Genomic DNA, 56,639 nt, shown 5'->3' on the forward strand with positions numbered 1-56,639 from the left:
ATGAGTGATACACGGCCACTGGCCCTTTTGCTGATGGGCCCGACGGCGGCCGGCAAGACCGATCTGGCCATCGCGCTACGCGAGCGGCTGGGAGGAGAATTGATCAGCGTCGACTCGGCGATGATCTATCGTGGCATGGATATCGGCACCGCGAAGCCGTCCGCCCAGGAGCTGGCGCGTGCGCCGCATCGCCTGATCGACATTCGCGATCCGGCCGAGACGTATTCCGCCGCCGAGTTTCGCGACGATGCCCTGGCCGAGATGCGCGACATCTCGTCGCAGGGGCGTACGCCGATCCTCGTCGGTGGCACCATGATGTACATCAAGCGTTTGATCGATGGTGTGGCTTCGTTGCCGGCACGCGATCCGGCACTCCGGGAAGCGCTGAATGCCCGGGCCGAGAGCGAGGGATTGGTGGCTCTGCACCGGGAGCTGTCGCGTGTCGATCCGGTAGCCGCCGAGACGATCCATCCGCACAACCGACAGCGATTGCTGCGGGCCCTGGAGGTCTATCAGCTCACGGGGCGGGCGCTGGGGGAACTGTGGGCCGAACAGGCCCGCGAAACCTTTCCCTGGCGGCTCGTGTCCATAGCCCTGGCGCCGAATGCGCGCCACGTGCTGCATGCGCGCATCGCCGAGCGCTTCGACAGCATGCTGGCGGCGGGCTTCCGCGATGAGGTGGCGGCGCTTCAGGCACGCGGAGACCTGCATCGAGGACTCCCCGCCATACGTTGCGTGGGCTATCGTCAAATGTGGGAGCATCTGCGCGGCGAGACGGACGCGGCGACGATGCGCGAGCGCGGCCTGGCCGCGACGCGACAACTCGCCAAGCGTCAGTTGACCTGGCTGCGCGGCTGGGAGGGCGTGCACTGGATCGACAGCGATGCCTCGGACGCACATGAACAGGTATTGAAAATCGTGCGCGGAAGCAGCACTTAGCGTAAGATGTCCGGTCACGACAACGTCTGGCGAGCGTCTCCGCAAACGGCGGCGGCGGCCCGATCGGCGGCTGTGACCCTTCGAAAACGACCATAAACCACAGCGAGAAGTTAGGGAGAGCAAAATGTCCAAAGGACAGTCCCTTCAAGACCCGTACTTGAACATCCTGCGCAAGGAGCGCATTCCGGTTTCCATCTTTCTGGTCAACGGTATCAAGCTTCAGGGGCAGATCGAGTCCTTCGATCAGTTCGTCATCCTGCTGCGCAACACCGTCAGCCAGATGGTATACAAGCACGCCATTTCCACGGTCGTGCCGTCACGCAACGTGCGTCTTCCTGTCCAGGACCCGAATGCCCCGGCAGAAGAAGACAGTTGATCGAGAGGCGCTGATTGTTTTTCGAACGTCCCGACGCCGGTGAAACGGCGGTTCTCGTCCATGTGGATTTCCACGACGAACAGGAACGCGAAGACCCGGGTGAATTCCTGGAGCTGGTGCGTTCCTCGGGTGTGACGCCGGCGACCCTCGTCGAGGGCAGCCGGCGTCGTCCCGATCCCAAGACCTTCATCGGCAGCGGCAAGCTGGAAGAAATTCGCGAGATACGCGAGCTTCACGGTGCCGATATCGTCATCTTCAACCATGCCTTGTCTCCCTCGCAGGAACGCAATCTCGAGCGTGCGCTGAAAAGCCGTGTGCTGGACCGCACCGGTCTGATCCTGGATATCTTCGCGCAACGTGCGCGTACCCACGAAGGCAAGCTCCAGGTCGAGCTGGCCCAGCTCGAGTACATGTCGACACGTCTGGTACGCGGCTGGACCCACCTGGAGCGCCAGAAGGGCGGCATCGGCCTGCGTGGCCCCGGGGAAACGCAGCTCGAGACCGACCGGCGCTTGCTCGGGGCGCGCATCAAGGCGATTCACAAGCGCCTGGAAAAAGTCCGCACGCAGCGCGATCAGAATCGGCGTGCACGGGCACGGGCCGAAATTCCCAGCGTCTCCCTGGTGGGATATACCAACGCGGGGAAGTCGACACTGTTCAATGCACTCACCGAGTCCGAGGTGTACGCTGCCGATCAGTTGTTCGCCACGCTCGATCCGACGCTGAGGCGGCTCAATGTGGCGGACGTCGGCCCGGTGGTGTTGGCGGATACCGTCGGTTTCATCCGCCACTTGCCCCACAAGCTGGTGGAGTCTTTCCGCGCCACGCTGCAGGAGGCCGCCGAAGCATCGTTGTTGGTGCACGTCATCGACGCGGCCGACCCGGACCGGGACTTCAACGTCGCGCAGGTCGATACGGTACTCGAGGAAATCGGGGCCGGTGACGTACCGCAATTGCTGGTGATGAACAAGATCGACTTGCTGGGAACGGCGCCGCGCCTGGAGCGCGACGAGCATGGCCGTCCCCGGATCGTCTGGCTCTCGGCACGCGAGGCCCGGGGATTCGAGCTGTTGCAGGAAGCGCTCGGCGAGCTGCTGGCCGAGGACCTGCTCGAAACGGGTTTGACGTTGGCGCCCGAACAAGGAAGATTGCGCGCAGCGTTGCACGCGTTGAATGCCGTTCAGCAAGAACAATTTGACGAGCAGGGCCGAATCCTGCTGGATATTCGTCTGCCTAGGCGTGATTTCTTTCAGTTAATGGCCCGTCTCGGTGAAAACGCAGAACATTATTTGCCGCCGGGAGCCCTCGATCGCCCGGAATGGGAACGCCCCTGACAGCGCCCGTCATGGGTGTCCCCGGCGAGATGCATCGCAATCAATGCATAGTGGAGAAGACGTATGGCTTGGAACGAGCCTGGTGGTGGAAATCAGCAGGACCCGTGGAGCGGTGGCGGTGGTCGCCGTGGTAGCGGAGGGGGCAATGGTGGTAACAACCAGGGCCCACCGGATCTCGACGAGGCGCTGAAGAAGTTTCAGGACAAACTGAGCCGCTTGATGGGCAAGCGCGGCAAGCGCGGCGGCGATGGCAATGGCGGTGCTTCGGGCGGCAAGGGCAACCCCTTCATACTGCCGGCGGTACTGACGGTATTGGCTCTGGTGATCTGGGCCGGTTCCGGTTTTTACCGGGTCGATCAGTCCGAACGCGGGGTGGTGCTGCGCTTCGGCGAGTACCATGAAACCGTGGGGCCTGGCCTGCACTGGAATCCGACATTCGTCGATCAGGTGACGATGGTCAATGTCACCGAGGTGCGTTCGTTCCGTCAGGATGCCTCGATGCTGACCAGCGACACCAACATCGTCACGGTACGCCTCTCGGCACAGTATCAGGTCTCCAATCCGCGTGATTACGTGCTCAATGTGCGCAATCCGGAGCAGAGCCTGCGCAATGCCCTCGATTCCACGCTGCGTCACGTGGTGGGCGCGAGCGGCATGCAGAACGTGCTGACCAGTACCACGGAGGTCGAGGAGGTCAAGGAGATCGACGAGGGCGGCGAGGTGCCGGACATGCCGGAAACCGTGACCGATCCCAGCGAGCTGCCGGTCATCACCATGACGCCGCCGGTGCCGGACTCGTTGCTCAGCGGCCGTGAAGAGCTCGGGCCGATGGTGGCCAAGCGTCTTCAGGAATCGCTGGATGCCTATGGGTTGGGCTTGCGCTTGCAGACCGTGAACCTCGAAAGCACCCAGGCGCCTGAAGAAGTGCAGGAAGCCGTGGATGACGTGATTCGCTCGCGCGAGGATCGTCAGCGCCTGATCAACGAGGCGCGTGCCTACGAGAATGCGCTGCAACCGCGTACCGAAGGTAATGCGCAGCGTCTCATCGAGGAGGCCACCGGGTATCGCAATTCGGTCGTGGCCGATGCACAGGGTCAGACCAGTCGTTTCCTGTCGGTGCTGGGCGAGTATCAGCAGGCGCCGGAGGTCACGCGTCAGCGTCTCTATCTGGATACGTTGAGCGACGTGCTGGGCAACAATCGCAAGGCATTGCTCGATGTGGGACCGCAAAACAATTCCATGATCTACCTGCCGCTCGATCAGTTGCGTCAGCCGCGTTCGTCGAACGCCGACAACGGTGACAGCCAGGAGGCTCGGGAGTTGGAATCGATCTCCCAGCAGGTGCAGAACGAGCCGCTTTCCGGTAGCGACAACACGAGCAGTCAGCGCCAGTCGGGCGGCATTTCGCGGGAGGGTCGTTAATCATGGTCAACAATCGTGCCTTAGGTATCGTCGCACTGCTGGCCGTGGGGGCCTGGCTCGCAAGTGCCAGTCTGTACGTGGTGACGGAAACGCAGCGGGCCATCAAATTGCGCTTCGGTGAAGTCGTCGAATCCGACATCCAGCCCGGCCTGCATTTCAAGTGGCCGGTTCTCAACACCGTGCGTTATTTCGATGCACGCGTGCAGACGCTGGAAAGCACCGAAAGCCGCTTTCTGACGGCGCGTCGCAATGCCTTGATCGTCGACTCCTATGTCAAATGGCAGGTCGTCGATCCGAGCTTGTTCTATCAGGCGACACGCGGTGACATAGCGCGTGCCGAGAACCTCATCGCGCCACGTGTCGACGAGAGCCTGCGCAACGCATTCGGCAGTCGCGAGGTGAACAAGATCATCAGCGAAGACCGCAATGAAATGCTGCAGAAGCCTCAGCAGACGCTGGACGAGGAGCTGCGCGACGAAGTCGGGGTGGCGATCCTGGATATTCGTCTCAAGCGTGTCGAGCTGCCGCAGGAAGTTCGTCAGGCGGTGTTCGAGCGCATGCGCACCGAGCGCTACGCCGAGGCACGCCAGTACCGTGCGCAGGGGCAGGAACAGGCCGAGCGCATTCGTGCGCGAGCCGATCGCGAGCGCCAGGTGAAACTGGCCGAGGCACGCGAGAAGGCGGAGACATTGCGTGGTCAAGGTGATGCCGAGGCCGCTCAGATCTACGCCAACGCGTATCAGCAGGATGAAGATTTCTTCAACTTCTATCGCTCTCTCGAAGCCTACCGCAACAGCTTCGACAAGGGTGACGACATGCTGCTGCTGAGCCCGGACAGCGAGTTCTTCCGCTACTTCCGCTCGGCTGACGGCAACGACGACGCAAGCCAGCCATAGTGGCACTCGGGCCCCCGGGGTACACCCGGGGGCCAAACGTGATAGACTCTTGACACCGGGCGAGGCCCGGTTTTTTTGTGGCCTGTCCGCGGCCTGAGTGCCCACGAAGCGGGATCGCGGCGAGGCCACGATGCGACTGTCTGGCATGGCATGTTTCCACCATGCCTTGGCGCGTCCGCACGTGACGATGCCAATATGCAATACGCCACTCATTTCTGGCAGGACCGAACGATGACCATCGCTGACCGCTGGCTGCTTCCCGACGGCATGGATGAAGTGCTACCGCCGCAGGCGACGCGCATGGAGCAACTGCGCCGTGCGTTGCTCGATCTTTATGACCGCTGGGGCTATGACCTGGTGATCCCGCCCACGGTCGAGTTCCTGGATTCGCTGTTGACCGGCACGGGCACCGACCTCGATCTGCAGACATTCAAGCTCACCGACCAGCTGTCGGGGCGGATGATGGGCGCCAGCGCGGACGTCACTCCGCAAGTGGCACGCATGGACGCGCACTCGCTGAAGCGCAGCGGCCCCGCACGGCTGTGCTATTGCACGACCGTGCTGCGTGCCAAGGCGGACAAGCATCAGGGCGGTCGCAGTCCGACGCAGGTCGGCGTCGAGTTGTTCGGTCATGCCGGCCTGGATGCCGACATCGAAGTGGTGCGGCTGGCACTGACCGGCCTGGAAGTGGCCGGGGCCGGCGAGGTTCACCTGGCACTCGGCCACATCGGCATCTATCGTGCACTGGTGCATGCGGCGGCCTTGAGTGCCGAAAGCGAGCAGGCGCTTTTCGAGGCCATCGAGCGCAAGGCTTTCAACGATGTCGATGCGCTGGTGGCTCGTGATGTCAGCGACCCCGCCCTGGTCGACATGCTGCAGGCCTTGCCGCGTCTTTATGGCGGGCAGGAAGTGCTCGACCAGGCCCGCGAGGTCTTCGCCGGGGCGCCACCCGCCGTCATGGCGGCCCTGGATGAGCTGCAGGCACTGTGTCGCGCGGTGACCGACAATCACCTGCGGGCCGAGGTCTATCTGGATCTGGCGGAGCTGCGCGGTTACCTGTATCACACGGGCATGGTGTTCGCCGCCTATGTGCCCGGGTACGGCCAGGCGCTGGCCAAGGGCGGGCGCTACGACGATACGGGGCGCGCCTTCGGGCGCGCCCGTCCGGCGACGGGGTTTTCCATGGACCTCAAACTGCTGGCGTCGCTGGAGGAAAGCGGCCCGCGCTGTGATGGCATCTGGGCGCCGGCGGACGAGCGCGCGGGGCTGGAAGACGCCATCGCGCGTCTGCGGGCATCCGGGGAGCGTGTCATTCAGGCGCTGCCCGGACAGCGCGTCGGGCCCCGCGAACAGCGCTGCGATCGGCAGCTAGTGGAATCGAACGGCGAATGGCGGGTCGAACCGCTCGCGTAAAACGGCGGATCCTTTGATCGAGAGACGAAAGCAATGGGCAAGAACGTAGTCGTACTGGGTACCCAATGGGGTGACGAGGGGAAAGGCAAGGTCGTTGACCTGCTGACCGAATCCGCTGCCACGGTGGTGCGCTTTCAGGGCGGTCACAACGCCGGCCATACGCTGGTCATCGACGGCGAGAAGACCGTCCTGCATCTGATCCCGTCCGGCGTGCTGCGCGCCGACAAGACGTGCGTGATCGGCAATGGGGTCGTGCTCTCGCCGGAAGCGCTGATGGACGAGATTCGCGAGCTTGAAGCCAAGGGCGTGCCGGTGCGCGAACGCCTGCGTCTGTCGCCGGCATGTCCGCTGATCCTGCCGTATCACGTGCGTCTCGACCAGGCGCGCGAGAAAGCGCGTGGCATCGCCAAGATCGGCACCACTGGCCGGGGTATCGGGCCCGCGTACGAGGACAAGGTGGCGCGTCGTGGGCTGCGCCTGGGCGACATGCTGCATCGCGAACGCTTTGCCTCGAAGCTCGGCGAAGTGCTCGACTATCACAATTTCGTGCTGACGCAGTACCACCACGAAGCGCCGGTGGACTTCCAGCGCGTGCTCGACGAGGCGATGGAAATCGCCGAAGAGCTGCGGCCGATGGTCTGCGATACGGTCTCTCTGGTGCATGACACCCGCAAGGCGGGCGAGAACATCCTCTTCGAAGGGGCCCAGGGGTCGCTGCTGGACATCGATCACGGTACTTATCCCTACGTGACCAGTTCCAACACCACGGCGGGAGGCACGGCCACGGGGTCGGGCGTGGGTCCGCTGTACCTGGATTACGTGCTGGGCATCACCAAGGCGTACACCACCCGGGTAGGGTCCGGCCCGTTTCCCACCGAACTGTTCGACGAGTTCGGTCGCCATCTGGCGGAGAAGGGGCATGAGTTCGGTGCCACCACGGGTCGCGCGCGCCGCTGCGGCTGGTTCGATGCCGTGGCACTGCGTCACGCGGTGCAGATCAACTCGGTCTCGGGGCTGTGCCTGACCAAGCTCGACGTGCTCGACGGCCTCGAGAACATTCGTGTCTGCATCGGCTATCGCAGCAAGGACGGCGAGACCATCGATACACCGGTCGATTCGGAAGGCTACGAAGTCATCGAGCCGCTGTATCAGGACCTGCCGGGCTGGAGCGAGTCGACACTGGGCGTCAAGCGGATCGAGGACCTGCCCAACAACGCACGTGCCTATATCAGCTTCCTCGAGGAACAGACGGGCGTACCGATCGATATCATTTCGACCGGCCCCGACCGCAACGAGACGATCGTGCTGCGCAATCCGTTTCTGGACTGAGTGCGTCACACCGAGAGAGTGAAAGACGCCCGCCCGGCACTGCCGGTCGGGCGTTCGTTCGTTGGCGACCCGTGAATGTCGAGCGTTGCCGATGCGGTATGCGGAGTGTCGGTATCGGTTATCACCCGGATGCGAACATGAAAAAAGGCCCGCGCCGTGAATGGCGCGGGCCTTTTGCATTCGGCACACGAACGTCGTCTAGCCGGCGAAGGCGGCATAGATGGCGATGACGCACAGCACCAGTACCAGCCCTACGGGCCAGGCGCCTTTCCAGGGCGTCAGATCGACGGCCTCGACATCCCGATGGACCCACTTGGTCTCACGCGGGCAGATCTTGCCGATGATCAGCATGATGGCGATCAGCAGCACGAAGACGCCGGCCACGAAGTGATACTGACTGGTGACGTCGAGAATCTTGTTGAAGGGTGGCACGAAGTAGCCCGCTGCGATCAACAGACAGCCCGCGACCAGGCCGACCTTGGCGGCGACCGCCGGCACGCGCTTGGTGAGCAGGCCCACCAGTACCACCGCGAGGATGGGAATGAAGTAGATCGCGTTCATCGTCTGCAGGTAGCTGAACAGGCTTTCCTGTCCCGCCAGCAGCGGTGCGATGACCATGGCGGCGATGGCCATGATCCAGCCGAAGATCTTGCCCGCCTTGACGACCTGGGCTTCATCGGCGTTCTTGTTGATGACGCCCTTGTAGATGCCCAGGCTGAACAGGGTCGTGGTGCTGTTGAGTGCCGAGTTGAACGAGGACAGGATGGCGCCGACCATCACCGCGGCAAAGAAACCGGTCAGATACGGCGGCAGAATGTCGAAGACCAGATGGCCATAGGCCTCGTCGGCCTGGATGCCCTGATCGGCATACATGTGATAGGCAATGATGCCCGGGAGTACCAGATAGAGTGGCCCCAGCAGCTTGAAGAAACCGGTCAGCAGCACGCCTTTCTGGCCCTCGGCCAGGGACTTGGCGGCGAACGTGCGCTGAATGATCTGCTGATTGGTGGTCCAGTAGAACAGATTGATCAAGAAGACACCGGTAAACAGCGTGGCGAAGGGAACCGCCTGATCCTCGCGTCCCATCGAGTTGAACATCTCGGGATGCTGGGTGTTGAGAATGTCCCAGCCGGCGAGGATGCCGTTGCCGTCGCTGACCGCATTGAGGGCGAAGAACACGATCAGGAAACCGCCGATGAGCAGCCCCACGCCATTGAGCGTGTCCGACACCGCCACCGTGCGCAGCCCGCCGAAGAGCGCGTAGACCGCGCCGATCAACCCGACGATCCATACCGTGGCCCAGAGCAGGAAGCTGCTGGATTCGATACCGGTCAGTCCTTGCAGGTCGAGCATGCCCTGCAGGCCGATGGCACCGGAGTAGAGCACGATGGGCAGCAGGATGACCGCATACGCGATCAGGAAGATGATGTTGCAGATCAACTGGGTGCCGTGGTCGAAGCGGATTTCCAGCAGCTGCGGCACCGTTGCGATGCCACTGCGCAGAAAGCGCGGCAGGAAGAACAGCGCCAGCAGCACCAGGGCCACGACGGCCACCACCTCCCAGGCCATGACGCTCAATCCATCGGTGAAGGCGGCACCGTTGAGGCCCACCATCTGCTCGGTGGAAAGGTTGGTCATCAACAGGGAGCCGGCGATCAGCGGAAAGGTCAGGCTGCGCCCGGCCAGGAAATAGCCGCGTGTGCTGCGCAGATCATCCCGGCGCGTGATCAGCCAGGTGATCAGGGCAACGAGCCCGGTAAAGAAAAGAAACGAGATCAGGGTCAGGGCATGCATGGAATAGGCATCCTTGGACTCTCATGAATCATGGTCGTGACGAGAAGAAGGCCGGCGACATGCCCGGCACCTATCGTCGGCCTTGGCGCAACGACCGCGTCGATATCATTGCATCGTGGGGACGAATTTTAGTCTGCGAATAGTAAACTACCATTCGCCATTTGTCTGACATTGAGGAGTCAATGTCTGCTTGACTCGATTCACGGCGGCTGCATGCGCGTCATTTTTCGGGACAGCCGCCATCGAAGGCGACGAAAACGGCCTCCCGCCAGCGATAGATCGAATACCAGCCGCGCCGTTGCAGCGGCGCGAGTGTGTCGCAGCGGGCGACGAATGCTTCCCGCAATTCGCTGCCGCCATGAAAGGCATAGCGTTCGGGGAGGCCCAGGCGATACAGGTTTTGGTATCCCCACCAGTCGCCGCCGTCGAGGTAGCTTTTCATCAGCTCATCGAGGATGGGGAAGGCTTTCATCGCGTTGGCAGTAGCGGGACTGAGCGGCAGTGTGCCCACCAAGACCAGCGGTCCCGACGTTTCGAGCCGTCTCAGGTCGTCGATCAGGCGCTGCGAGATGGTGTTTTCGAAGTGCTTCTGGTGGTTCTGTGCGTTGCCGTAGGCATAGGCGATGACCGTAGCCCCGCCCAGAACGACGATGAGCAGTCCATTGCCCAGCCATCTGAGGCCGTGCCGTTCGCAGGCGAGGACGGCACAGAAGAGCGTGCCGGCCGCCAGAGCGCCGAAGCCGATGAAGGTGCGCGGTCGCCATATGGGGTCTTGCAGGGCGGCCATGATGCCGAGAGCGCCGAGCGGTAGCAGCGCGACGATCAGGACCAGGAGCAGGCACCGCCAGGGAAGGGCCAGGGCATGTTCGTCTCGTGGCGGGCGGGCGGTACCGAGGCATAGCCCGATGCCAGCCACCACAGCGATGATCGCCAGCCCCCACCACGGTGCTCCATCCAGGACATGCGCGGCGTAACGCCAGAAGTCGAGCGTTTGCGCGAGCAGGTGGCCGGGCAGCGAGCCGGGCGCCACCATCTGGCTGTGCGTCAGGCTATAGCCGCCGGCCAGCCACAGGCTCGACAGTCCTTTGTAGATCAGTACGGTCGCGGCCCCCACGATCAGCAAGCCCAAATGCAGTCGCCAGCGGGGCGTGCCGTGAGTGGCGAGACTCAATAACACGTGGAAGGCCAGCAGGACGAAGTAAACGCTCACCGCCGCCTGGTAGAAACACAGGCTGGCCATCAGGCTCAGTGCCGCCAGGGCCAGGCCGGGCAGGCCGGGGCGCAGCACACCGGCCGCCAGGGCCAGTCCTGACGTGCTCAGAGCGAGCGCCATGGGAAGAGCGTCGAAGCGATAGGAGAGGTTCTGCAAAAAGAAAGGCTGCAGGGCAAGCAACGCCATGGCCCACCAAGCGTGACCGGTGGAAAAAGTGGCGAAGACTTGACGCAGCACGACGAGCAGCACGGCGATCACCGCCAACCCCAGCCATAATGGCAAGGGCGCGAGATCCACGACGCGTGTGCCCATGTTGAGCGCGATCATGACGCCATCGGCGAGCGGACGTGCGTTCGAGGTCCAGCCCAGCTGTCCATGCATGCTGCGCCAGATATCGTCGAGATAGAGGCGGTCGGCCATGACCAGCGGATAGGTCGCGAACATCAGCAGGGCGAAGACGGCGGCCCCTCGCCGGAGATCGGGGGATGAGGGCGTGGGGACAAATGGGCGTCTGGCTGTCGACATGCGCGCTTCTCGTCATCATTCAAGCGTTGGGGGTTAAAGCGAATGCGATCCAAGCCTACCATGGGCTCCCTTCGGACCCGCCGCAATGCTAAGCTCAGTGTTCGAGAGCATGGAGGCTGCTCGTCTCATCGAAATCTGTGTCTTCTTTGGTAACTTTCCTCTTCGCTGGCGTGACGCCGCCTGTCGAAGAATGTGATAGGAAGGGGTGGTCTGCCCCTGAAAAGCCGCAAGGGAGTAGTAATGTGAGTGTACCGAATCGACATTGTTTGACGGCAAGTGCCACGCGCCGCTGTCGTTGGCCCCTGGCGGGTGTGTTGGGTATGTGTTTGGTCTTCGCGGCGCAGACGTGCTTTGCCTTCGGATTCGAGGACGTGGTGAAGAAGGCTTCAGAGCTGTCCAAGCAAGGATATCAGGCCCCGGAGTCCAGCTTGCCGGAATCGCTGAGTCAGCTGGAGTACGCCGACTATGCTCAGATTCAAATGAAGGACGACCAGGCCTTGTGGCAGGGCGAAGACCTGCCTTTCAACTTGAAGTTCTTCCACGAAGGCATGCATTACAATAGCGCCGTGACGATGCACACCATCGTGGATGGCAAGGTTCAGGACCTGTCCTTCGACCCCGGCGACTTCGACTATGGCGATCTGGACATTCCCGAAGAGGATCTCGAGGGGCTCGGATTTGCCGGTTTCAAGGTCACCAATGCGATCAACGACGCCGAGGTGATGGACGAGGTCATGGCCTTCCAGGGGGCGAGTTATTTCCGTGCAGTGGGGCGCCATCAGACCTATGGCACCTCGGGGCGTGGCCTGGCGATCGACACGGCATTGCCCAGTGGCGAGGAGTTCCCCGCCTTTCGTGAATTCTGGGTGGTCAAACCGAGCCCGGACAGCCAGTACCTTACCGTGTTCGCGCTGCTCGATTCGCCGAGCCTGACGGGCGCCTACCGCTTCGTGCTGCGGCCCGGCGAGGACACCGTCGTGGATGTCTCCTCGCGCCTGTTCACGCGCAACGCCGTGGAGAAACTGGGCATCGCCCCGTTGACCAGCATGTACCTGTATGGTCCTGCGCAGCCCTCCGACTCCCTCAATTACCGGCCGGCCATTCACGATGCCAATGGCTTGCTGATTCATGACGGGGGGGGTGCCGGCACCAATGGCAGCGGTGACGGCGAGAGCAAGGACGATGGCAGCAAGCCCGGCTGGACCTGGCGTCCGCTTGCCAATCCCGGCCAGTTGATGGTCAACAATCAGGAAGTCGCCTCTCTCAAGGGCTTCGGCCTTCTGCAGCGCAGTCACGACTTCCACGATTACGAAGATCTGACGGACCGTTACGACCGGCGTCCCAGCGTGTGGGTCGAGCCACAGGGCAACTGGGGCAAAGGGAAGGTCGAGTTGATCCAGATTCCGACGCCGAACGAGACCAACGACAACATCGTGGCGATGTGGAAGCCCGAAGGGGCGGTCGAAGCCGGCGAAGCGTTCGAATTCAACTACCGCATGTACTGGACCACCCACGAGGCCAAGTTCCATAGTCCTGATCTATCCTGGGTCGATCAGACGCGCCGCTCGCGGGGTGAAGTGCGTCAGGACAATCTGGTGCGCGAGACCGATGGGTCGCTGGCGTTTATCGTCGACTTCAAGGGGCCGGGGCTGGAATCGCTGGAAAGCGATGCCGACATCACGGTCGAGACGGACATCGGCGATAACGGCGAGCTGGTAGAAAGCCGGGTCGAGCCCAACAAGGCCGCAGGTGGCTGGCGGATGTTCTTGCGTGTGAAGCGCAGCAACAACGGTCAACCTCTGGATATGCGCGCCTTCTTGAAGGACGGCGATCAACGCCTGTCGGAAACCTGGTACTACCGGCTACCCGCCAATGATTGAGTCAGACTCCAACGCGGTGGCGGGTGATTATCTGGAACGTTTGGCGCAGGAGACGGATGTCCGCAGTGCACGGCGAGCGTTGCTCGCCAGCGACATCGACGCGCAGGGCCTGGAGGCCCTGCACGGGAGGCTAGGTGGCCATGAGCCGCCGCCGGACGATCCCGCTGCGGTGTCGGTGGGCGCCAGGTTGTCGCTGGCCTACAGCGCACGTCCATTGGCACCGCCCGAGGTACTCACCACCGATGCACACGGCATCACGCGCCTGCACACGGCTCCGCCGCTGGCGCGTACCCCCCTGGCGCCTGAGCCCTGGGCCGCCAATCCCTTCGTGCGCTATGCGCAGCGTACCCGTAACTGGATCGGGCGCGGGTTTCGGCGGCGTCACAAGGCCCGGCAGGAGTCGCCCACGCCGCGCTGGCAGAAGGTCGGCATGTGGCGGCGCAAGGTACTGTTGCTGCTGGTCGTGGGGCAAAGCCTGGTCGCTGCCGAGTACATGCGCTCGGTGCTGCCCTATCAGGGCAAGCAGGCGCTCGAGGTTGCCATTCTGGCCTTGTTCGTGCTCCTGTTCTGCTGGGTGTCCGCGGGGTTCTGGACGGCGCTGATGGGGTTCTTCCAGCTCTTGCGCGGCCGTGACCGCTACGCGATCGACGCCCGCGACGTGCATGAAGACGCGCCCATCGACGACACGGCCCGCACTGCACTGGTGGTGCCGATTTGCAACGAGGACGTGGCGCGGGTGTTCGCGGGTGTGCGCGCCACGCTCGAGTCGCTGCGCGACAGCGGCCAGGAACGCCACTTCGACCTGTTCATTCTGAGCGATACCTTCGACCCCGACCTGGCGATCGCCGAGACGCATGCCTGGCTCTCGCTATGTCGCGAGCTGGATGCCTTCGACCGTGTCTTCTATCGACGGCGACAACGCCGCGTGAAGCGCAAGAGCGGCAATATCGACGACTTCTGCCGCCGTTGGGGCGCCAACTATCGCTACATGGTGGTGATGGATGCCGACAGCGTCATGAGCGGCGCCTGCCTGACGCGTCTGGTGCGGTTGATGGAAGCGCATCCCAAGGCGGGCATCATTCAGTCGGCGCCACGCGCCTCGGGACGCCTGAACCTCTACGCCCGCATGCAGCAGTTCGCTACGCGGGTCTACGGTCCGCTGTTCACGGCGGGACTGCATTTCTGGCAACTGGGCGAGTCGCATTACTGGGGGCATAACGCGATCATTCGTCTGGCTCCCTTCATGCGGCATTGCATGCTGGCGCCTCTGCCGGGCAAGGGGGCGCTGTCGGGCGAGATCCTGTCGCACGATTTCGTCGAAGCGGCCTTGATGCGTCGTGCCGGGTGGGGCGTGTGGATCGCCTACAATCTCGACGGCAGTTATGAAGAGATGCCGCCCAACCTGCTCGACGAACTCAATCGTGACCGGCGCTGGTGCCACGGCAACCTGATGAACTTCCGGCTGTTCCTGGCCAAGGGGATTCATCCCGTGCATCGCGCCGTGTTCCTGACGGGGGTCATGTCGTATATTTCGGCGCCCTTGTGGTGTCTGTTCCTGATCCTGTCCACGGCCTTGCTGGCGGTGCATACGCTGAGCACGCCTCAATACTTCCCCGAGCCCGGCATGATGTTCCCGGTCTGGCCTCAGTGGAATCCGACCCTGGCGGTGGGGCTGTTTTCGGCGACGGCGACCCTGCTGTTCCTGCCCAAGGTCCTCAGCGTGATTCTGGCCATTTCCCAGGGTGCCAAGGACTTCGGCGGCGGGGCGCGGTTGTTCGCGAGCATGGTGCTGGAATCGCTGTTCTCGATGCTGCTGGCGCCGGTGAGGATGCTGTTCCATACACGCTTCGTGCTCACCGCGTTGATGGGGCGGGCCATCCAGTGGCGTTCGCCCTCGCGTGACAACAGTGATACCCCATGGAGCGATGCCGTGCGGCACCATGGCATGCAGACGCTGATCGGCGCCGTATGGGCTGCCGGAGTGTATTACATGGAGCCGACCTTCCTGTGGTGGCTGGCGCCGATCGTGGGAGCCCTGATGCTCTCGATTCCGGTGTCGGTATTTTCCAGCCGTGTATCGCTGGGGCGCTGGTGTCAGCATGCGCGCCTGTTCCGCATTCCAGAGGAAACGCATCCGCCGCGTGTATTGCGGCGCATGGTGCGCCATCTCAAGCGCATGCGCCGACAGCAGGATGCCGCGCCCAACTTCGTGCAGGTCGTGGTCGATCCCGTCGCCAATGCGCTGGGATGTGCGTTGGCGACGAGCCGCCATGGCCTGTCGGCGGCGCTGCGCCGTCACCGCGATGAGCAGGTGACGGACGTGGCGAGCGAAAATCCGGAGCGGATAGGCGCGAGCACGCGACTGCGGTTCCTCGACGACCCGGTGCTGCTGTCGATGCTGCACCATCGTGTGTGGCGTTCCGCCGACGCGCACCCGGATTGGCGCGAATGCGGCACGCCTCGCCAAGTATCCTGGCGGGTGCCGGGGTGAACGGCGCATGGCGACGGACTGGGGCTGTCGCCATGCGCCGTTTCGTTCGGGTAACTGCTATGCTGGAGACGACATTCACCCCGTCGTGTGTCATGAACGGATAGCTTTCAAGGAAAGAAGGAGATGAGGCAATGAGCATCATTCTATGGCTGATCATCGGTGGCCTGGCCGGCTGGATCGCCGGCAAGATCATGCGCGGTGGCGGCTTCGGTGTGCTGGGCAATATCGGCGTGGGCATCGTGGGCGCCGTGATCGGCGGTTTTCTCTTCAGCCTGCTGGGCCTGTCGCATACCAATGTCATCGGTTCACTGATCATGGCCGTGATCGGTGCCGTCGTTCTGTTGTGGGTCGTGGCCAAGGTGCGCAAGAGCTGACGCCTGGCTGGCGACGAAAGCACGACAATGTGTGGCCCCGGCTTCGACGAGAGGCCGGGGTTTTTCGTGGCCGCCGCCGTTCAGGCGCCACTCGAGGAACTTGGGCTTATGGAAAAGGCACGGCAAACGAGTCAGAAGGAGCGCTTCATCGGCCTGGAATGGCTACGCTTCGCGCTCGGACTCTATATCGTTATCTTTCACACCTTGCATACCTACCCGTCGATCCGCGACTGGTCGCATTATGTGACCGACATCGGCTTCTTTTCGACCAGTACCTTCTTTGTGCTGTCGGGGTTTTTGCTGACCCACGTCTACCTGGACAACGAGCGCAAGCTGCGCGAACCGGCACGCAGCTTCTGGGTCAAGCGGTTTTCGAACCTCTATCCGATTCACATCGGCTCCCTGCTGCTGGCCATCGGCATTTCGTCGCTCATCGGGTACCTGGCGATCACGCCGGACGATGCCGGGATGTCGCTGCGCTTCGTCATCTATGACGTCAACAACGATCTCGGCCAGACACCGGGGGCCCTGGAACATTTCATGGGCAACGGAGAGCTGGCGCTCAACCTGGGACTCAATGTCGCCTTGCTGCATGCCTGGAACCCGTACTACCTGACCTTCAACCCGCCGTCCTGGTCGATCTCGGCGTTGATGGCGTTCTACCTGACGTTTCCATGGCTGGCGCCGCGCCTGTTTCGTCTTCGCCGTGTGGGGCGGGCTCTGCTGTTGACCAACCTGCTTTACCTGATACCGCCGCTGGTGGTGATCGCGACGACCGATTTCGGCATGCCGGAGACCGGGATTCTGCATCGCAATCCCTTGATCCGCCTGCCCGAATTCGTGGCCGGAATTCTGTTGTGCGTGTGGTACACCCGTTATCGGGCGGCGGGAGGATGGCTGAGCGCGATGCAGCGCTGTGGTCTTGCAGCGTTCGTGGCAGGGTGCGTGATCGGAGCGGTATGGCTGCTGGGGCAGGGGCATGCCTGGTATTACGTGCTGCACAACGGACTGCTGCTGCCGGCGCAGCTGGCGCTGATTCTGCTGGCCACTCAGTGGCGCACGCCCGACAGCCGGCGTGTGCGACGCCTGGCGACGCGCCTGGGGGGCGCCTCGTTGCCGATGTTCGCGCTGCACGTACCCTTATTCGTGATCTTCACCCGCATCGAGCGGGTATGGGCCGGTGAGCCCACGCTCTGCGGGAGTGACCTTAGGGGATGTCTCGACGCGGCGGGGGACAGTTCGCTGGCGTTTTATCCGCTGTTTCTCCTGCTCACCGTGATGTTCTGCGTGATGTTCCAGGAGCAGTTCGTGCTGCGCGTGCGCAATGCCATGCAGCGCTGGCTGCTGCCGCGGGTGACATCGTCCCATCCCCCAGCGTGAAAGCGCACCGTAAACGACGAAGGGGCGCCGCATGGCGCCCCTTCGACGATGGACCTCAGGTTGGCTCGTTATGCCTGAGTCAGTTCCTTGAGGCAGTCTTCGACGATGCCCAGACCTTCCTGAAGCACCTCGTCCTCGATGGTCACCGGCATCAAGAAGCGGATGGTATTGCCGTAGAGCCCGCAGGACAGCAGGATCAGGCCCTTTTCACGCGCCTTCTTGCACAGCGCGCCGGCCAGGTCCGCGTCCGGCGTGTGGTTGGCCTTGTCGGACACCACGTCGAAGGCGGCCATGGCGCCCAGGTTGCGTCCGTTGTCGACGCAGGCGAAGTCCTGCTGCCACTTGGCGAAGCGCTCGGCCAGCTTGTCGCCTAGCGCCTGGCTCTTCTCGAGAATCTTCTCTTCTTCGAAGACTTCCAGCACCGCCAGGGTGGCTGCGCAGGACACCGGGCTACCGGTGTAGGTGCCGCCGAGGGAGTTGCCGCCGGAGGCATCCATGACCTTGTCGGTACCGACCACGGCGGAGATCGGCATGCCGTCGGCCATGCTCTTGGCCATGGTGATGATGTCCGGCTCGACGCCGCTGTGCTCGATGGCAAACAGCTTGCCGGTGCGCCCGAAACCGGATTGCACCTCGTCGACGATCATCAGCATGCCGTGCTCGTCGCAGATCTCGCGGACCGCCTTGAGGAAGCTGGGCGAGGCCGCATAGAAGCCGCCTTCACCGAGCACCGGCTCGAGCACCACGGCAGCAGTATTGTGCGGATTGGCATCGGTCTTGAGCGTCATTCTCAGGCCGCGCAGCGCATCTTCCTCGCTGACGCCGTGGTAGGGCACCGGATAAGGGGCGCGGAAGACATTGCCCGGCATGCTGCCGAAATCGGTGGCATAGGGGGCGACCTTGCCGTTCATGGCCATGGTCATGAACGTCCGGCCGTGGTAGCCGCCGGTGAAGCAGATGACGTTGTCGCGCCCGGTGGCCGCACGGGCGACCTTGACCGCGTTTTCCAGCGCCTCGGCGCCGGAGTTGGCCAGCATCACCTTGCCGTGACCGCGCACCGGCGTCAGCTGGCTGAGCTTTTCGGCCACCTTCACGTAGCCCTCGTAGGGCATCACCGTCTGGCAGGTATGCATCACGCGGTCGAGCTGGTCCTTGACCGCCTGAACCACCTTGGGGTGACGGTGACCGATGTTGAGCACACCGATGCCGCCGGCGAAATCGATGATGCGATTGCCGTCGGCGTCCCAGATCAGGGCGTTTTCCGCGCGCTCGGCAAACTGGCCGGCCGGGCTCGCGGCGCCGCTGGCGACATAGCGCTGCTTGAGTTCGTTGAGCTGTGCGTTGTTCATGCTTGCCTCCTTGTCAAAGTCCGCCCAGGCAGACGTATTTTAGCTCGGTGTATTCCTCGAGACCGTGGTGTGAGCCCTCACGGCCCAACCCGGATTCCTTGATGCCGCCGAAGGGAGCCAGTTCGGTCGACAAGAGGCCTTCGTTGATGGCGACCATGCCGTATTCGAGCTCCTCCATGACGTGCCAGATACGCCGATAATCGCGCGCATAGACATAGGCAGCAAGGCCGAATTCGGTTGCGTTGGCCATCTCGATGGCCTGTGCCTCGTCACTGAAGCGGAAGATTGGCGCCAGAGGCCCGAATGTCTCCTCGCGAGCGACCTGCATGTCCTCGGTGACATCGGCCAGCAACGTGGGCTGGAAGAAGGTGCCGCCGAGGGCATGACGGTTCCCGCCGCAGACCAGGCGCGCGCCCTTGGACTGGGCGTCGTGAATGTGTGCCTCGACCTTCTCGAGTGCGCCGGCGTTGATCAAGGGCCCCAGCGTCACGCCTTCCTCGAGCCCGTTGCCGACCTGAAGCTCCTCGATGCGCGCGGCAAACTTGGCGATGAACGCATCGTACACGCCATCCTGCACCAGGAAGCGGTTGGTGCATACGCAGGTTTGTCCCGCATTGCGGAACTTGGAAGCGATGGCGCCCTCCACGGCGGCATCCAGGTCGGCGTCGTCGAAGACCACGAAGGGGGCATTGCCGCCAAGTTCCATGGAGGCTTTCTTGACCGTGTCGGCGCATTGCGCCAGCAGGCGCTTGCCGACCGGCGTCGAGCCGGTGAAGGACACCTTGAGCACGCGCGGGTCGGTGGTCAGCACCTCGCCGATCTCGGCGGGTTTTTCGGCGGTGATCACATTGATGACACCCGGCGGCAGGCCGACGTCTTCGGCCAGCTTGGCCAGCGCCAGCGCCGTGAGCGGCGTGGCTTCGGCGGGCTTGATCACGACGGGGCAGCCGGCCGCCAGGGCGGGCGCGCACTTGCGCGTGATCATGGCCAGCGGAAAGTTCCATGGCGTGATGGCGGCGACCACGCCGATCGGCTCGCGCATGACGAGGATACGCTTGTCGGCGCCATGGCCGGGGAGTGTCTCGCCGGCCATGCGCTTGGCTTGTTCGGCGTAATATTCGATGAAGCTGGCGCCGTAGGTGACCTCGCCGCGTGCTTCGGCGAGCGGCTTGCCTTGTTCCAGCGTCATGAGCTGGGCCAGCGCTTCGCGCTGTTCGATGACGCGGTCGAACCACGCGCGCAGCAGGCCTGCACGTTCCTTGGCGGCACGCTTGCGCCATGCCGGCCAGGCGGCGTCGGCCGCGGCGATGGCGTCACGGGCGTCCGCGGCGCCCAGGTCGGGGACCTCGGCGAGCGTTTCGCCCGTGGCCGGGTCGGTTACCTTGAAGCGGCGCTCGCTGTCACGCCACTGACCGCCAATATAGGCGCGGTCGATCAGAATATCGGGATGCTGTGGGCTCATGGAGGCTCTCCAGGCTGGCAGGGTTCGTGTATTGCTTGACGCTGTGTGCATTATTTAAAACACTCGGCCGGGGTGACGTCCAGTGCTTTTTCCCGCGATCGGGATTTTCATGCCACGCCGCGGTTATCGGCGACACGAACATCTTTCCGGTACACTATGGCGCCGTTATGACGTGAATGTCCGAGCCATGAGTGAGGTGCGCATTGATCGATCCCCTTAAAGCCTGGTGGGCCCAGCAATTGGTGCTGTGCGGCTGGGCGTTCGATCCCGAGCCGTTGAGTGTGTCGCCCGACTCGGCGCAGGCGCGCTTGGCGCTGTTCGACGTGCGTGAGCGTGGCGAGCTGGGCTGGCGTCTGGTGGAGGCCTGCCTGTCGGGGCAGGGCGGGGCGCTGCGTCGTCTTCAAGCGCTGGAACTGCTGGCGCTGGCGGGCGCAGCCGGATGGCTGGAGGACACGCAAGCGCAGGCGTGGGCCGCGTGGCTGGCCGCCGATATACAGTCGCAGCACGATTCGCTCGATGCCTGGTTGTCGGCGTTGCGTCGCGAGCGCGGTCAGGTCGATTGGGCGCAAGGCGACGACGGCTTTCTCCAGGCGTGCGAGGCTCTGGCACAACTCGAGCAGGAGTCGGCCGGCGTCACCTGGGAAGTCCTCGCTACCTGGCTGGCGGAAGCACAAGCGGCTTCACGCCAACCGCCCTGGCCTTCGGGCTCGGCGGGGGTGTGGCGGCTGCGTGCGGCGTTTTCCCCCGTGCTGAGCGCCACTTGCGAGCCATCGCGCGATTGGCCCGACGTGCATCGCTGGTTGTCCGAGGTGTGGAGCATCGACGACCGGGACGAGCTGATCCGTCTGCTGCTCTGGCTGGGGGGCCAGGGGCATCGCTATACCTGGGATCTCGACGCGCAGCGGTTGACCGTGCAGGGGGAAACCGCGCGGCGGCGCTGGCAGGCATCGCTGGGCGAGGCGCGTGATTACGGTCACGTCATGCTGACGTTTCTGTCCAGTGGCGAGCCTCTGGAATGGGCGGCCTGGGACTGGTTGCGTCTGGCCGACCTGGCCTACGCGGGCTGGAACGCCGGCTGGCTCGAACGGCATGAGGCCGAGACCTTCGCGGCTCACGCAGGAGATCTGCTGATGCGCCGCTACCGTGACTGGACCACGGTGGCCAAGGCGTACCAACGCGGTCGCAGCCTGTTCGAGGGAGTGGATCGTCGCGCCGAGTTCGCGGCTGACTGGAGCGCGTTGCTCAATGCGGCCTCCAGTCCCTGGCAGGTACCGCTCGATACACTGCTCGACGCCCCCCGGCGCGACGCCTCGCGGTCGATGATCCGCAAGTGGCGGGCCTCGGCATGGCAATGGGTGATGGCACTGGCGTCGGTGCGCGAACCCGATCTGGCGTATCGTCAGGGAATCGACCGGGTGCCGGACCGCCAACGCCAAGACGATGCGCGTACGTATCTTCATGACATGCTGGGGCTCGATCCGGCCATGGGCGTGGCAGGGCTGTCGCGCTTGTGGTTGCCGGCGCAGGTGCACCACCTCAACCAGCTGGCGGCCGATGCCGCCCATGGCGCCTTGCCCGAGACCGACACGCCCACCGGTCGCGCCGACCCCGAGGCCGTGCGCATGCGCAATGAGTTGAAGCATTGCGCGCGCCACGCGGCGACCATCTTCATGGCCGAGAAGTACGCTTTCTATTTGATGATGTGTGCCGATAGCGGCGACTACGATCGTGCGGCGCTGGACGAGTTGGCGGAATCCCTGCGGGGGGTGTTGAGTCGTTTCTACACTGGCCCTCAGGCACTGATCGATGCCTGGGCGACTTGGGAGGCGGCGTTGCCCGAAGGTGACGAGCCGTCCCTGGTGGCGGAAATCCGCTGGCACCGTGACGACCCCGGCAGCCCTTTCCATTGGCTCGACTGGCACCAAGGATCGTGGCTGGAGCCCGGCGAGCGGTTGTCACTGCCGCGTTTCACCTCCCTGGCGCTGGTCGGGCCGCTCAACGCGGCGGTGTGGGGCGCACCGGTTCCCGAGGGGCGCAGCGAGCGCGATGAGCTTCGGGAATGGCTCGACGGACATTACGGGCTACTGTCGGCGGAGGCGCTCAAGACCTTTCTGGACTTTCTGATCGATGCCGGCGACCGCCAGGAATATCTGATCAACTACGCGCCCTATACATTGAATGCGGCACGGTTGCGCGAGGAGATCGCGATCATCGAATCCGATGAATGCAGCGAGGACGAACGCAATCATCTGCTGCGCCTGCGTCGTGTTCAGGAAAACGCGGCGGGATGCAACGATATCGACATGACGGCGTGGGACGTCGCCCAGACCGTCGATCTTGCCATCGCCGGCCGCCAAATGGAGTGGCTCTCGGCGGCGGAGTTCGACGCTTTCCTCGAGCGTGCCACGCAACTGGCGCGGGCGCACTATGCGAGCTGGAGGGACTATGCGCGGGGGCTCTACGCGGGCTTCTCGTTCTTCATGGGGGAAACCGAGGAGCGCGATGCCTTGCTCAAGAGCTTCGGCGAGGCCCTGGCCGCCTGGCTGAGCGGTGCGCCGCCCCTGGCCGGGGCCTGGGCCAGTCTCGATTTTCCGGGCGCGCCCGCGCGGCATTGGGCGCCGTTGCATATCGACACGTTGCCGGGGGATGCCCGCACGCTGCATTGACGCCTCATGCAGGCATCCCATGGATGACTCAAGGCATCTCATGAGGACGAGACCTCTCGTCAAATGGCGGGAGTTTCTCTATCATCGTCACGGTCTCGCTGCCCGGTCCGTGGCGCGAGGCGTCAACGAATCGAGTCTAGGCCGCTTTGGCGGTGGCACCTGTAAACGCGCCACCACCACAGCGACCCCCTCGCCAGGCAGTGCCTAGGTGGCAGGGCGTGTCATTGCGTTCGTGCAAGCGCTCCGAGGCATCCAGCGAGGTTGAACGACGTGTGATGATGAGGTCGCTTGGATGCTTCGAATCATGGCGCTGGGCTTGCTGTTGTCGGTACTGGCCGGCTGTGCAGCGACGTCCCCGCAATCTCCTGCTGCACACCCGTCTTCCCTGTCGGCCGCCGCCCGGATCGGCGAAGCGGCGAATGGCATGACGGGACCCGAATCGCTTCTCGCCACGTACCGTGCCAGCGACGTCCAGCGTGCCCTGGTGTCACCGGCGCGCATACGCGAGGCCTTGCTGTCCGAGCACGAACGCTGGGTGGGGACGCCCTATCGTCTCGGTGGTACCACGCGGCGTGGTATCGACTGTTCCGCCTTGATGCAACACGTCTACAGCGATGCGTTCCAGTTGTCTCTGCCGCGCACCACCGACCAGCAGATGCAGGAAGGCCGCCGCATCTCGCGTGATGCGCTGAAGGCCGGCGACCTGGTGTTCTTCCGCTCGCCCGGCCCCTACAACCATGTAGGCGTCTATGTCGGCGATGGCTATTTCTTGCACGCATCGACCTCGCAGGGCGTCAAGCTTTCCCGTCTCGACAACGTCTATTGGAATCGTCATTACTGGCAGTCACGGCGTCCGCTGGAGAGCACGCAACTTGCGGCACGGCTCGAGCGGTCTGCGCACGAGGGCTGACGAGCACTGACGGCGTGTCGCAGCTGTGTGCCTCGAGACGGCCGGAGGCATGATCTCACTTTTGCGCGCGATCATGTTGCGCTAATGGAGGGCATGATGATCGAACCGCGCACGCGTGCCTGGTGGCGTGCGACCCTGGCACTGTGCCTGGGCTCTTTTACCGTCTTCATCAATCTGTACGTGGCCCAGCCCTTGTTGCCCGCCATTCGCGAGAGCTTCGAGGTCTCGACGCTGGCGGCGGGCAGTGCCATGTCGGTGAGCATGCTGACCCTGGCGTTGTCGTTGCTGTTCTACGGGCCGCTTTCCGATGCCATCGGGCGTGCCGCCATCATGCGCGTGACGCTGGTGCTGGCCAGCGTGTGCACGCTGGTCATGGCATTTGCGCCCAACTTCGCCAGTCTGATCGCCTTGCGGGCTCTGCAGGGATTCTTGCTGGGCGGTTTGCCAGCGGTGGCCATTGCCTGGATGGGGGACGAGTTCGACAAGCCGGCGCTGTTGCTGGCCGTGGGACTGTACATCAGCGGCAACACGCTCGGCGGCATCGGAGGTCGCGTCATCGGTGGCGCGGTGGCCGAGCATTGGAACTGGCATGCGAGCTTCATGGCCATCGCATGCCTGAGCCTCGTCTGCACCAGCATCTTCTGGCGAGCCCTGCCGCCCGCCAGGCAGTTTCGGCCGTCGCCGCTGCGGGTGGGAAGGGCGGTACGCGACATGGGCGGGCACTTGCGCGACCCCCGACTGATTGCCGCCTATCTCATCGGTGGGTTCAACTTCTTCATCTTCATCAACCAGTACAGCTATGTCACCTTCCGTCTCAGCGAGGCCCCGTTTTCGCTGACCTCCCAGTGGTTGGGGCTGATCTTTCTGACCTACCTCGGCGGCACCCTGGGGTCGGCCCTTTCCGGCCGGGTCGCGCAGCGGCTTTCGCAGCCCGTCTGCATGATGCTGGGCATCACGACGCTGATGCTGGGCTCGCTGGTGACGCTGATGCCATCGTTGATCGCCATCATCGCCGGGCTGACCGTCAATGCCGTGGGCTTCTTCCTGGCGCATTCCATGGCCTCGAGCTGGGTCGGGCGCCACGCCCAACGCGCGCGTGGCAGCGCTTCCTCGCTATACCTGGTGTTCTACTATCTGGGGGCGAGCCTCGGTGGGTTGTATCTGGAGCCTTTCTGGGCGCGCTGGCAGTGGGGCGGCGTGGTCGCCGCCTCCTGGCTGGTGCTGGCGGGAACGCTGAGCGTCGCGGCCTGGCTGTGGCGCCGCGAACGCCAGTTGATCGAGCGCGGCGCCACGGCATGAGACGGTGAGGGCGGCAATCGTCGCCGCCGCATCGAGTGCCTGCCTGTGCCGCGCGTTGAGTCAGGGAGCCCCGCATCGTTCACGGGGTGCCGGCCGCATCGCCCCAGACGGCCTCCAGGCGATCGTCGCGACCGCAGCCGGCACGGTAGAAGCGGTAACGTACGGGGTTTTTCTGGTAGAAGTTCTGGTGATATTCCTCGGCTTTCCAGAACGGCGCCGATGCCTCGATCCGTGTCTTGACGTCGCGTTCGAAGCGGGCTTCCACTTCCTCCTTGGAGGCTTCGGCCAGACGCCGCTGGTGCTGATCGAGGGGGAAGATCGCGCTGCGGTACTGGTCCCCGACGTCGCAGAACTGACGCCCTTCGGCGAAGGGGTCGATGTTGTGCCAGAAGACGTCGAGCAGCGTCGCGTAGTCGACGACCTCGTCATCGAAGACCACCTTGACGGCCTCGGCGTGGCCGGTGCCGCCACCGCTGACTTGTTCGTACGTGGGGCGTTCGGTCTCGCCCCCGATATAGCCCGACGTGGTGGATATCACGCCTTCGAGCTTGTCGTAGGGCGGTTCCATGCACCAGAAACAGCCACCGGCGAAAATGGCCTCGCGCTGTTCGGCCTCGGCGTGGTCGGCAGGCAGGAGTGCCAGCGTGGTCAGTGCGCAGAACGTCATCAGGGAAAAGCGCATCGGAAACTCTCCTGAACATCGGTTTGGTGTGGCTTGTCGATGACGTCGACAATACATCGAGTATACGCGGGAAAAGGGCAGGAGCCTGCATGTTGGATAAATGGACGGGGCGCTGGGTAGCCCCAGCACTCAATCGCCTGGCCGGCGGGTTGGGGGAGCGTGGTGTCACGCCTGCTCAGTTGACGCTGGGCGGTTTCGCGGCGGGAATGCTGGCGTTGCCGTTACTGGCTGGCCAGATGTACGGGCTCGCCCTGGTGGCGATCATCATCAATCGTCTGTGCGATGGCCTGGATGGTGCCCTGGCGCGACACCTGCAACGACAGAGCGATGCCGGCGGGTTTCTGGATATCGCGCTGGATTTCGTGTTCTACGCGGCCGTGGTGCTGGGGTTTGCCCTGGCCGTCCCCGAACGCAATGCCTTGCCCGCGGCGCTGTTGCTGTTCGCGTTCGTGGGGACCGGCTCGTCGTTTCTGGCTTTCGCGATTGCCGCGACTCGCCACGGGCTGGAGCGTCCGCGCTTCGAGCACAAGGCGTTCTATTATCTGGATGGCTTGACCGAGGGGACCGAGACGATTCTCGCTTTCGTGGTGTTCTGTCTGTGGCCGGAGGAGTTTGCACTCCTGGCGACCCTGTTTGCCGTGGCCTGTCTGGTGACGACTGCCACGCGCGTCGCGGGAGGGTACCGGGCCCTGCTGGCGGCCGAGCGCTCGTCATCCGATCGGCAGGAGGTATGACCGTTGGGGGGATGCCGGCAGGTTGCGGCCATGCCCAGCGGGAGCGGTGCAGCCAGCGGCATGACATGAAACGGGCAGCCCAGGGCTGCCCGTTCGATCGTCACGCTGAAGGAGAGCGGCTCAGTGCTGCTCTTGTTCGCCTTCGCCGTGAACGTGACCGTGCTCGGCTTCCTCTTCGGAAGCTTCGCGCACTTCCGCGATCTCGACATCGAAATTCAGGGTCTGGCCGGCCAACGGATGGTTGCCGTCGACGGTGACGGTATCGCCTTCGACCTTGGTGACCGTGACCATGAGCGGGCCACCCTGAGTCTGTGCCTGGAACTGCATTCCCGGCTGAATTTCGTCGACACCCTGGAAGGCATCGCGCGGTACTTCCTGCATCAGACCGGGTTGCGTTTCACCGTAGCCTTCGGCGGGTTCGACGGTGACTTTCAGACTCTCGCCGCTCTGACGGCCTTCCAGTTCTTTTTCCAGCCCTGGAATGATGTTGCCCGCGCCGTGCAGGTAAGTCAGAGGTTCGCGGCCTTCCGAGCTGTCCAGCACTTCACCCTCGTTGTTGGTGAGGGTGTAGTGGAAGGAAACCACGGAATTCTGGGCAATCTGCATGTTGAAGACCTTTCTGGGTGTATGTCGGTACCCATGGTAACGTGCTCATCTAGGTGTGTCAGGGGCCTCGAGGGGTTTTCATGCGCCTTTGCGATTGCATGACGCTGCTTCAAGGTAGGACGGGAACCAATGCCGGGCCTGACGGTCGACAAGAAACGCGGCGCGTGCTTGCGACAGGTCGTCGCGCCGGTTGCGCGGTCAGGGGGGCAAAGGTACCCTGCCTTCATCGACGCAAGGGCGGTGTCGACGCGACGCTCGCGCGGCCCTGCCATGCGGTCCACACTTCTTGCCGATATGCCGACCGGCGTCGGCGCGATTGAGTTATTATCGACGTGCCTATTAGGAGGCCAACATGACCGTGACGCTGATCTGGCTGATCGCCTTTGCCGTGATTCTGTTCCTCGCGCTGCGTGCCTGGGATGGTGCATTGGGACAGATGGTCATGCGCCGCATCCCCGCGATGCTGCAGCTGGGCAGCGACGATCGCTGGGTGTGGAGTATCGCGCTAGCCGTGCTGGGGGCCACCTTTATCGTGAATCCGGTTTCGATGCTCCTGACGGTGATTCTGCTGGCGCTGTTTTTCTGGGTGGGAAAGCGCGTGGGCTGCTGGCTGATGCGCCGCGTCAAGTTTCACTGATCCGTCCGCCAATCGTTCCGAGGAAAACGCCCCGCTAGTGCGGGGCGTTTTCGTTGCGGCGCTGCGCCGTTTCGGAGACAGCGTCGTTAGAGCCGGAGTCTTTCAGAGCCAGAATGCCAGCGTTACCGAGCCGAACTGATCGTGCTCTTCCTGAGCCTCGAACTCGTGCGTACGCCATACACTGGTATAGGTGAGTTGCCAGCGATCCCACGTCAGGGCGACACCGGCAAGCGCGTCTCCGACCCACTGCCGCCGGTCCACCGAATGGCTGTCCTCGAAGGTGTTGCCGTCCAGCAGCAGGTTGTGGGCCATGAAACGGCCTTCCAGGCTGGCGAATGCGTACCAGCCGAAGCCCTGGCCGGGGTCGAAATGGCTTCGTCCACTCTGCGCGGGTGCCACCGCGGGCATGCCGGCGCTGCGTTGCAGGTTGTCACCGATGCGCAGGCCGACGCCGCTGGCGGCATAGGTATACAGGTTGCCCAGCGCGAATCCCGCGTTGGGCCCGTATTCCACATCGAGGGCGCCAAGCGAGCGTTGCAACCACCAGCTGCGCTTGTAGGTGAGGTTGACGATCGGCTCGTTATGAAGCTGATGCGTCCAGCCCTCGGGCTCGTCGCTACCGATGAGATGGTGGAAGTTTTTCTGTATCGCCTTGCCGCCCGAGGCGGGGCCGACGATGCCGATATCGAGATGCAGGTCGTCCGCCTGGCGCCAGCCGGTGTGCTGTCGATCGTCGAACAGCGAGATGCCGGCGTAGAGCAACCCGGCATACGGGCGATCGTTTTCGACCAGGTCCGAGCGCTCGATATCCTTGGGCGTGTAGATCTGCTGGCCGCCGCGATAGGCAACGCTATCGAGACCGGCACCTGACCATCCCGGCACGATCTCGGCCAGGTCGCGTGTCCAATGGCGTGCAGCGGGAGTGAACGACCAGTCGATTTCCAGTCCGTTGGTATAGTGGCCGTCTTCGCCGTTGGCGAAAATATCGTTCTCGCTTTTGATCGTCAGCAAGCCGTCTGCCAGGGCGGGCCCGGCGAATGCCGTCATGGCAAAGGCGGGTGCGAGGCAGCCGAGCGCGCGTCCTGAGGTCATGAGTCGGTTCATGAGACAGTTCCGTATCCATGGCATATCACGTCACATACGATAGCGTATGTAAGCAGGTGCGGATAGGGGAAACTTGCTGGCAGGGAAAAACGCCCGCGCCTCGTCAGCGAGACACGGGCTTGCCTGTCGCCTCAGGCTGGCATGTCGCCTCAGTAAGGCGCGACGCTCAGGTTGGCGCCACTGCCGATCATGCGAACGCGCTGGCCGACCTGCCAGTCGCGATCGGCTTTCTGGACCACCACGATGGAGTCGCCGCTGTCACGCCGGATTTCTATCTCCCAGGCGTTCGTGCGGTTGGCGGCATTCTCGACCTTGCTGCCGGCGACGCTGCCCCCGATGGCCCCGGCGGCGGTAGCGATGGTGCGCCCCGAGCCACCCCCGACCTGGTTGCCGAGCAGGCCACCGAGCACGGCGCCGCCCAGGCCACCCAGAATGCTTTCATTCTGTTCACCGGCCTGGATCTGTACCTGACGAACCGAGGTAATGGTCCCGTATGTCACGGACTGAGCCGTTTCGGCCTGTCCGCTGCGGTAGACATCGCCGGAATAGGGCGAGGTGTTGGCGCAACCGGCAATGCCCAGGGCTCCGATCATGACCAGGGGAAGTAAAGCTTTCATGGCAACCTCCGTTGCGGGTGTTGGCTGTTTGGAAACAGTGTTCTCAAACCATTCTAGCGTGCCAATGTCACTTCGACCAGTCGACATGGCAAAGGTGCCTTGTACGTCATGCACTCGCTTGCCGGTAATGGTAGACGAGTCGTTCATCCTTGCGCGGCCCCTCGATACGCCACTCGAGCCGGAAACCGTGCTCCTCCAGGCTTAGGCGGCCCTGGTAGGTGTCCGCACCACACAGGTGGGGCGAGTCACTGACCAGTGTCGTCGCCGAGTCGGCGACGAGATCGAATAACCGGACCGCATTTTCGGGACCACGGCGTTCGTGGTACAGCGTGAGCCTGTCGGGCTGCAGTTCCCAGCGATAGACATTGCGGAACGCTACCTCGCGCGACTGTCCCTGCGGCAGGAAGTGGCCGCGCTCGATGAAGCGGATGGCATTGGCGAGGGAGTCTACCTCGACCTGGCCATGGCCTTGGCCGGACCAGGCGACACCGGAAGCCGTGCCGGAGCGAGATGTGAAGGTGAGATGACGAATGCTGGGCAAGCGCTGTGTCAGGCGTATAATGGCAGTCAACTTTTTGCTTTCCCGGAGTTTACCATAATGGGGTATCTGGTTGGTGTCACGGCCCTGTGGGCCTTTTCCTTCAGTCTTATCGGCGCGTACCTTTCCGGGCAGGTCGATAGCTACTTCGCGGTGCTCACGCGGATCGCCCTGGCTGCCGCGATCTTCCTGTTCTGGTTGCGCCCGCGTCGCTTGTCGATCGGTCAGGTGCTGGGCCTGATGGGAATCGGGGCCGTACAACTCGGCCTGATGTACATCGGTTTCTACCAGTCGTTCTTGTTGCTGAGCGTGCCGGAAGTTCTGCTCTTCACGATCTTCACCCCCCTCTACATTACCTTGCTCGACGACCTTCTCAAGGGGCGTTTCACCCCATTCTATCTGCTCACCGCCGCCCTTGCCGTATGCGGTGCGGCGGTGATCCGCTATGCCGATGTCAGCCAGGCGTATTGGCTCGGGTTCCTGGTCGTGCAGAGTTCGAACCTGTGCTTCGCGGTGGGGCAGGTCGCGTATCGTCATCTGGCGCCCCGTTTGCCCCGCGAGGTGGCGCACCGCCATGTCTTTGGATGGTTTTATCTGGGCGCGTTGTGCGTGGCGCTTCCGGCATTCTGGCTGTTCGGCGACGCCACGGCCATGCCGACGAGCGCGCTGCAGTGGAGCGTGCTGGCGTGGCTGGGCATCGTCGCCTCCGGTCTGGGGTACTTCCTGTGGAACAAGGGCGCCTGCCGGGTCGATGCCGGGACCCTCGCGGTCATGAACAATGCCCTCGTGCCGGCGGGGTTGGCGGTCAACCTGCTGATCTGGAACCGCGATGCCGATGTGCCTCGCCTGATCGTGGGCGGGGCGATCCTGGTGGCGGCACTCATGCTCAACGGCTGGTGGCGTCGGCGGCGGATGCCTCAGGCGCACGCCGCCTGAGGGCTCGGACTCTCGGGGCGTGCCCCTAAACCGGGCATGACGTTTTGTGTTTTCATGAAGAAGACGCTCTTCATTCAGGACATCTTCATGAAACCTTCACTGTTATCGCGTTATGGCGTTTTCCTCGCCTGCTGCCTGGTCACGCTGGCCACGTTGCCGCTGGCCATGCAGTGGCACGCCTGGTGGCCGGTCCCCGTGCTCTGTGGTGCCCTGGTCGTGCTGGGGATCGTCGACCTCGTGCAGTGCGACTATGCGGTGCGCCGCAATTATCCCGTCGTCGGCAATCTGCGTTACGTGTTCCAGGCATTGCGCCCCGAACTGCGCCAATATCTGTTCGAGGCGGACACCGATCAATTGCCGTTTTCCCATGTCCAGCGCGGTCTGGTCTACGAGCGCGCACGCCAGCGCAATGACGCCAAGCCGTTCGGGACCTTGCGCGATGTCTACGCCAATACCTACGAATACATCGGTCACTCGATGGAAACCGCCCCCGTGGCGGCACCGGACGACTTCCGCCTGACCATCGGCAATGCGCAGTGCGCGCACCCCTATGAGGCCTCGCTGTTCAACATTTCGGCAATGAGTTTCGGCGCGCTCAGCGCCAATGCCATACGCGCACTCAACAAGGGCGCGCGTTTGGGCGGTTTCGCCCATGACACCGGCGAGGGCGGTATCAGCCCCTACCATCGCGAGCATGGGGGCGATCTCATCTGGGAGCTGGGGAGTGGTTATTTCGGTTGTCGCACGCCGCAGGGCGAGTTCGATCCTCAGCGCTTCGCCGAGCAGGCCAGCGATGCGCAGATCAAGATGATCGAGGTCAAGCTCAGCCAGGGCGCCAAGCCGGGGCATGGCGGCTTGTTGCCCGCGGACAAGATCACCCCCGAGATTGCCAAGACACGGGAGATCCCGATGGGGCAGGATTGTCTGTCCCCCGCCAGTCATCCGGCCTTTTCGACCCCGCTCGAATTGCTCGATTTCATTGCCCGGCTACGTGAGCTCTCGGGCGGCAAGCCGGTCGGCTTCAAGTTGTGTCTCGGACAACCCTGGCAGTTCATGGCCATCATCAAGGCGATGCTCGAGACGGGGATCGTGCCCGACTTCATCGTCGTCGATGGCAGCGAAGGAGGGACCGGGGCGGCGCCCGTGGAATTTTCCGATCATCTGGGAACGCCGCTGCGCGAGGGGCTGCTGTTCGTGCACAACACCCTGGTCGGTGCGGGGCTGCGTGAGCAAGTGAGTCTCGGCGCGAGCGGCAAGATCATCAGCGCCTTCGACATCGCACGCGTACTGGCCATGGGCGCCGATTGGGTCAATGCCGCACGCGGCTTCATGTTCGCGCTGGGCTGCATCCAGTCGCAGAGCTGTCATACCAACCGGTGTCCGACCGGCGTGGCCACTCAGGACCCGCTACGCCAGAAGGCCCTGGTCGTCGGCGACAAGGCCGAGCAGGTGCACCATTTCCACCACAATACCCTGCATGCCCTGGCCGAGATGGTGGCGGCGGCCGGGCTGACACGACCCTGGCAGATCACCCCCGATCACCTGGTACACCGGGTCTCGGAGAACGAGGTGAAGCTGTTTTCCCACCTGCACCCCTTCCTGGAACCCGGTGAATTGCTGCGCGACCCCGACCAACGTCCGTTCTACGGACGCATCTGGCGAATGGCCCAGGCGCACAGCTTCGCGCCCTTGACGCTGGCCGATGCGCCCGGCGGCTCGGCGGTCGCCTGAGGCGGACCGATCAGTCGGCATGCCGATGCTGGTGTGGCTCGGGCGAGGCGTCACCGTTGGCGAACGCCGTGAGGATGGTGCATTGCGTGGCGGCATGCGGGCCGCCACAGCAGGCATCGGTCAAGTGCGCCAATGCCTGGCGCATGTGGTGCAACTCCTCCAGGCGTGCGTCGATGGCGGCGAGCTTGTCCTCGGCGACGCGCTTGACCTCTTCGCAAGTGTGGGCGTCGGCCTCGACCTGCAGGGAAAGCAGTTCGCGGATATCGGCGAGAGTGAAGCCCAGACGCTTGGCACGCAGGATGAAATGCAGACGTTCGAGGTTGTCCTCGGCATAGTACCGGTAGCCATTATCGCCGCGGCGGGCGTCCGGCAGCAGCCCTTCCTTTTCGTAGTAGCGCAGCGTATCGACGCTGACGCCGCTACGCTTGGCCAATTCCCCAATTCTCAGCATGCGAACGTCTCCTCTGCGTGGTGGGGGGCAAGGGCAGGCTGCGTGGCCAGTCGTCGGGGACGACGAATACACGCCACTGCGTGCCGTCGGGCGTCGTCAGATGGCATTGCCGAGGCGTCGGCGCGACGACGAAATGCTCCCTCAATTCGGCCTCCAGCACCGGCAATGGGCGATACCGTTCGTCGCGTGGCGGCGCGAGCCAATGTGGCTTGTGGAGCGTGACGCCCAGGCTGTCGTCGGGAAGGGCGCCATGCAATGCCGGCCAGTCTCGCCATGGCAGCCAGACCCCCTGCAGGGCGGTCCGTCGCGAGGGGCGAGGCGCCGGCAGCGAATGTGGCCAGGGCCAGAACAGCACGCCGGGCATGGCGATGCGCTGTTCCAGAGATGTCGGGTCGATGCCGTTCGCCTTCAAGGCCGCGAGCGAAGCGGGATGATGCGCCAGCGGTAGCTGATGTCGCAAGGTATGATGCAGCTTGCGCGCCAGCGAGTCGGCGCAGCCGGTGCCGATCCAGCGTGCGGGGTCGCGGGCGTCGCCCGGGCCGTCGCGCAACCCCAGGTAATACTTGATGGCGAGTTCGAGGTGGACCGGTCTCCCCTGGGCATCGACGTAAAGGAGGTCGAGTTCGCCGAGGGTTCGGCCATGGGCGTGGAGCACCAGGTTGGTGGCGAGCAACCGGGTGGCCGGCGCGAGATCGAGCAGCGCATGCCAGAGACGCTCGTGGTAAAGCCCCAGGCGGCGAGGGCATTCGCCCAGGTAGGGCTCGAGCCTCTCTGGTGCCATGTCCAGCTCACGCAACCATGCCTGACGGCAGGCGCTATTCTCTAGCCCGAGTTCCGCGAGTGTCGGTCGCCCGGCATAGGCAGTGGCGACGAGATCGGGGGCATGCAGCAGCCAGGCGAGATCGCGCACCCAGGGATGGGTGAGTGAATCCCACTCGTATCTGTCTGTCGTATCGCCGTTGGCGCATCGGGAATGTGTCATTCGCGTGCCATGTGCGTCACGCCTTCGCAAGTGAGCGCGGTCCGCCCGGGCACTGCGTCAAAGCGTCGCTGGGGTCGGGGTTGTGCCGAAAACACGTCCAGGGACAATATACTCATGTGCATGCAGCCGTCGAGATGTCGGGGTGCCATGCCCTATCTTGCCAGCGTGTTTTCACGGGAGACGCCTCATGACGTCATCGGAAGTGGCCAGTTCGGACGCGGCGAAACGCCGTCGGAGACGGCGTGGCCTGATCAAGTTCTTCGCCGCCATCGTCATCATCAATCTCATCGTGGGAGTCGCCGGGATCCTGTTCATGATGCTCTATTACGGGGGCGTCGATGGACAAGGATGGGCCGCGCTGGTGGCCTTCATGATCTTGAACACCGTTTTCGCATCACCTGTCGCCGTTTACCTCTATTGGTGGGAGCTGCACCCGGTGCAGAGTGCCGACTCGGATCAGTACAACGATCCCCGATCCTGAGCGTCGCATGCCGCCGGCCGGCGGCGTCGCGGGTGCTCGCGGTTTGCTCCCCCGAGCGCCAGTCCGCATAATGACGGGCCGCGATGCCGGCAACGAGACGTTTTCATGCAGCCATTCAAGACCATTGGCCTGATCGGGCGATTGGGCAGCCCCAATGCAGTGGAGACGCTCAAGCGGTTGCTGCGCTTCCTCGGCACCCGTGAGCTCGATGTGATCGTCGACGAACGCACCGCCACGGTGCTGCTCAACCACGGCTACCCCGAGGCGAGCCGCAGTCGCCTGGGTGAGCTTTGCGACCTGGTGATCGTGGTGGGGGGCGACGGCAGCCTGCTCAGCGCGGCACGCGTGCTGTGCCAGACCCAGACGCCGGTGCTGGGGGTCAATCGCGGGCGCCTGGGGTTTCTCACCGATATTTCTCCGGACGACGTCGAGGAGCGGATCGGCGAGGTGCTCGACGGCCATTTCGAGAGCGAGCAGCGCTTTCTGCTCGAAGCGGAAGTCTTTCGCGCCGGCAAGCAGGTGGGCACAGCCTCGGGGCTCAACGACGTGGTCATCCACCCCGGCAAGGCGGCGCGCATGATCGAGTTCGAACTGTTCATCGATGGGCAGTTCGTCTATAGCCAGCGCAGCGATGGGTTGATCATCGCCACGCCAACCGGCTCCACCGCCTATGCCTTGTCGGGGGGCGGACCCATCGTGCACCCGCGCCTCGAGGCCATCACCCTGGTGCCGATGTTCCCTCATACTCTCTCCAGCCGGCCGATCGTCGTCGATGCCGCCAGCGAGGTCACGATTCACATCGGCGAGACCAATCAGGCGTATCCCCACGTCAGTTGCGATGGCCAGACCCAGGTGGTGTCCAAACCCGGCGACATCATGGTCGTGCGTCGCAAGCGCGAACGCCTGACCCTGATTCACCCACGCGGACACAACTACTTCGAGACCTGTCGCACCAAGCTCGGCTGGAGCAGCCGGTTGGGAGAGTGACATGACATTGCCTCGCCACGACCTCGATGGCTACGACTTGATCGGCGATGTCCACGGCTGTGGCGCGTCGCTGGCCGTGCTGCTGGAAAAGCTCGGCTATCGCCTGCAGGCGGGGGTGTACCGCCATCCGCGCCGCCGGGTGATCTTTCTCGGCGACCTGATCGATCGCGGCCCACGCATTCGGCTGGCGCTGAGCATCGCCTGGAACATGGTAGAAGCGGGGCAGGCGGATATCGTGATGGGCAATCACGAATACAATGCCTTGGCCTATTGTCGTCGTTCGCCCCCGGGCTGGTCGGGAGAGTGGCTGCGTGAGCATTCGCCGCGCCACAACCGCATCATCAACGAAACGCTGGCGCAGTTCCGCGAACATCCCCAGGAGTGGGATGCCTACCTGGATTGGTTCATGGCGATGCCGCTGTGCCTCGAGCGCGATGGGCTGCGCGTGGTCCACGCCTGCTGGGACAGCGAGTTGATCGCGGCATATCGCGAGCAATGTCCCGACGGGCGCATGAGCGAGGCGTTCTTTTACGATTCGGCGCGCCCGGGCACGTTCGCGTTTCGTGTCATGGACCGGCTCACGCGCGGGCCGCATCTGCCGTTGCCGTCGGGGCTCAAGATCCATTCCGGCGATGGCTTCACGCGCAGTTCGTTCCGCGCGCACTTCTGGGCCCGCGACCCGCAAACTTATGGCGACGTGGTCTTCCAGCCCGACAACCTGCCCGGCGGCATCGAAAACCAGCCGCTGCGCGCGGAAGAGCGTCGGCGCTTGCCTTACTATGGCCCGGACGAGCCGCCCTTGTTTATCGGCCATTATTGGTGCGAGGGCATCCCGGCGCTGCCGGCACCGAATATCGCCTGTCTCGATTACAGCGCGGTGAAGTATGGGCGCCTGGTGGCCTACCGCTGGGATGGAGAGCGGCGCCTGGATGCCAACCGCTTCGTGTGGGTCGAAGTGTCTCGCGACGAACCGGCGCGATCCCGCCCGGACGACATCGAGCTGGCGTAGGGCGTCTGGCAGGCATCGCGGAAAGATTGAAAAAATTTTCGCCGCATTGGGAACTCATTGCGGTGGGCGTCGTCAGAGTAGGTGTTCCCTTGAATGATCCCTTGCTCTTGTCCGGCGGCCCCCTCCGCCGGACTTTTTCTTGTTGGGCGCATGCCATGCGTCATGAAAGGGAATCCCTTTATGTACAAGTTGCTGGAACTGCCTCGCCAACAGGACATCGTCGCACTGCGCCGCGCGCTGTGGGCGCACCGCATTGGTCATCAGGTGACCGAGGAGGAGGCGGTGCAGGTGGTGTGGCTGGCCGATCCGCGCCAGCGTGACGACGCCGCGCGCCTGATCGAGCAATGGCACCGCGGCGCATTGTCCGAGCGTCCAGCGTCACCCCCCAAGCGTCCCTCGACAAGCCTGTTCGGCAGTGCCTTTTCACAGGCTCCGCTGGCGGCGGCCTGCGTCGCGCTGTGTCTCGCGGTGTTTGCTTTGATGGCGCTGTTCGGCGACCGGGTGGTGGCCGCGCTGACCTTCGTGCCGGTGGAGCCTTCGCAGGGACGCTTGATGGTGGGCACGCTGGGCGACGTGATCGCCAGCGGTCAGCTGTGGCGCCTGCTGTCGCCGACCGTCATGCATTTCGGCTGGATGCATCTGGTGTTCAACATGCTGTGGCTGTGGTATTTCGGACGCCAGGTCGAAGCGTTGCAAGGGCCGCTGCGGCTTGCGGCGATCGTCGTCGTGGCGGCGCTGGCCTCCAATCTGGCGCAGTATGCCACGGGCACGGTGCTGTTCGGTGGCATGTCCGGCGTCGATTATGCCCTGCTGGGCTATGTCTGGCTGATGGCCCGACGGGCGCCTGCCAGTGGATTCTTCGTGCCGCAAATGCTGGTGGTGTTCATGCTGGCCTGGATGGTATTCACCATGACCGACATGGCGGGGCTGTTCGGGTTCGGCAACGTTGCCAACGAGGCGCATCTTGGTGGTTTGCTGGTGGGGCTGGCCTGGGGCTGGTGGGCCGGTGGACGTGCCGCGAAAGGAGACGGAACATGAGTGATATGACCTTCGACAAGATGGTGGCGCAGATGACGCCGGCCATGTACGACAGTTTCAAGCAGGCGATCGCGTTGCGGAAATGGCCGGACGGCAGACGTCTCACCCAGGAACAGACAGAGCTGTGTCTCGAGGCGGTGATGAAGTACGAAATCGCCCATGGCGTGCCCGAACACGAGCGCGTGGGGCATCTCGATCGCGTCAGCTGCGGCAGCGGCGACGATCCGGGCGAGCCCGATGCCATCAAGTGGATGAACTGATGGGGGATCTGTTCGATGTGGCGGATGTCAGCGCGGCTCGTGGCACGCTGCGCAAGATGGGCATCGTTCCCGGCGAAGGGGATGCGCCGGCGCATTACACGCTGCGCGCCGGTGAGCAGCGTCTCGCGCTCAACGTGCATCTGGGCGCGGGGGTGCGACTGACGCACACCGGCCAGATTCATTGCCTGCATTGCGGACGCGCCACTCGCAAGAGTTTCGCGCAGGGCTACTGCTACCCCTGTTTCAAGTCGCTGGCGCAGTGCGATACCTGCATCGTCAAGCCGGAGACCTGTCACTACTACCAGGGGACCTGTCGCGAGCCGGCGTGGGGCGAGCAGCACTGTTTCCAGCCCCACGTGGTCTATCTGGCCAACTCGTCTGGGCTCAAGGTGGGCATTACCCGCAAGACGCAACTGCCCACGCGCTGGCTCGACCAGGGCGCGATTCAGGCATTGCCGATCATCGAAGTCGACAATCGGCTGCAATCGGGCATGGTCGAGACGCTGTTCAAGGAGGCCGTGGGGGATCGCACCAATTGGCGGGCGATGCTCAAGGACGATGTCGCGCCGCTCGACCTGGTCGCCGAGCGGGATCGCCTGCTGGCGTCGCTGGCACCCGGCCTGGCGGCGTTGCGCCAGCGTTTCGGCGAGACCGCCATTCGCACGTTGGCGCTGGACCCCGTGTCGCTGCGTTACCCGGTGCTGGAGGCCCCACGCAAGGTGGTCTCGCACAATTTCGACAAGACGGCCGAGGTCAGCGGCCGGCTAATGGGCCTCAAGGGGCAGTATCTGATCCTCGATACCGGCGTGATCAATCTGCGCAAGTTCGGCGGATACGAAGTGGAGATCGCCATCGAGTGAGCGTGGCGCCTTGAAGTCGCGCTTGGCGATGCCATCTAGGAGGTATCGACACCGATGTCGTTCAGCCAAGGAGGCTCGCATGAAGATTTTGATGGTACTCACGTCGCACGACCGCATGGGCGATACCGGCAATCCCACCGGTTTCTGGCTGGAAGAGTTCGTGGCGCCGTATTACGTGTTCAAGGATGCCGGGGCCGACGTGACCCTGGCCTCGCCGAAGGGCGGGCAGCCCCCCGTCGATCCCACGTCCACGCAGCCCGATGCGCTGACCGAGGAGACCCGCCGCTTCGACGGTGACGACGAGGCCAAGGCGCAGTTGGCCAATACGCACCCGCTCGACACCATGCGTGCCGACGACTTCGATGCGGTCTTCTACCCCGGTGGCCACGGGCCGCTCTGGGACTTGACCGAAGATCGCCATTCCCAGCAGTTGATCCACGACTTTCTGGCCGCGCGCAAGCCCGTGGCGGCGGTCTGCCATGCGCCGGCCGTCCTGGTGCACGTTCAGGGCGTCGATGGACAGTCGGTGGTCAAGGGTCATCGTGTCACCGGCTTCTCGAACAGCGAGGAAGAGGCCGTGGGTCTGACCGGCGTCGTGCCGCTGCTGGTCGAGGACGCCCTCAAGGGCAAGGGCGGGCATTACGAGCGCTCGACGACGGATTTCGAGGCGTTCCAGTTGCGTGACGGCCTGCTGATCACCGGCCAGAACCCGGCGTCCAGCGCGCCGACCGCCAAGCTGCTGTTGAGCGCCTTGACAGGGTAAGGCGGCTGGCAGCGTCCTTGTTATCTCTCCTCATAATGGCCCGTTCATGCGGGCCATTGTTTCCATCTGGTTAATGATGCCTTTCCCCGTGACGTCCTGGCGCTCCGCGTGCCAGCCGTTATGCTGAGATGCAAAGCATGCGGAGTGCGGCTATGTGGCGTAACACGATCCATGGGTGGGGCATTGCCAGCATCGTCATGCACTGGCTGAGTGCCTTGATCGTGGTAGGACTCTTTGCACTGGGCTGGTGGATGACCGGGCTCGGCTACTATGACAGCTGGTACCAGCTCGCCCCTTGGTGGCACAAATCCTTCGGCATGTTGCTGCTGGGCGTGACGCTTTTGCGCGTGGCATGGCGCTTGAGCCAGTCCACTCCCGGGGCCCAGGGGGAACGCTGGGAGCGTTGGCTCGCTCATGCCGGGCATGTGCTGCTCTACGTACTGCTGTTGACGGTGTTGATGAGCGGCTATTTGATCTCGACCGCCGAAGGGCAGGGAATCAGTGTTTTCGGTATCTTCGAGGTGCCGGCACTGATCAGTGGATTGCCCAATCAGGCGACGCTGGCGGGCGACGTTCACTGGTACGCGGCCTGGGCGCTGATCGTGCTGGCCGCGGGACATACGCTGGCGGCGCTCAAGCATCATCTTCTCGATCGTCGGGACACGCTGCGTCGCATGTGGTGGCCGAGCGTGTCCCGACGCCAATGAGTCCGATACGCGTGGCGATGCTCCGCCGCGTTGGCACTTCAATCCTTCACCTCAGGAGGTGACGATGTTCTCGAAAACGCTACGCAATACCGTAACCGGTGCCGCCCTCGGCGCAGCCGCGCTGTTGCCGATGACTCAGGCCAACGCCGCCGAGTACCAGATCGACAGCAAGGGGCAGCATGCCTTCATCCAGTTCAAGATCAGCCACCTGGGCTATTCCTATGTGCTGGGCACCTTCGATGACTTCACGGGGACGTTCAATTACGATCCCGACGCGCCGGAAGCCTCCAGCGCCAATGTCGAGGTCGACGTGAGCAGCCTCCATACGGCACACGCCGAACGCGACAAGCACATCCTGAGCGACGACTTCCTCGACGCCTCGGAGTATCCCACCGCGACGTTCGAGTCCACGGGATTCGAGTCGACCGGCGACGGTGAGGGCGAGCTGTCGGGCAACCTGACGCTGCATGGCGAAACGCAGCCGATCACCATCGATGTCGAGCATATCGGTGGGGGCGATGATCCCTGGGGCGAATATCGCCATGGCTTCGAGGGCACGACGACGCTGACGCTGGCCGATTTCGGCATCGATACCAGCAAGCTGGGGCCCACGGCTTCCACCGTGGAAATGTACCTCGTGGTCGAGGGCATTCGCCAATAACCACGGGACATGCCCGCTCTTGATGTCTTCCACATCGCCCCGCTTCGGCGGGGCGATGTCGTTCAGTTCACGGCGATGCGATCGTCAGGCGATTGCGGCCGCCTTGCTTGGCTTCGTAGAGCGCCATGTCGGCACTGTGCAGCAGGTGTTCCGCGTTGTCGCCATGTTGCGGGTAACAGGCGAGCCCCAGAGACACGGTCAAGCGTATCGGCGCCGGGACATTCGCCTCGACGTCCAGCGCGCTGACGCAACGGCGTAAATGGTCGCCACGCCGCTGTGCGGCATCCAGGCCGGCGCCGGGCATGATGATCACGAATTCCTCCCCACCGTAGCGGCATACGATATCGTCGCGCCTGACATGGGCGTTCAGCAGTTCGGCTACCGCCACCAGCGCTCGGTCGCCCAGTGCATGCCCGTAATCGTCATTGATCGGCTTGAAATGATCGATATCCAGCATGAGCACGCACAAGGGGACCGCTTGCCGCTCGGCACGCGCCAGTTCGCGCGCCAGGGTCTCGTCCAGGAAACGCCGGTTGTACAGGCCCGTCAAGGCATCGCGGATGCTGGCCTCCTCGAGTTGTTCACGCAGCCGAACGTTGCTCAGGGACAATACCATGTCCTCGGCGACGCCCTTGGCGAAGTCGACGCGGGCATCGTTGTCGTCGTCGGCATCGCGCTCGGGCAGCCAGTGCACCTGCAACACGCCGAGAATGCCCTCCGAGCCCTTCAGTGGCAGACACAAATGACGTCCGGGCGTCGGTGACGCCAGCACGTGCGGGCATGCGCTGGCGTGTCGTGCCGATGGCAGTGCGATGTCCTGCGGCTGGCCCGTGTGCAGGGCATGACACGTCTGGAACGTTTGCACGTCGTTTCCCGGCGCATCGCCCCAGTGACACACACGCTGAGGCGGCTGCGGAGAATGCATGTCCAGGCACCACAGCGCGCCGCCCCGTGCGTGGGAAAAGACATGAGGCAATTGATCGCGCAGGGCGTCCTGGGCGCTGCGGGTGTCGCGGCAGGCTTGCAGGGTTTCGATCAAGGCATGGCGAGCCCGCATGTCGCGCGTACGCTCCTGAACCAGGGCATGGACGCGTTCGGCGAGTTCTCGGCTGGTGCGTTTTTCGGTGATGACCAGGGCTTCGAGGCGTGCCGCCATGGCATTGAAGGCGTGTGCCATCCAGGCGAACTCATCGCGCCCGGGCAGTATGACGCGCTGGCTGAGATCGCCTTCCACCATGCGCCGCGAACGCTGGGTAATCTCCATCACGGCATGTCGTGTGCGCTGGAAAAGCGGCCACCAGGTGACCAGGGCACCGGCGAGCGCCAGGAGGATGCTGACGATCATGATCCGCTGTGCATTCATGGCGGCATCACGGCTGTCGGATTGGCGTACATGCAGGGACGCCTCCTCGGTATCGATGAAGTTGCCCATGATCACGCGAAACTCGTCCACCAGGCGTTTGCTGGCAGGCGTCGCAGCCCCCGGCAGGCCGCTGCCGTTGCCTTGTGTTTCGACGATGCTGACATTGGCGACGTTTTTCACCCACTGACGGAACAGCCGGTTGGCACGTGCCAGACGCTGTTGCTGCGTCTCGCCCTGGACGCTGTCACGCAGGGTTCCCAGGGTACGCGGAAACATGCTCAGGGCCCGCTGGTAGGGTGCCAGGTAATCGCCGTCTCTGGTGAGCGCGTAGCCACGCTGGGCGGTCTCGGCATCCATGAACAGACGCATCAGATGATTGGCATCGGCGATCACGCCCAGCGTCTGTGCGACGCTGCGTGCCGTGTGCTGTTCCGCCTGAGACGCCTGGTAGAGCGTGATGCAGCCCGTCAGCATGACCATGAAAGGCATGACCGCCGCGATGACCATGCGGGCATAGAATGAATGAGGCATGCAATGAAATCTTTTCAAAATGTAACTTTATATTTCTACCGTGTGGCATATGAAGGCGGCAAGGGACGCATCGTCGCCATGATCTAGGGGGTGAACGGTATTGAAAGTCAATGGCGGGGGCCCCACGTGATCTAAACGTAAAACAGGGCGCTTAATGACTTTTTCCTGTTGTATCCAGGCGCCTTTCTCGCAGCATGACAAGGAGTCAGCATGGCTACGCAACGCACGGTCTTGCCTCGTATCGGGCTTGGTACCTTTCGCCTCAAGGATCAGGACGTCATCGATTCCGTGACCTCGGCGCTGTCGCTGGGGTATCGGCATATCGATACCGCGCAGTTCTATGGCAACGAGCGCGCGGTAGGCGAGGCGCTCGCGCAAAGCCACGTGCCGCGCGAGGAGATCTTCTTGACCACCAAGGTATGGTGGGATCAACTGCAGCCGCAGGCATTGCTCGATAGCCTCGAGGAAAGTCGGCGACAGCTCGGGGTCGATTACGTCGATCTGGCGCTGGTGCATTGGCCTTCGCCCGATGATGAAGTGCCCATGGCCGACTACATCGGGGCCTTGAACCAAGCCCGTGAACAGGGCCTGACGCGCGACATCGGCGTCTCCAACTTTACGGTGGCGCAGATCGATCGGGCGCTGTCGGTGCCGGGCGGCGAGCATCTGATCACCAACCAGATCGAGGTGCATCCTTACCTGGCCAACCGCAAGGTGGTGGCGCATTGTCAGGACAAGGGCCTGCAGGTGACGGGCTACATGCCGCTGGCAGTAGGCAAGGTGATGGATGATCCGGTACTCCAGGCGATCGCCGAGGCGCACGAGGCGACACCGGCTCAGATCGCGCTCGCCTGGGTGGCGGCCCGCGATATCGTGGTGATTCCGTCCTCGACGAAGCCGGCGCACCAGCAGTCCAATCTCGAGGCGATGCGGATCACGCTGAGTGCCGAGGAGATGGCTCGCATCGACGCGCTGGATCGCGGCGAGCGTATCGCCAACCCGGACTTTGCCCCCGAGTGGGACTGAACGCGCAAGACCGGCGCCATTGAGGACGCTTTCTGCTAGGCTTGGCGCCCCCGGTATTCTCGATACCGGGGGCGCCCTGTTTGATACCTTGAACGCTGATTCGCAAAGAGGTTTCCGTGACGGAATCCACATCCTCGTTACGCCGCCAGCTGTGGCAGCAGACCTGGCCCATGGCTATCGGCGTCCTGGCGCTTCTGGGCTTCCAGCTCGTCGACAGTGCCTTCATCGCCCGCCTCGGGACGCAACCGCTCGCCGCTCAGTCCTTCACGTTTCCGCTGTCGTTTCTGATCATTGGCGTGCAGGTGGGGATGGGGATCGCCATTGCGGCGTTGATTTCGCGAACCCTCGGTGCCGACGACATGGCGCGTGCGCGACGCCTGGGTACCCTCGTTCTGTTCGGCGGCAGTGCGCTGATGGCAGTGCTGATGCTGATCATGTGGCTGGCGCAGACGCCGCTGTTCACCTTGCTGGGGGCCGATACGCCCACGCGTGCCCTGATCCGTGCCTACTGGGGACCGCAACTGCTGGCCAACTGGCTGGGCGCAGTGCTGTATTTCGGCTATAGCCTGTTTCGTGCGCACGGCGATACCCGCCTGCCGGGCAAGCTCATGGTCGTCACCAGCCTGCTCAACCTGGGGCTGGATCCACTGCTGATCTTCGGTGTCGGCGACTGGTCGGGCTGGGGGCTGCCTGGCGCGGCGTGGGCAACGGCACTCGCGTTCGCCATCGGCATCTGGCTGCTGGTACGGCGTCTTCGTTCGCATGATTGGCTGGCGCGTCATGGACTGCGTCGCGAGGTACGCGAGTCGTCCGGTCCGTTCGTGACCATCGCGGGCCCGGCGATGGTCAGCCAGCTGATGCCTCCGCTTTCCGCGATGCTGGCGACCTGGGTGGTGGCCGGACTGGGCGAAACCGCCGTGGCGGCCTGGGGGCTCGCCAGCCGCCTGGAAACGTTGTCGCTGATGGTGGTGCTGGCCTTGACCATGTCGCTGCCACCTTGGCTGGGGCGCTGTTACGGGGCGGGAGACTGGCCACGTATCGAGGCGCTGATGATGCTGGCGGCACGCACCGCTGCCATCTGGCAGCTCGGTCTGGGAATCGTCATGGCCGTGGCGGCGCCCTGGGTGGCCGTGGCGTTGTCGGGCAATCCGGAAATACGCGATGAACTCGCCATGTTGATTCGCTGGCTGCTGCCCAGCTACAGCCTGCTGGGGCTGTGCATGCTCGTGGTGTCTGCCTCCAATGCCCTGGGGTGGCCGATGCGTGCGATGCTGTTGTCGTTCATGCGCCTGTTCGTCTGTTATCTGCCTTGCCTGGCGCTTGGGGCATGGCTGGCCGGCGTCTTCGGCGTCGCCTGGGGCGCCGCCCTGGGCAACGTACTGGCCGGGGGACTGGCCTGGGGGATTTTCCGCCGCTCCCTGAAGCGTCGCATGGCCACCGCGGAGTGATTCTGCAAAACGCTGTTTTTTAAGTTTCAAGGACTGACTTTCATAAAAAATTCGTTCATATCAAACATGTGATAGCGTCAATACAAAATATTCCACTGGTTTTCTCGTCTTATACTGGCGCTTCTTTTCAGCGCGTTCAGTACAGAGGCGAGGCATCCATGCAGGTACTCATTCTCGGTAGCGGCGTCGTCGGGGTCACCAGCGCCTATTACCTGGCGACCCAGGGTCACGAGGTCACGGTGGTGGATCGTCGCGAGGCCCCCGCCATGGAAACCAGCTACGGCAATGCCGGTCAGGTGTCGTTCGGGTTTTCCTCCCCCTGGGCGGCGCCCGGCATCCCGCGCAAGGCACTCAAGTGGATGTTCCAGGAGCATGCACCGCTGAAGATTCAGCCCAAGCGCGACCCTGCCATGGCACGCTTCATGATGGCGATGTTCAACAACTGCACGCCCGAGCGCTATGCCGTCAACAAGGAGCGCATGGTGCGTGTCGCCGAGTACAGCCGCCAATGCATCGATGCACTGCGCCGCGATACGGGAATTCGCTACGAGGATCGCCAGCGCGGTCTGCTGCAGCTTTTCCGGCATGAATCGCAGGTCGAGGCGGCTGGCAAGGACATGCGGGTGTTGAGTGAATGCGGCGTGCGTCACCGGCTGCTGGGTGCCGAGGAACTGGTGACGGCCGAACCGGCACTGGCGCGCGTGCCGGGCAAGTTCGTGGGCGGGCTGCACTTGCCCGACGATCAGACCGGCGATTGCCACTTGTTCACGCAACGCCTGGCCGAGCATTGTCGCGAGCACCTGGGGGTCACGTTCCGCTTCGGTGTGGATATTCAGCGTATCGAACGCCAGGCCGGGCGCGTGGAGCGCGTGGTCACGTCGGCGGGCTCTCTTCGAGCGGATGCCTACGTGGTGTGCCTGGGCAGCTTCTCGCCGCTGCTGGTCAAGGACCTGGATATCCGCTTGCCGATTTATCCGGTCAAGGGGTATAGCCTGACGCTGCCGGTGACCGACGATGGGGGCGCGCCTCAATCCACGGTCATGGACGAGACCTTCAAGGTCGCGATCTCGCGTTTCGACGACCGGATACGTGTCGGTGGTACCGCCGAGTTGGCCTCCTACGATCTGAGCCTGCTGGAAAAGCGGCGTGCGACCATCAGCATGGTGGTGCGCGATGTCTTTCCCGAAGGCGGCGACGCGGCCAAGGCCGAGTTCTGGACCGGGCTGCGCCCGATGACCCCGGATTCGACGCCGATCATCGGCGCCACGCGTTACGACAACCTCTGGCTCAACACCGGTCATGGCACTCTCGGTTGGACGATGAGCTGCGGCAGTGCCCATCTGCTCGCCGATTTGATGGCCGGGCGTCGGCCCGCCATCGACCCCATCGGACTGGACGTCTCCCGCTACGCCGCGTGATTTCGTCGACGGGGGAATCCCTGCGGGCTTCGCTTGTCCAATGCTGGCATTCGTCCCGGTTCCTGCTGTGAGCCGGGATGCCATGAAAGCGGAAAGCGACGAAAGCGAACAGGAGGCCGCGATGACGATGTCCGCTGTCTGGCGCAGGTGGGGAGTCGGTGCGCTGGTGGTGTTATTGAGTGGTCCGGTGCTGGCCCAGACGGATGCGGCGTCATCCGAAAGCGACAATGGGCCGACCACGCAAGCGAGCGATATCGGCGACGAGGCGACCGGCGTCGGCGAAGACAAGGCCAGTTTCGGGCAGGGGGGCGCGCAGACCCCGCTCGATCAGCGCCGTAACGCGGTGACTTTTGGGCAGATGGATGTCGACCAGGATGGCGTGCTTAGCGAAGAAGAGGCGCGTCAGGCCGGTCAACTCGAGCTCTTCCAAAGGCTCGATGACGGCACGGGCGAGGTCACGCGGGAGACGTTCCGGGACGAGGTCGGCTCGGAGACGCTGCCCGAGGTGGCGGATTGAAAGCGGGGTGACAATGTGTCTGCCCATTTGCCGACGACAGGCCCGGACCTGAGTCGTACGCCACGTCGTGAAGCGGCGAGGCGAGAAACGAAAACGCCCGATGCGGAGAACCGCACCGGGCGTTTTCGTGCCGGTCATCGTCGTCGTCAGCCGACGACGGCAGCGATGGCCTTGGCCACGTAGGGCAGGTTTTCCTGCGACAGGCCAGCGATGTTGGCGCGGCCGGAGCGCACCATGTAGATACCGAATTCGTCGCGCAGACGGTCGACCTGTTCCGGGCTCAGCCCGGTGTAGGAGAACATGCCGCGTTGCTCGGCGATGAACGCGAAGCGCTCGTCCAGCCCATAGGGCTTGAGTGCCTCGACGAAGTCACGGCGCAAGCCATTGATGCGGTCGCGCATCTCGGTGAGCTCCTCGCGCCACACCGTGGCCAGTGCATCGTCGTGGAGAATCTCGGCCACGACCGCGCCGCCATGGGCCGGCGGGTTGGAGTAATTCTCGCGGGCGACGATGGCCATCTGAGAGCGGACGTTTTCCATCTGCTCGCTGTCGCGGGCGATCATGATCATGCAGCCGGTGCGCTCGCGATAGACCCCGAAGTTCTTGGAGCAGGAACTGGTGATCATGACCTCGTCGAGGTTTTCGGCCAGCAGGCGCGGCCCGTAGGCGTCGGCATCGAGGCCATCGCCGAAGCCTTGATAGGCGAAGTCGACCAGCGGCAGCAGGCGGCGCTCACGCACGACCTCGAGCACGCGCTGCCATTGCTCGCGCGACAGGTCGAAGCCCGACGGATTGTGGCAGCAGGCGTGCAACAGCACGACATCCCCTTCGGGAATCTGTTGCAGGGCGCTCAGCATGCCCTCGAAGTCGAGGCGGTTGTCGGCATCCACGTACGGATACTTCTTCAGCTCGACGCCCGCCGCATGAAAGATGCCCAGGTGGTTGGGCCAGGTCGGATCGGAGACCCAGATGCCCTTGCCGGGCAGCTGCGACTTGATGAAGTCCGCCGCCAGACGCAACGCGCCGGTACCACCGGGCGACTGGGTCGCGCTGGCGCGATTGGCGGCCAGCACCGGGGATTGCGCGCCGAGGACCAGCTCGAGCACCGCCTGGCCATAGCGCGGATCGCCATGCGAGCCGATGTAGCTCTTGGTCGTCTCGTTCTTCAGCAGCCGCGCCTCGGCCTCCTTGACGGCCCGCATGACGGGCGTATTGCCGTGAGCGTCACGGTAAACGCCGACCCCCAGATCGACCTTCTGGGGGTTGGGATCCTTTTTGAAGGCTTCGATGAGCCCGAGGATGGCATCCCCGGGCACGCGTTCAATCTGCTCGAACATTGGACTGCGCTACCTCGTCGGTTCTGGCGGCCATGATGAAATCGTTCTTGTGCAAGCCCCCGATCTTGTGGGACCACCAGGTGACGGTGACCTTGCCCCATTCGGTGATCAGCGCCGGGTGATGGCCTTGTGCCTCGGCGAGATCGCCCACCTGATTGGTGAACGCCAGGGCTTGCGCGAAATTGCGGAACGTGAATTCACGCTCCAGTTGCATAATGCCATCGCGCTCCACGATCCGCCACTCGGGAACATCGGCGCCCAGGCTATGCATTTCCGCTTCACTGACGGTGGGAGCGTCGGCGCTGCAGGCCTCGCATTTCAGCTCGGAAAGCTCGCTCATGACGTTGTCTCCTGGTCGTTGAAAGTCAGATCGTTGAAAGCCGTATGTCTCGTACCTGTCCCCTAGTGTAGAGGTCGAAGCCGAGGAGAGCCTAGCGTCCGGAGGCCTGAGCGTTATCCGTGGACAACACTCGCACGGCCTCGTGGATGTCGCGGTAGGGGCGGTCTTCCAGCGCCGCGAACCCCTCGAGCTGGCGTGCCTTGAGGCGCGTCAGCAGCGGGGTGGTGAGTCCCGCGAGATAGCGCGTGAACAGGTCCGTGCTGGGCGGTGGCGCGTCGGCCAGCGTGGCCAGGCGTTCTTGAAGCGGCGCGCACCATGCCGCGAGCTGTCGGGGATCGAGCGACGCGCGTGCGGTGTCCGCGGGCAACCGGGCGACGTGGCCACGGCATACCGAACAATGACCGCAATGCTCGGGCGCCTGGTGATCGCCGAAATAATCGGCCAGACGGCGGCTGAGGCAGGTCGTCGATTCGAACAGGGTCAGCATGGCCTGCAGCCGTTCGATCTCGGCGGCTTCCTTGCGCTGGAAATACTCGGTCAGGTGAGTCGCGAGCGCCGCGATATCGAACTCGGCCTGCAGCACTCCGTACACCTCGGTCATCTGCTTGCTTTCGAGCTGGATGAAGCCCTGATCGTTGAAATACTCCAGGGCGCTGATGACGCGACGCCGTGTGGTATCGAGACCGCGCTCGGCACCCAGGGCATCGAGCGCCTCATGGTCCAGCGCGCACCATGTCTTGGCTCTGGGCGAGGCCTCGATCAGGGCGGCGACGAAATCGCGACGTTCGCCGTTGAAACGCTCGATCAGTGCCTCCGGCTCGATCAGATACTTGAAGCGATATTCGGCGAAATAGGCGTAGCGCGGGGCGATGACGCCCTCGAGCTCGAGTCTCACCAGCAGTGTCTTGAGCGGCAGCGGCCGTATGTTGCTGTGCTGGGAGAGGGCGTTCAGGCGTACCTCCCACTGACCCTGGGGCGCGGCATCACGGATGTCCCGCAGGACGCGCTCGATGCCGTCGCGCTCGGGCGTATCGCCGTAGACGAAGTTTTCCAGCGCACCCAGGGCGTCGCGGCCGCCGAGCATCAGGCAGCTCGAGGGTTGCCCGTCGCGTCCGGCGCGACCAATCTCCTGGCTGTAGTTTTCGATCGACTTGGGCAGATCGAAATGCACGACGTTGCGGATATCGGCCTTGTCGATGCCCATGCCGAAGGCGATGGTGGCGACGATGCAATTGATCTCGCCGTTCATGAACGCCTGCTGCAGGGCATCGCGGGTCTCGCCGTCGAGGCCGGCGTGATAGGCGCGGGCCTCGAGCCCCGCCTTGCCCAGATACGCCGCCATCTGCTCGGCGGTTTTCTGCAGGGTGACGTAGACGATGCTGGGCTGGGGCGGCGAGGCGGCCAGGCGCGGCCCCAGCCACTCGACCAGGGCGCGGGGACGGCGCTCGGTGGCGGTGGGCTGCACCTGCAGGTCGAGATTGGGACGATAGAAGCCCGTGGCGGCGACATCCCGGGCGTCGATGGCGAAGCTGTCGCGCATGTCGTCGATGACGCGCGGCGTGGCCGTGGCGGTGAGCAACAGCGCCTGCGGAATGGCGAACTCACGCTGATAGGCGGGCAGCTTGAGATAGTCGGGACGAAAATTGTGGCCCCACTCGGACAAGCAGTGCGCCTCGTCGACCACCAGCAGCGACACCGGCACCCGCTGCAGGAAGGCGCGGAAGCGCTCGTTCTTGAGGCGTTCCACCGAGATCATCAGGATGCGGATGTCGCCGCGCCTGACGCCGTCCATCACCGCCGAGGCTTCCTCCCGGCTCTGGCGAGAGTCGAGGTTCGCCGCGGCGATGCCGTGGCGGCGCAGGAACTCGAGTTGATCCTGCATCAGCGCCAGCAGCGGCGATACCACCAGGGTCAGGTGCGGCAGATGCAGCGCCGGCAGCTGGTAGCAGAGCGACTTGCCGGATCCGGTGGGAAATATCGCCGCCGCCGAGCGCCCCTGGGTCACGGCCTCGACCACCTGGCGCTGGCCGGGGCGGAAGTCGGCGTAGCCGAAGACGCGTTGCAGGGTGTCGTCGATGTCGGCCATGCGGTGCTCCTTGCCACGATTGAGGCGACATCTTACACCCTGTGGCCGTCGGGATGGCGCGCAGACCGCCGATGCCGTGCGTGATCGACACGACATGCCGCCACGGACATGACCCATGGCGCTCGCTGTTGGCATAATGCGTCTTTTGCCCACGGAAACGACCCATGACCGCCTGGAGCAAGCTTCTCGTCGCCACCACGCGGCTGCTCGATCTACATGACAGTGGCCATGAGCCCGGCTCGCCGTTCGTGCACGTCAGCCAGGAAAGCCGGCGTGGCCTGCGCGACGGCTACTGGCTGGACCTCGGCTGCTTGCTGCTGGACTATCTGCTCGATGTGGACTTCGCGACCAACAGCGCCTTCGTGTCGCAGACGCGCTGCCTGGCGCACCTGCGCGAGTTCTATCCCGAACTGGCGCATGATGACCTCGGCTTCGTCGTCAACCTGCTCGCCACGCCCAGTGAAGTGCACTTTCGCGATGCGCCTCCGACACCGGAGGTGCGCGATGCATCCGCGCCGCCGGAACCGGATGCCGGGGAGGCGGCCGAGGCGCGCCGCGCGATGCGCAGCACCAAGCGGACCGCCCTGATCGAGAAGCAGAGCCAGACCGGCCAGGTACGCCTGACCGCCAGTGGCCGCCAGGCGGTGACGCTGGCCAGTCAGGTCGAGGACCTCCTGTATTCCGAATACGACGCCGCCAAGGTGCTGGCCGCCCTGGCGCGGGGCGATTTCGCCCGCATTCCCGACATCACCAACCAGATCCTGCTGGCGATCCGCGCCTTGACCCAGGAACTGCGCCGGGTGCGCGAAAACCCCACCCGCGAGGGCAAGCTGGCGGCGTTGCTCGACAACGAGCGCCACTATCACAATGCCTTGTCGAGCATTCAGGAGACGCTGCTCGACGCACGCGCGCAGCTTTCCACGCCACGCTTGATGGAGCGCTTCGCCGACTGGCGCGAGCGCGAGGCGGCACGTCACGGCGAGGAATGGGATCTGCGCATGCTGTCGAGTGCCATCGGCCGCGTGCTCACGGCGATCGAGAACCTCTCGCGACGGCTATCGGAGTTGCTGGCCGATATCGCCGAGGGGCGCATTCAGTCGATGGGCGTGGTCGACTTCGCCGATGTGGCGCGCGGTCTGCTGGCCGCGCCCCCCGCGCCACGCATGAGCGAGGCACTGGTGACACGCCTGATGCCGTTTCACGTCGACGTCGCCATGCCGCGCCTGGCACCGCTGACCCCATTGCTCGAGACCCGTCGCGCCGAGACCAGCCATGCCGCGCTGGTCTTCGATGAAGCCCAGGACGCGGCCCCTGAGGACCCTTTGCTGGCACGCTTTCTGGAGGCGCGCGGGCCGGCGCTACGGGCCCGGATCCAAAAGGCGCCGCTCTCGCTGCCCGAGGCCCTGGCCGAGGGCTGGCACCGGTTCGAGGGAGACGACTGCCTGGCGCAGTTGCTCAATACCTTCGTCGACACCGAGCTGCTCGACAGCCACCTGCGGGTGGGGATCGAGGCCCGCGGTTTCGACGTCACACTGGACGACGGCCGCGTGGTCCAGGCCGCCGTCACGCCTTCCTTGCGCGTCGCCACGCCGGCGGCGGGCACGTCCCCGGTCAACGAGGATGCATCACGATGAACATGAGTGAAATGGGCGAGGTCGTCGCCTACCTGCTGCGCTACCGCAGCGCCGAACGCGTCCCGGGCGGTGGCCGCAAGCGCCGCGCCGCGCGCGAGGGCCAGCTCTCCGAGCGCGATGTCTGCGCGCTGATCGACGATGCCAGCGATCTCGAGCGCGAGGCGCTGCGTGACTTTCTGGCCGGCCAGGGGCTGAGGCTCAAGACGTTCGAGGCGGGCGACTTTCCGGGCATCGCGCCGGGGTCGCGGTATTACGCGCTGTTGCCGGATCCGGAGCTCGAACAGCCTCCGTTGTATACCCGTCAGCCGGTGTTCGAGGCCCTCAAGTTGCGTCAGGAAAGCCGCAGCGAGCTGGCGCAGTGGTATCTGCAACTGTGGCTGCTCATGAATACCCTGCTGTACACCCGGTACAACCGCGCGCTTTCCGACGTCAGCCGTTACCAGGAGGCGACCTTCGCCAGTCACGAGCTGCTCGACCTGCTGCGCGATCAACTCGAAGCGTTGCGCGCGCTGGGCGAGGCGGCACCGGAAACCAGCCGCGTGCTGCTCGAGGAGCGCGGCGAGGACCTCAACCGCCGCGTGCGGGCCTTCATCGACCTGCAGGTACGCGCCGGCCTGCTCGAGGCGTCCGGCGCCTCGGGCGAGGACGCCTCGCCGGGCGATATCTGGCAGCAGACCCTGCTTGGCGCCCTGGAGTGCGAGCAAATCGGCATTCATCAATTGGGCCATCTCCAGGCGCTGGCCGAGGGACGCCTCGCGGAGGAAACGGCATGAGCGTGATCAATCGCATCGAAGTCGCCAACCTGCTCAACAAGCATGGCGATATTGCCTCGCCATGGGACGCCAAGATGCGTCACCTGCTGCTCGATCTGCGCGGTCAGTCCAGCGCCATCAGCATGGAGAACGGGTTCGGCAAGACCACCCTGGCCGAAGCCCTGATCGGCCTGCTGTCCCGCGACAGAAGCCTGATCTCGCGCACGCGCCGCAAGTGCTCGCCGTCCACGGTGGCCGGCCAGGGGCGTAGCTGGAGCCATTTGCGCGTCGAATTCCGCACCCGCAGCGGCAGCGAGCGCCAGGACGACATGCTCGCCGCCGCCGGCGAGGAAGTCGCCGGCGAGACCTTCGTGTTCGGCTTTTACGGCTACAGCGACGGCAGCGGCCTCGCTTTTTATCACTATGCCGGGCGCCTGGAAGACATCCCCGTTCATCATTACACCGTCGACGGCAAGCTGGCGTTGAGTGCCAACAGCGACGTCAAGGCCGACATGGCGAATCGTGGCGTGCGCCTGACCCACAACCGCGAAGAATGGCTCGACGCGGTCGGCGCGCATGTCTCGCGCCGGGAGCTGGCGCAGCTGGCGGCCTTCCAGAAGGAGGGCGGCGCCGACAAGAGCCAGATCTTCAATGCCATCAAGCCGCGCGGCGGGGAGAAGGCGGACCAGGCCTTCTTCTTCGAGGTGCTGGCCCCGGAGATCCTCTCCGGCGCGACGCGGGGCGAGACCGACGAAAGCGAGGAACTGATCGAGGAGGTGATCCTCAACTCCGGTACCAACATCACCGAGTTGCGTCACCGTCTCGAGGAGGCGGAGCACGATCAGCGGCGTGCCGAGGACAAGGTCGCGCGGCTGGCGACGCTGAGCGACGACGGCGCAGCCCTGCTGGCGGCACGCGACGAGCTCGAGCGCCTCGATGCCGGCTTCCAGGGGCTCGAGTGTCTGCTCGGCGGACAGGCGCTGCTGGGTTTGCCGGGGATTCCCGCGACACCCGTCGAGGCCGAGGACGAAACGCTGGATGCCGCGATACCCTGTGGTTTCGCCTGGGCCAGTGGTGATACACGACGGCCGCGAGTCTCGCTATGGCTGCTGGCGCGTCTCTCGGGAGGCAGCGAGCGCAGCATTCGTCAGGCGCTGTCCGAGCGCGGCGCGCGGGTCGACGCCCACCGGCGGCTGGTGCATCTGCCCGAGGCCGCCTGGCCGGCCGGTCGCGAAATCGGTCACGTCGACTTCACCGCGGCGCGTGAATGGCTGGCCGAGACCCTGAACTTCGACGACGATGCCGCGCGCCATCGTGCCCTGGCGGCGCTGGATGCCGGCGCCGATGTCTTCGAAGCGCGCGACGGCAACCGCTTCCGCGAGGAGGTGATCGCCGACCAGACCTACCGCGACGAGCTGGGCGCCGACATTCAGGCCGCCGAGCGGCATCTCGAGACGCTCGAGCAGCAACGCGAACGCCTGGAAGGTCAGCAACGCGAGTTCGTCGACAACCAGAGCTTCTATACCCAGGCGCTGAGCGAGGGGCTCTTCGACGAAGCCGAACTGGAGGCACCCGAAGCCACCGCCGAGGCGGCGAAGGCCGAGGCCGAGTCGGCACGCCAAGCCTTGAACGCCCACCTGGGACGCATCGGCGAGCTCAAGCAGGTCGCCGCCTGGCATGCCGAGTTCCAGCAACAGGCCCCGGGAGTGTCGCCCGGCGAGCGCCTGGCCGAAAAGCAGGCGCGCGATGAGGTGCTCGAAGAGGCGCATGCCGAGGCCGAGGCCCAGCGTGAGCCGTTGGCGTCGCGTTGCGAGACGCTGCGCCATCAGGCCGAGGCGCTGCGCGACGAACAGCAACGCCTGGCCGGCGAGCAGGGCTTGCTCGAGCAGGGGCAAGCACCGTGGCGTGCCTTCGTCGACGGCTGGCCCGAGGAGGACGTCACCGGCTTCTGGACGCGCCGCAAGACGGCGTTGGCCGAACTCGAAACGCGCTGTCACGGTGCCGAGCAACGCGCCGAGGATGCCCGCCGAGAGCAGGCGCGCCTGGCCCCCCTGCATGACGCAGCGCAGCGTTACGCCGACTATCATGGCGACGATGAGCCGGTGCATCTGCGGCAAACCCTGTATGAGCGTGCTCGCGCACTGGATGACGAAGGACATCGCCTGGAGCAGGAGCAGCAGCGTCTGCGTGAGTTGACTCAGGCGCAGCGTGACTTCGCTTCGCGTTTCGAGGCCGATCCCGAGCGCTGGCTGCGTGATGCCCAGCGGCGCTACCCGCGCCTGCTCAGCGAGGCCGATGCCCTGGATGACGCCATCGAGGAGCGCCGGCGTTATCTCGACAGCCTGGCGGGCGACCCGCTCGAGCGGCGGGCGGTGGAAGCCGAGGCCCAGCAGTGCCTGGATGCCGCAGAGATCGCCTGGCAGCCCCTGCATGCGGTGCTCAACGACGCCGAGGTCGAACGCGAACGGCGTCGCGGCTGGCTGAGCCAGGCCGCCGGCCTGTTGTTTTCGCCGGTGGTGGCGGGAGACGACGAAGCAGAGCGTGCCGCGCGCTGCTTGATCGACGCCGGGCTGGCGTTGCCGGTGTTCGAGAGCGCACGCCTGACGGCTCTGCTCGAGGCCGATCAGCCACCGCTGGGGGCGGTGCAGGGCAGCGAAACCCTGGCCGTCAAGGCCGCGCTCGATCCACGCTATCTCGAGGAGTTGCGTCGCGATACCGAGCGCCGCCTGAGTGCCGACCGCGAGCGTCGGGCCGCCCTGGCGGCGGAATGCGAACGTCTCGACCCGCATGGCGATGTCTTCGCGCTGGCGCTCAAGGCCCGCGAGGCGCAACAGGCGGACGCCGAGACGGCCCTGGCCACGCTCGACGAGCGCCAGCAGCAGCTCGATGCCCGTCAGGCGGAGCTGACGCCGCGCTTGACCGAGGCGGCACTGAATTGCATCGACGATTATCAGCGATATCTGCAGGCAGGCGGCCAGGCCGCCGTAGCCCAGGCCGAGGCGGCACTCGAGGAGGCCGAGCGCGACCTCGCGGATTGCCGTCCGGCGATGCAGCAAGCAGCGGAAGAGCTGGAGACCCACGGGGCGACCTGGCTGGCCGCGGAGCGCTTCGCCGATGCCGGTGGCATCGAGCGTCTCGAAGCCTTGAAGGCGCGGCTGGAGACGCTGGAGACGCAACTCGGCGAGATCCGCGAGCAGCTTGCCGAGGCAGAGCGCGATCACGAGGCCGTGTCGCGCCGGCTGCACGAGATCGATGCCGAGCGGCGCAGCCTCTTCGACGATGGCGAACGCGATCGATTGCGCGCCCTGGCCGAGTTCGAGGCCGATGGCGGCGATGCCTTCATGGCCACCG

At 64.2% G+C, this 56,639-nt stretch carries 49 protein-coding genes (1 of these 49 cut by a window edge); 34 read left to right on the forward strand and 15 right to left on the reverse strand.

Going from position 1 to position 56,639, the window contains the following annotated elements; genetic code table 11:
* From miaA to ABGX75_RS13050, 7 genes are all read left to right on the forward strand, one after another.
* Positions 1 to 939, forward strand: a complete 939-nt coding sequence (gene miaA / locus ABGX75_RS13020) for a tRNA (adenosine(37)-N6)-dimethylallyltransferase MiaA (RefSeq protein WP_011506577.1) — start codon at positions 1 to 3, stop codon at positions 937 to 939.
* A 124-nt stretch (positions 940 to 1,063) separates the two neighbouring features.
* Positions 1,064 to 1,315, forward strand: a complete 252-nt coding sequence (gene hfq, locus ABGX75_RS13025) for an RNA chaperone Hfq (protein WP_011506578.1) — start codon at positions 1,064 to 1,066, stop codon at positions 1,313 to 1,315.
* A 14-nt stretch (positions 1,316 to 1,329) separates the two neighbouring features.
* Entirely contained in the window at positions 1,330 to 2,649 is a 1,320-nt protein-coding gene (gene hflX / locus ABGX75_RS13030) for a ribosome rescue GTPase HflX (protein WP_347410515.1), read from the forward strand.
* A gap of 63 nt (positions 2,650 to 2,712) precedes the next feature.
* Positions 2,713 to 4,071, forward strand: coding sequence for an FtsH protease activity modulator HflK (gene hflK, locus ABGX75_RS13035; RefSeq protein ID WP_011506580.1), 1,359 nt, complete (start codon positions 2,713 to 2,715; stop codon positions 4,069 to 4,071).
* A 2-nt stretch (positions 4,072 to 4,073) separates the two neighbouring features.
* Positions 4,074 to 4,967, forward strand: coding sequence for a protease modulator HflC (gene hflC, locus ABGX75_RS13040; RefSeq protein ID WP_110061293.1), 894 nt, complete (start codon positions 4,074 to 4,076; stop codon positions 4,965 to 4,967).
* A 231-nt stretch (positions 4,968 to 5,198) separates the two neighbouring features.
* Positions 5,199 to 6,380: an ATP phosphoribosyltransferase regulatory subunit gene (locus ABGX75_RS13045; protein ID WP_011506582.1), complete on the forward strand. Its 1,182-nt coding sequence runs from the start codon at positions 5,199 to 5,201 to the stop codon at positions 6,378 to 6,380.
* Between the two features lie 33 nt (positions 6,381 to 6,413).
* Complete coding sequence (locus ABGX75_RS13050; protein ID WP_011506583.1) at positions 6,414 to 7,709, forward strand: adenylosuccinate synthase; 1,296 nt, start codon at positions 6,414 to 6,416, stop codon at positions 7,707 to 7,709.
* Between the two features lie 198 nt (positions 7,710 to 7,907).
* Here the strand turns inward: ABGX75_RS13050 and ABGX75_RS13055 are convergent, their stop codons facing one another.
* Together ABGX75_RS13055 and ABGX75_RS13060 are read right to left on the reverse strand one after the other, a co-directional pair.
* The gene (locus ABGX75_RS13055; RefSeq protein WP_011506584.1) at positions 7,908 to 9,503 is read right to left on the reverse strand and encodes a solute:sodium symporter family transporter; all 1,596 of its coding nucleotides are present in this window, start codon (positions 9,501 to 9,503) and stop codon (positions 7,908 to 7,910) included.
* Between the two features lie 220 nt (positions 9,504 to 9,723).
* Entirely contained in the window at positions 9,724 to 11,241 is a 1,518-nt protein-coding gene (locus tag ABGX75_RS13060) for a glucosyltransferase domain-containing protein (RefSeq protein WP_011506585.1), read from the reverse strand.
* Positions 11,242 to 11,561: 320 nt separating this feature from the next.
* On the opposite strand from ABGX75_RS13060, the gene ABGX75_RS13065 reads away from it, so the two are divergent.
* The 4 genes from ABGX75_RS13065 (at position 11,562) to ABGX75_RS13080 (ending at position 17,366) form a co-directional block, all read left to right on the forward strand.
* Positions 11,562 to 13,121, forward strand: coding sequence for a glucan biosynthesis protein G (locus ABGX75_RS13065; protein ID WP_110061291.1), 1,560 nt, complete (start codon positions 11,562 to 11,564; stop codon positions 13,119 to 13,121).
* On the forward strand, positions 13,114 to 15,612 hold the full coding sequence (gene mdoH, locus ABGX75_RS13070; protein WP_347410514.1) for a glucans biosynthesis glucosyltransferase MdoH: 2,499 nt from the start codon (positions 13,114 to 13,116) through the stop codon (positions 15,610 to 15,612). The genes ABGX75_RS13065 and mdoH overlap by 8 nt, the downstream gene beginning before the upstream one ends.
* 131 nt (positions 15,613 to 15,743) lie before the next feature.
* Complete coding sequence (locus ABGX75_RS13075) at positions 15,744 to 15,986, forward strand: GlsB/YeaQ/YmgE family stress response membrane protein (protein WP_011506588.1); 243 nt, start codon at positions 15,744 to 15,746, stop codon at positions 15,984 to 15,986.
* Between the two features lie 108 nt (positions 15,987 to 16,094).
* A complete protein-coding gene (locus ABGX75_RS13080; RefSeq protein WP_011506589.1) occupies positions 16,095 to 17,366 on the forward strand; it encodes an acyltransferase in 1,272 nt (423 codons plus the stop codon).
* A 68-nt stretch (positions 17,367 to 17,434) separates the two neighbouring features.
* Here ABGX75_RS13080 and gabT read toward each other — a convergent pair whose 3' ends face one another.
* Together gabT and ABGX75_RS13090 are read right to left on the reverse strand one after the other, a co-directional pair.
* Positions 17,435 to 18,715: a 4-aminobutyrate--2-oxoglutarate transaminase gene (gene gabT, locus ABGX75_RS13085; protein ID WP_011506590.1), complete on the reverse strand. Its 1,281-nt coding sequence runs from the start codon at positions 18,713 to 18,715 to the stop codon at positions 17,435 to 17,437.
* Positions 18,716 to 18,728: 13 nt separating this feature from the next.
* On the reverse strand, positions 18,729 to 20,177 hold the full coding sequence (locus tag ABGX75_RS13090) for an NAD-dependent succinate-semialdehyde dehydrogenase (RefSeq protein WP_347410513.1): 1,449 nt from the start codon (positions 20,175 to 20,177) through the stop codon (positions 18,729 to 18,731).
* 203 nt (positions 20,178 to 20,380) lie between these two features.
* Here ABGX75_RS13090 and ABGX75_RS13095 point away from each other — a divergent pair, with 203 nt between their 5' ends.
* The 3 genes from ABGX75_RS13095 to ABGX75_RS13105 all read left to right on the forward strand — a co-directional run bounded on the left by ABGX75_RS13095 (position 20,381) and on the right by ABGX75_RS13105 (position 25,052).
* Positions 20,381 to 22,843: a YbeU/YbeR family protein gene (locus ABGX75_RS13095; protein ID WP_347410512.1), complete on the forward strand. Its 2,463-nt coding sequence runs from the start codon at positions 20,381 to 20,383 to the stop codon at positions 22,841 to 22,843.
* Positions 22,844 to 23,135: 292 nt separating this feature from the next.
* The gene (locus tag ABGX75_RS13100; protein WP_011506594.1) at positions 23,136 to 23,753 is read left to right on the forward strand and encodes an NlpC/P60 family protein; all 618 of its coding nucleotides are present in this window, start codon (positions 23,136 to 23,138) and stop codon (positions 23,751 to 23,753) included.
* Positions 23,754 to 23,849: 96 nt separating this feature from the next.
* On the forward strand, positions 23,850 to 25,052 hold the full coding sequence (locus ABGX75_RS13105) for an MFS transporter (protein WP_287124086.1): 1,203 nt from the start codon (positions 23,850 to 23,852) through the stop codon (positions 25,050 to 25,052).
* Positions 25,053 to 25,131: 79 nt separating this feature from the next.
* Here the strand turns inward: ABGX75_RS13105 and msrA are convergent, their stop codons facing one another.
* The gene (msrA, locus tag ABGX75_RS13110) at positions 25,132 to 25,734 is read right to left on the reverse strand and encodes a peptide-methionine (S)-S-oxide reductase MsrA (RefSeq protein ID WP_011506596.1); all 603 of its coding nucleotides are present in this window, start codon (positions 25,732 to 25,734) and stop codon (positions 25,132 to 25,134) included.
* Positions 25,735 to 25,823: 89 nt separating this feature from the next.
* Here msrA and ABGX75_RS13115 point away from each other — a divergent pair, with 89 nt between their 5' ends.
* Positions 25,824 to 26,468 carry a CDP-alcohol phosphatidyltransferase family protein gene (locus tag ABGX75_RS13115; protein ID WP_347410511.1) on the forward strand — a complete coding sequence of 215 codons (645 nt, stop codon included), beginning with the start codon at positions 25,824 to 25,826 and terminating at the stop codon, positions 26,466 to 26,468.
* Positions 26,469 to 26,588: 120 nt separating this feature from the next.
* Here the strand turns inward: ABGX75_RS13115 and ABGX75_RS13120 are convergent, their stop codons facing one another.
* Positions 26,589 to 27,074 carry a peptidylprolyl isomerase gene (locus ABGX75_RS13120; protein ID WP_011506598.1) on the reverse strand — a complete coding sequence of 162 codons (486 nt, stop codon included), beginning with the start codon at positions 27,072 to 27,074 and terminating at the stop codon, positions 26,589 to 26,591.
* A 352-nt stretch (positions 27,075 to 27,426) separates the two neighbouring features.
* Between ABGX75_RS13120 and ABGX75_RS13125 the strand changes: the two genes are divergently transcribed.
* Complete coding sequence (locus tag ABGX75_RS13125) at positions 27,427 to 27,711, forward strand: hypothetical protein (RefSeq protein ID WP_043558093.1); 285 nt, start codon at positions 27,427 to 27,429, stop codon at positions 27,709 to 27,711.
* Between the two features lie 102 nt (positions 27,712 to 27,813).
* Here ABGX75_RS13125 and ABGX75_RS13130 read toward each other — a convergent pair whose 3' ends face one another.
* From ABGX75_RS13130 to ABGX75_RS13140, 3 genes are all read right to left on the reverse strand, one after another.
* Entirely contained in the window at positions 27,814 to 28,803 is a 990-nt protein-coding gene (locus tag ABGX75_RS13130; protein ID WP_050934570.1) for a lipid A deacylase LpxR family protein, read from the reverse strand.
* 161 nt (positions 28,804 to 28,964) lie between these two features.
* Positions 28,965 to 29,432 (reverse strand): glycine zipper 2TM domain-containing protein, encoded by a 468-nt coding sequence (locus tag ABGX75_RS13135; RefSeq protein WP_011506601.1) that lies wholly within the window; start codon positions 29,430 to 29,432, stop codon positions 28,965 to 28,967.
* Between the two features lie 106 nt (positions 29,433 to 29,538).
* Entirely contained in the window at positions 29,539 to 30,003 is a 465-nt protein-coding gene (locus ABGX75_RS13140) for a DUF6314 family protein (protein WP_110061285.1), read from the reverse strand.
* Between the two features lie 27 nt (positions 30,004 to 30,030).
* Between ABGX75_RS13140 and ABGX75_RS13145 the strand changes: the two genes are divergently transcribed.
* Complete coding sequence (locus ABGX75_RS13145) at positions 30,031 to 30,906, forward strand: DMT family transporter (protein ID WP_011506603.1); 876 nt, start codon at positions 30,031 to 30,033, stop codon at positions 30,904 to 30,906.
* Positions 30,907 to 30,993: 87 nt separating this feature from the next.
* Positions 30,994 to 32,637, forward strand: coding sequence for an FMN-binding glutamate synthase family protein (locus tag ABGX75_RS13150; RefSeq protein ID WP_347410510.1), 1,644 nt, complete (start codon positions 30,994 to 30,996; stop codon positions 32,635 to 32,637).
* 10 nt (positions 32,638 to 32,647) lie between these two features.
* Here the strand turns inward: ABGX75_RS13150 and zntR are convergent, their stop codons facing one another.
* Together zntR and ABGX75_RS13160 are read right to left on the reverse strand one after the other, a co-directional pair.
* Positions 32,648 to 33,088, reverse strand: a complete 441-nt coding sequence (gene zntR, locus ABGX75_RS13155) for a Zn(2+)-responsive transcriptional regulator (RefSeq protein ID WP_035410346.1) — start codon at positions 33,086 to 33,088, stop codon at positions 32,648 to 32,650.
* On the reverse strand, positions 33,057 to 34,070 hold the full coding sequence (locus tag ABGX75_RS13160; protein WP_347410509.1) for a DUF1853 family protein: 1,014 nt from the start codon (positions 34,068 to 34,070) through the stop codon (positions 33,057 to 33,059). The genes zntR and ABGX75_RS13160 overlap by 32 nt, the downstream gene beginning before the upstream one ends.
* 187 nt (positions 34,071 to 34,257) lie before the next feature.
* Here ABGX75_RS13160 and ABGX75_RS13165 point away from each other — a divergent pair, with 187 nt between their 5' ends.
* From ABGX75_RS13165 to ABGX75_RS13205, 9 genes are all read left to right on the forward strand, one after another.
* A complete protein-coding gene (locus ABGX75_RS13165; protein ID WP_011506607.1) occupies positions 34,258 to 34,551 on the forward strand; it encodes a hypothetical protein in 294 nt (97 codons plus the stop codon).
* A 105-nt stretch (positions 34,552 to 34,656) separates the two neighbouring features.
* Positions 34,657 to 35,538 (forward strand): NAD(+) kinase, encoded by an 882-nt coding sequence (locus ABGX75_RS13170; protein ID WP_011506608.1) that lies wholly within the window; start codon positions 34,657 to 34,659, stop codon positions 35,536 to 35,538.
* A gap of 1 nt (position 35,539) precedes the next feature.
* Entirely contained in the window at positions 35,540 to 36,547 is a 1,008-nt protein-coding gene (locus ABGX75_RS13175; RefSeq protein ID WP_011506609.1) for a metallophosphoesterase, read from the forward strand.
* 180 nt (positions 36,548 to 36,727) lie between these two features.
* Positions 36,728 to 37,585 (forward strand): rhomboid family intramembrane serine protease, encoded by an 858-nt coding sequence (locus tag ABGX75_RS13180; RefSeq protein ID WP_347410508.1) that lies wholly within the window; start codon positions 36,728 to 36,730, stop codon positions 37,583 to 37,585.
* On the forward strand, positions 37,582 to 37,845 hold the full coding sequence (locus ABGX75_RS13185) for a DUF1315 family protein (RefSeq protein ID WP_011506611.1): 264 nt from the start codon (positions 37,582 to 37,584) through the stop codon (positions 37,843 to 37,845). Before ABGX75_RS13180 ends, ABGX75_RS13185 begins: the two co-directional genes overlap by 4 nt.
* A complete protein-coding gene (locus ABGX75_RS13190; RefSeq protein WP_347410507.1) occupies positions 37,845 to 38,705 on the forward strand; it encodes a DUF2797 domain-containing protein in 861 nt (286 codons plus the stop codon). Before ABGX75_RS13185 ends, ABGX75_RS13190 begins: the two co-directional genes overlap by 1 nt.
* 79 nt (positions 38,706 to 38,784) lie before the next feature.
* The gene (locus ABGX75_RS13195) at positions 38,785 to 39,468 is read left to right on the forward strand and encodes a type 1 glutamine amidotransferase domain-containing protein (protein WP_011506613.1); all 684 of its coding nucleotides are present in this window, start codon (positions 38,785 to 38,787) and stop codon (positions 39,466 to 39,468) included.
* A gap of 152 nt (positions 39,469 to 39,620) precedes the next feature.
* The gene (locus ABGX75_RS13200; protein ID WP_011506614.1) at positions 39,621 to 40,175 is read left to right on the forward strand and encodes a cytochrome b; all 555 of its coding nucleotides are present in this window, start codon (positions 39,621 to 39,623) and stop codon (positions 40,173 to 40,175) included.
* 64 nt (positions 40,176 to 40,239) lie between these two features.
* Complete coding sequence (locus tag ABGX75_RS13205) at positions 40,240 to 40,836, forward strand: YceI family protein (protein ID WP_035410325.1); 597 nt, start codon at positions 40,240 to 40,242, stop codon at positions 40,834 to 40,836.
* Between the two features lie 67 nt (positions 40,837 to 40,903).
* On the opposite strand, the gene ABGX75_RS13210 is transcribed toward ABGX75_RS13205, so the two are convergent.
* On the reverse strand, positions 40,904 to 42,730 hold the full coding sequence (locus ABGX75_RS13210) for a diguanylate cyclase (protein ID WP_301968333.1): 1,827 nt from the start codon (positions 42,728 to 42,730) through the stop codon (positions 40,904 to 40,906).
* Between the two features lie 210 nt (positions 42,731 to 42,940).
* Here ABGX75_RS13210 and dkgB point away from each other — a divergent pair, with 210 nt between their 5' ends.
* The 4 genes from dkgB to ABGX75_RS13230 all read left to right on the forward strand — a co-directional run bounded on the left by dkgB (position 42,941) and on the right by ABGX75_RS13230 (position 47,139).
* Positions 42,941 to 43,756, forward strand: a complete 816-nt coding sequence (dkgB, locus tag ABGX75_RS13215) for a 2,5-didehydrogluconate reductase DkgB (RefSeq protein ID WP_011506617.1) — start codon at positions 42,941 to 42,943, stop codon at positions 43,754 to 43,756.
* A gap of 116 nt (positions 43,757 to 43,872) precedes the next feature.
* Positions 43,873 to 45,204, forward strand: coding sequence for an MATE family efflux transporter (locus tag ABGX75_RS13220; protein ID WP_301968335.1), 1,332 nt, complete (start codon positions 43,873 to 43,875; stop codon positions 45,202 to 45,204).
* 158 nt (positions 45,205 to 45,362) lie between these two features.
* Complete coding sequence (locus tag ABGX75_RS13225; protein ID WP_110061282.1) at positions 45,363 to 46,622, forward strand: D-amino acid dehydrogenase; 1,260 nt, start codon at positions 45,363 to 45,365, stop codon at positions 46,620 to 46,622.
* 82 nt (positions 46,623 to 46,704) lie between these two features.
* On the forward strand, positions 46,705 to 47,139 hold the full coding sequence (locus tag ABGX75_RS13230; protein ID WP_347410506.1) for a hypothetical protein: 435 nt from the start codon (positions 46,705 to 46,707) through the stop codon (positions 47,137 to 47,139).
* 146 nt (positions 47,140 to 47,285) lie between these two features.
* Here ABGX75_RS13230 and ABGX75_RS13235 read toward each other — a convergent pair whose 3' ends face one another.
* The 3 genes from ABGX75_RS13235 to ABGX75_RS13245 all read right to left on the reverse strand — a co-directional run bounded on the left by ABGX75_RS13235 (position 47,286) and on the right by ABGX75_RS13245 (position 50,902).
* Positions 47,286 to 48,476: an amino acid aminotransferase gene (locus tag ABGX75_RS13235; RefSeq protein WP_347410505.1), complete on the reverse strand. Its 1,191-nt coding sequence runs from the start codon at positions 48,474 to 48,476 to the stop codon at positions 47,286 to 47,288.
* Positions 48,460 to 48,816 carry a 4a-hydroxytetrahydrobiopterin dehydratase gene (locus ABGX75_RS13240; protein WP_011506622.1) on the reverse strand — a complete coding sequence of 119 codons (357 nt, stop codon included), beginning with the start codon at positions 48,814 to 48,816 and terminating at the stop codon, positions 48,460 to 48,462. Before ABGX75_RS13240 ends, ABGX75_RS13235 begins: the two co-directional genes overlap by 17 nt.
* Positions 48,817 to 48,907: 91 nt before the next feature.
* Positions 48,908 to 50,902 carry a RecQ family ATP-dependent DNA helicase gene (locus ABGX75_RS13245; protein ID WP_218781705.1) on the reverse strand — a complete coding sequence of 665 codons (1,995 nt, stop codon included), beginning with the start codon at positions 50,900 to 50,902 and terminating at the stop codon, positions 48,908 to 48,910.
* A 164-nt stretch (positions 50,903 to 51,066) separates the two neighbouring features.
* Between ABGX75_RS13245 and ABGX75_RS13250 the strand changes: the two genes are divergently transcribed.
* The 3 genes in view from ABGX75_RS13250 to ABGX75_RS13260 are tightly spaced (each overlapping or abutting the next) and all read left to right on the forward strand, a layout consistent with a single transcriptional unit that may run on beyond the window.
* On the forward strand, positions 51,067 to 52,536 hold the full coding sequence (locus ABGX75_RS13250) for a hypothetical protein (protein ID WP_035410305.1): 1,470 nt from the start codon (positions 51,067 to 51,069) through the stop codon (positions 52,534 to 52,536).
* The gene (locus ABGX75_RS13255) at positions 52,533 to 53,309 is read left to right on the forward strand and encodes a hypothetical protein (protein WP_011506625.1); all 777 of its coding nucleotides are present in this window, start codon (positions 52,533 to 52,535) and stop codon (positions 53,307 to 53,309) included. The genes ABGX75_RS13250 and ABGX75_RS13255 overlap by 4 nt, the downstream gene beginning before the upstream one ends.
* Positions 53,306 to 56,639: the 5' portion of a hypothetical protein gene (locus ABGX75_RS13260; protein ID WP_347410504.1), read on the forward strand. Its footprint extends 1,565 nt past the window's final position; the window shows 3,334 of its 4,899 coding nt (coding positions 1-3,334); its start codon is at positions 53,306 to 53,308; its stop codon lies off the right edge, out of view. Before ABGX75_RS13255 ends, ABGX75_RS13260 begins: the two co-directional genes overlap by 4 nt.

It is taken from the genome of Chromohalobacter sp. (genome assembly GCF_039830575.1).
GTDB classification, from domain to species: Bacteria; Pseudomonadota; Gammaproteobacteria; order Pseudomonadales; family Halomonadaceae; genus Chromohalobacter; species Chromohalobacter israelensis.

Bases quoted from the DNA above. Each gene is read 5' to 3' on its own strand.
- msrA (WP_011506596.1), bottom strand. From the start codon at position 25,734: ATGCGCTTTTCCCTGATGACGTTCTGCGCACTGACCACGCTGGCACTC.
- ABGX75_RS13195 (WP_011506613.1), top strand. From the start codon at position 38,785: ATGAAGATTTTGATGGTACTCACGTCGCACGACCGCATGGGCGATACC.
- ABGX75_RS13060 (WP_011506585.1), bottom strand. From the start codon at position 11,241: ATGTCGACAGCCAGACGCCCATTTGTCCCCACGCCCTCATCCCCCGAT.
- ABGX75_RS13250 (WP_035410305.1), top strand. From the start codon at position 51,067: ATGACCGCCTGGAGCAAGCTTCTCGTCGCCACCACGCGGCTGCTCGAT.
- ABGX75_RS13045 (WP_011506582.1), top strand. From the start codon at position 5,199: ATGACCATCGCTGACCGCTGGCTGCTTCCCGACGGCATGGATGAAGTG.
- hflC (WP_110061293.1), top strand. From the start codon at position 4,074: ATGGTCAACAATCGTGCCTTAGGTATCGTCGCACTGCTGGCCGTGGGG.
- ABGX75_RS13130 (WP_050934570.1), bottom strand. From the start codon at position 28,803: ATGACCTCAGGACGCGCGCTCGGCTGCCTCGCACCCGCCTTTGCCATG.
- ABGX75_RS13190 (WP_347410507.1), top strand. From the start codon at position 37,845: ATGGGGGATCTGTTCGATGTGGCGGATGTCAGCGCGGCTCGTGGCACG.
- ABGX75_RS13230 (WP_347410506.1), top strand. From the start codon at position 46,705: ATGAAAGCGGAAAGCGACGAAAGCGAACAGGAGGCCGCGATGACGATG.
- ABGX75_RS13120 (WP_011506598.1), bottom strand. From the start codon at position 27,074: ATGCAGATTGCCCAGAATTCCGTGGTTTCCTTCCACTACACCCTCACC.
- ABGX75_RS13050 (WP_011506583.1), top strand. From the start codon at position 6,414: ATGGGCAAGAACGTAGTCGTACTGGGTACCCAATGGGGTGACGAGGGG.
- dkgB (WP_011506617.1), top strand. From the start codon at position 42,941: ATGGCTACGCAACGCACGGTCTTGCCTCGTATCGGGCTTGGTACCTTT.
- mdoH (WP_347410514.1), top strand. From the start codon at position 13,114: ATGATTGAGTCAGACTCCAACGCGGTGGCGGGTGATTATCTGGAACGT.
- zntR (WP_035410346.1), bottom strand. From the start codon at position 33,088: ATGCTGAGAATTGGGGAATTGGCCAAGCGTAGCGGCGTCAGCGTCGAT.
- ABGX75_RS13185 (WP_011506611.1), top strand. From the start codon at position 37,582: ATGAGTGATATGACCTTCGACAAGATGGTGGCGCAGATGACGCCGGCC.
- ABGX75_RS13225 (WP_110061282.1), top strand. From the start codon at position 45,363: ATGCAGGTACTCATTCTCGGTAGCGGCGTCGTCGGGGTCACCAGCGCC.
- ABGX75_RS13105 (WP_287124086.1), top strand. From the start codon at position 23,850: ATGATCGAACCGCGCACGCGTGCCTGGTGGCGTGCGACCCTGGCACTG.
- ABGX75_RS13235 (WP_347410505.1), bottom strand. From the start codon at position 48,476: ATGTTCGAGCAGATTGAACGCGTGCCCGGGGATGCCATCCTCGGGCTC.
- ABGX75_RS13210 (WP_301968333.1), bottom strand. From the start codon at position 42,730: ATGCCTCATTCATTCTATGCCCGCATGGTCATCGCGGCGGTCATGCCT.
- ABGX75_RS13090 (WP_347410513.1), bottom strand. From the start codon at position 20,177: ATGAGCCCACAGCATCCCGATATTCTGATCGACCGCGCCTATATTGGC.
- ABGX75_RS13075 (WP_011506588.1), top strand. From the start codon at position 15,744: ATGAGCATCATTCTATGGCTGATCATCGGTGGCCTGGCCGGCTGGATC.
- ABGX75_RS13170 (WP_011506608.1), top strand. From the start codon at position 34,657: ATGCAGCCATTCAAGACCATTGGCCTGATCGGGCGATTGGGCAGCCCC.
- ABGX75_RS13065 (WP_110061291.1), top strand. From the start codon at position 11,562: ATGTGTTTGGTCTTCGCGGCGCAGACGTGCTTTGCCTTCGGATTCGAG.
- ABGX75_RS13205 (WP_035410325.1), top strand. From the start codon at position 40,240: ATGTTCTCGAAAACGCTACGCAATACCGTAACCGGTGCCGCCCTCGGC.
- gabT (WP_011506590.1), bottom strand. From the start codon at position 18,715: ATGAACAACGCACAGCTCAACGAACTCAAGCAGCGCTATGTCGCCAGC.
- ABGX75_RS13175 (WP_011506609.1), top strand. From the start codon at position 35,540: ATGACATTGCCTCGCCACGACCTCGATGGCTACGACTTGATCGGCGAT.
- ABGX75_RS13160 (WP_347410509.1), bottom strand. From the start codon at position 34,070: ATGACACATTCCCGATGCGCCAACGGCGATACGACAGACAGATACGAG.
- ABGX75_RS13180 (WP_347410508.1), top strand. From the start codon at position 36,728: ATGTACAAGTTGCTGGAACTGCCTCGCCAACAGGACATCGTCGCACTG.
- ABGX75_RS13255 (WP_011506625.1), top strand. From the start codon at position 52,533: ATGAACATGAGTGAAATGGGCGAGGTCGTCGCCTACCTGCTGCGCTAC.
- ABGX75_RS13240 (WP_011506622.1), bottom strand. From the start codon at position 48,816: ATGAGCGAGCTTTCCGAGCTGAAATGCGAGGCCTGCAGCGCCGACGCT.
- ABGX75_RS13125 (WP_043558093.1), top strand. From the start codon at position 27,427: ATGACCGTGACGCTGATCTGGCTGATCGCCTTTGCCGTGATTCTGTTC.
- ABGX75_RS13165 (WP_011506607.1), top strand. From the start codon at position 34,258: ATGACGTCATCGGAAGTGGCCAGTTCGGACGCGGCGAAACGCCGTCGG.
- ABGX75_RS13145 (WP_011506603.1), top strand. From the start codon at position 30,031: ATGGGGTATCTGGTTGGTGTCACGGCCCTGTGGGCCTTTTCCTTCAGT.
- miaA (WP_011506577.1), top strand. From the start codon at position 1: ATGAGTGATACACGGCCACTGGCCCTTTTGCTGATGGGCCCGACGGCG.
- ABGX75_RS13150 (WP_347410510.1), top strand. From the start codon at position 30,994: ATGAAACCTTCACTGTTATCGCGTTATGGCGTTTTCCTCGCCTGCTGC.
- ABGX75_RS13200 (WP_011506614.1), top strand. From the start codon at position 39,621: ATGTGGCGTAACACGATCCATGGGTGGGGCATTGCCAGCATCGTCATG.
- ABGX75_RS13055 (WP_011506584.1), bottom strand. From the start codon at position 9,503: ATGCATGCCCTGACCCTGATCTCGTTTCTTTTCTTTACCGGGCTCGTT.
- ABGX75_RS13115 (WP_347410511.1), top strand. From the start codon at position 25,824: ATGTTGGATAAATGGACGGGGCGCTGGGTAGCCCCAGCACTCAATCGC.
- hfq (WP_011506578.1), top strand. From the start codon at position 1,064: ATGTCCAAAGGACAGTCCCTTCAAGACCCGTACTTGAACATCCTGCGC.
- ABGX75_RS13135 (WP_011506601.1), bottom strand. From the start codon at position 29,432: ATGAAAGCTTTACTTCCCCTGGTCATGATCGGAGCCCTGGGCATTGCC.
- hflK (WP_011506580.1), top strand. From the start codon at position 2,713: ATGGCTTGGAACGAGCCTGGTGGTGGAAATCAGCAGGACCCGTGGAGC.
- ABGX75_RS13245 (WP_218781705.1), bottom strand. From the start codon at position 50,902: ATGGCCGACATCGACGACACCCTGCAACGCGTCTTCGGCTACGCCGAC.
- ABGX75_RS13080 (WP_011506589.1), top strand. From the start codon at position 16,095: ATGGAAAAGGCACGGCAAACGAGTCAGAAGGAGCGCTTCATCGGCCTG.
- ABGX75_RS13100 (WP_011506594.1), top strand. From the start codon at position 23,136: ATGCTTCGAATCATGGCGCTGGGCTTGCTGTTGTCGGTACTGGCCGGC.